The organism is Anaeromassilibacillus sp. An250, from assembly GCF_002159845.1.
In the GTDB taxonomy this organism is placed as follows: domain Bacteria; phylum Bacillota; class Clostridia; order Oscillospirales; family Acutalibacteraceae; genus Anaeromassilibacillus; species Anaeromassilibacillus stercoravium.
The window spans coordinates 1-57,671 of the sequence record NZ_NFJK01000020.1 but is presented as its reverse complement, the minus strand read 5'-3'; the positions used below and the strand labels follow the sequence as shown (position 1 = coordinate 57,671).

General features: G+C 53.3%; 44 protein-coding genes (1 of these 44 running past the window's edge). 8 read left to right on the top strand and 36 right to left on the bottom strand.

Translation table 11 applies throughout. The features are described from left to right. The 3 genes from mutY to B5F54_RS14735 all read right to left on the bottom strand — a co-directional run. A protein-coding gene (mutY, locus tag B5F54_RS14745; RefSeq protein WP_087234994.1) for an A/G-specific adenine glycosylase crosses the window boundary here: on the bottom strand, positions 1 to 975 show its 5' portion. Its footprint begins 66 nt before the window's first position; only the first 975 of its 1,041 coding nucleotides appear in the window; it begins with the start codon at positions 973 to 975; the stop codon falls past the left edge of the window. A 5-nt stretch (positions 976 to 980) separates the two neighbouring features. Then, the gene (locus B5F54_RS14740) at positions 981 to 2,561 is read right to left on the bottom strand and encodes an amidohydrolase (RefSeq protein ID WP_087234993.1); all 1,581 of its coding nucleotides are present in this window, start codon (positions 2,559 to 2,561) and stop codon (positions 981 to 983) included. A gap of 145 nt (positions 2,562 to 2,706) precedes the next feature. Then, entirely contained in the window at positions 2,707 to 3,051 is a 345-nt protein-coding gene (locus B5F54_RS14735; protein WP_087234992.1) for a helix-turn-helix domain-containing protein, read from the bottom strand. Positions 3,052 to 3,184: 133 nt separating this feature from the next. Here B5F54_RS14735 and B5F54_RS14730 point away from each other — a divergent pair, with 133 nt between their 5' ends. Then, on the top strand, positions 3,185 to 3,370 hold the full coding sequence (locus B5F54_RS14730; RefSeq protein WP_087234991.1) for an AbrB/MazE/SpoVT family DNA-binding domain-containing protein: 186 nt from the start codon (positions 3,185 to 3,187) through the stop codon (positions 3,368 to 3,370). Positions 3,371 to 3,431: 61 nt separating this feature from the next. Here the strand turns inward: B5F54_RS14730 and B5F54_RS14725 are convergent, their stop codons facing one another. Genes B5F54_RS14725 through B5F54_RS14710 form a run of 4 tightly spaced genes read right to left on the bottom strand, consistent with a single transcriptional unit; the run spans position 3,432 to position 7,947 of the window. Further along, entirely contained in the window at positions 3,432 to 4,103 is a 672-nt protein-coding gene (locus B5F54_RS14725; RefSeq protein WP_087234990.1) for a DUF6320 domain-containing protein, read from the bottom strand. Continuing rightward, complete coding sequence (locus B5F54_RS14720) at positions 4,100 to 5,386, bottom strand: hypothetical protein (RefSeq protein WP_087234989.1); 1,287 nt, start codon at positions 5,384 to 5,386, stop codon at positions 4,100 to 4,102. Before B5F54_RS14720 ends, B5F54_RS14725 begins: the two co-directional genes overlap by 4 nt. Further along, positions 5,383 to 6,315, bottom strand: a complete 933-nt coding sequence (locus B5F54_RS14715) for an alpha/beta hydrolase (protein ID WP_087234988.1) — start codon at positions 6,313 to 6,315, stop codon at positions 5,383 to 5,385. The genes B5F54_RS14720 and B5F54_RS14715 overlap by 4 nt, the downstream gene beginning before the upstream one ends. 3 nt (positions 6,316 to 6,318) lie before the next feature. Further along, the gene (locus B5F54_RS14710; protein WP_087235002.1) at positions 6,319 to 7,947 is read right to left on the bottom strand and encodes a DEAD/DEAH box helicase; all 1,629 of its coding nucleotides are present in this window, start codon (positions 7,945 to 7,947) and stop codon (positions 6,319 to 6,321) included. Between the two features lie 587 nt (positions 7,948 to 8,534). Between B5F54_RS14710 and B5F54_RS14705 the strand changes: the two genes are divergently transcribed. Continuing rightward, entirely contained in the window at positions 8,535 to 9,764 is a 1,230-nt protein-coding gene (locus B5F54_RS14705) for a class I SAM-dependent rRNA methyltransferase (RefSeq protein ID WP_087235001.1), read from the top strand. Between the two features lie 231 nt (positions 9,765 to 9,995). Here B5F54_RS14705 and B5F54_RS14700 read toward each other — a convergent pair whose 3' ends face one another. Genes B5F54_RS14700 through B5F54_RS14685 form a run of 4 tightly spaced genes read right to left on the bottom strand, consistent with a single transcriptional unit; the run spans position 9,996 to position 14,744 of the window. After that, positions 9,996 to 11,165, bottom strand: coding sequence for an ABC transporter permease (locus tag B5F54_RS14700; RefSeq protein WP_087234987.1), 1,170 nt, complete (start codon positions 11,163 to 11,165; stop codon positions 9,996 to 9,998). Then, positions 11,149 to 11,874 (bottom strand): ABC transporter ATP-binding protein, encoded by a 726-nt coding sequence (locus B5F54_RS14695; protein WP_087235000.1) that lies wholly within the window; start codon positions 11,872 to 11,874, stop codon positions 11,149 to 11,151. Before B5F54_RS14695 ends, B5F54_RS14700 begins: the two co-directional genes overlap by 17 nt. 1 nt (position 11,875) lies before the next feature. Next, positions 11,876 to 13,681, bottom strand: a complete 1,806-nt coding sequence (locus tag B5F54_RS14690; protein WP_087234986.1) for an efflux RND transporter periplasmic adaptor subunit — start codon at positions 13,679 to 13,681, stop codon at positions 11,876 to 11,878. Further along, complete coding sequence (locus tag B5F54_RS14685; protein ID WP_172749761.1) at positions 13,674 to 14,744, bottom strand: S-layer homology domain-containing protein; 1,071 nt, start codon at positions 14,742 to 14,744, stop codon at positions 13,674 to 13,676. The genes B5F54_RS14690 and B5F54_RS14685 overlap by 8 nt, the downstream gene beginning before the upstream one ends. Positions 14,745 to 15,282: 538 nt before the next feature. Between B5F54_RS14685 and B5F54_RS14680 the strand changes: the two genes are divergently transcribed. Both B5F54_RS14680 and B5F54_RS14675 read left to right on the top strand, forming a co-directional pair. After that, positions 15,283 to 15,972 (top strand): response regulator transcription factor, encoded by a 690-nt coding sequence (locus B5F54_RS14680; protein WP_087234984.1) that lies wholly within the window; start codon positions 15,283 to 15,285, stop codon positions 15,970 to 15,972. After that, complete coding sequence (locus tag B5F54_RS14675) at positions 15,957 to 17,183, top strand: sensor histidine kinase (RefSeq protein ID WP_087234983.1); 1,227 nt, start codon at positions 15,957 to 15,959, stop codon at positions 17,181 to 17,183. The genes B5F54_RS14680 and B5F54_RS14675 overlap by 16 nt, the downstream gene beginning before the upstream one ends. A gap of 177 nt (positions 17,184 to 17,360) precedes the next feature. Here B5F54_RS14675 and B5F54_RS14670 read toward each other — a convergent pair whose 3' ends face one another. From B5F54_RS14670 to tsaA, 13 genes are all read right to left on the bottom strand, one after another. Next, positions 17,361 to 18,191, bottom strand: a complete 831-nt coding sequence (locus B5F54_RS14670) for a DegV family protein (RefSeq protein ID WP_087234982.1) — start codon at positions 18,189 to 18,191, stop codon at positions 17,361 to 17,363. Beyond that, positions 18,188 to 18,970 (bottom strand): acetyl-CoA carboxylase carboxyltransferase subunit alpha, encoded by a 783-nt coding sequence (locus B5F54_RS14665; protein WP_087234981.1) that lies wholly within the window; start codon positions 18,968 to 18,970, stop codon positions 18,188 to 18,190. The genes B5F54_RS14670 and B5F54_RS14665 overlap by 4 nt, the downstream gene beginning before the upstream one ends. After that, positions 18,957 to 19,847, bottom strand: a complete 891-nt coding sequence (gene accD / locus B5F54_RS14660; protein WP_087234980.1) for an acetyl-CoA carboxylase, carboxyltransferase subunit beta — start codon at positions 19,845 to 19,847, stop codon at positions 18,957 to 18,959. Before accD ends, B5F54_RS14665 begins: the two co-directional genes overlap by 14 nt. Before the next feature lie 3 nt (positions 19,848 to 19,850). Further along, entirely contained in the window at positions 19,851 to 21,194 is a 1,344-nt protein-coding gene (gene accC, locus B5F54_RS14655) for an acetyl-CoA carboxylase biotin carboxylase subunit (RefSeq protein ID WP_087234979.1), read from the bottom strand. Between the two features lie 34 nt (positions 21,195 to 21,228). Further along, positions 21,229 to 21,639 (bottom strand): 3-hydroxyacyl-ACP dehydratase FabZ, encoded by a 411-nt coding sequence (gene fabZ / locus B5F54_RS14650; RefSeq protein ID WP_087234978.1) that lies wholly within the window; start codon positions 21,637 to 21,639, stop codon positions 21,229 to 21,231. A gap of 20 nt (positions 21,640 to 21,659) precedes the next feature. Further along, positions 21,660 to 22,151, bottom strand: coding sequence for an acetyl-CoA carboxylase biotin carboxyl carrier protein (accB, locus tag B5F54_RS14645; protein WP_087234977.1), 492 nt, complete (start codon positions 22,149 to 22,151; stop codon positions 21,660 to 21,662). A 12-nt stretch (positions 22,152 to 22,163) separates the two neighbouring features. Next, positions 22,164 to 23,399 carry a beta-ketoacyl-ACP synthase II gene (fabF, locus tag B5F54_RS14640; RefSeq protein WP_087234976.1) on the bottom strand — a complete coding sequence of 412 codons (1,236 nt, stop codon included), beginning with the start codon at positions 23,397 to 23,399 and terminating at the stop codon, positions 22,164 to 22,166. A gap of 21 nt (positions 23,400 to 23,420) precedes the next feature. Continuing rightward, complete coding sequence (gene fabG, locus B5F54_RS14635; protein ID WP_243252493.1) at positions 23,421 to 24,161, bottom strand: 3-oxoacyl-[acyl-carrier-protein] reductase; 741 nt, start codon at positions 24,159 to 24,161, stop codon at positions 23,421 to 23,423. A 46-nt stretch (positions 24,162 to 24,207) separates the two neighbouring features. Then, positions 24,208 to 25,128 carry an ACP S-malonyltransferase gene (locus tag B5F54_RS14630; protein WP_087234974.1) on the bottom strand — a complete coding sequence of 307 codons (921 nt, stop codon included), beginning with the start codon at positions 25,126 to 25,128 and terminating at the stop codon, positions 24,208 to 24,210. After that, positions 25,116 to 26,063, bottom strand: coding sequence for an enoyl-[acyl-carrier-protein] reductase FabK (gene fabK, locus B5F54_RS14625; protein WP_087234973.1), 948 nt, complete (start codon positions 26,061 to 26,063; stop codon positions 25,116 to 25,118). The genes B5F54_RS14630 and fabK overlap by 13 nt, the downstream gene beginning before the upstream one ends. A 34-nt stretch (positions 26,064 to 26,097) precedes the next feature. Further along, on the bottom strand, positions 26,098 to 27,057 hold the full coding sequence (locus tag B5F54_RS14620) for a beta-ketoacyl-ACP synthase III (protein ID WP_087234972.1): 960 nt from the start codon (positions 27,055 to 27,057) through the stop codon (positions 26,098 to 26,100). A 599-nt stretch (positions 27,058 to 27,656) separates the two neighbouring features. Then, entirely contained in the window at positions 27,657 to 35,054 is a 7,398-nt protein-coding gene (locus B5F54_RS14615; RefSeq protein WP_172749760.1) for a glycoside hydrolase family 2 TIM barrel-domain containing protein, read from the bottom strand. A gap of 533 nt (positions 35,055 to 35,587) precedes the next feature. Next, positions 35,588 to 36,280: a tRNA (N6-threonylcarbamoyladenosine(37)-N6)-methyltransferase TrmO gene (gene tsaA, locus B5F54_RS14610; RefSeq protein ID WP_087234970.1), complete on the bottom strand. Its 693-nt coding sequence runs from the start codon at positions 36,278 to 36,280 to the stop codon at positions 35,588 to 35,590. A 399-nt stretch (positions 36,281 to 36,679) separates the two neighbouring features. Here tsaA and B5F54_RS14605 point away from each other — a divergent pair, with 399 nt between their 5' ends. Next, positions 36,680 to 41,728 carry an MGH1-like glycoside hydrolase domain-containing protein gene (locus tag B5F54_RS14605; RefSeq protein WP_172749759.1) on the top strand — a complete coding sequence of 1,683 codons (5,049 nt, stop codon included), beginning with the start codon at positions 36,680 to 36,682 and terminating at the stop codon, positions 41,726 to 41,728. A gap of 244 nt (positions 41,729 to 41,972) precedes the next feature. Here B5F54_RS14605 and B5F54_RS14600 read toward each other — a convergent pair whose 3' ends face one another. The 5 genes from B5F54_RS14600 to B5F54_RS14580 form a co-directional block, all read right to left on the bottom strand. Beyond that, a complete protein-coding gene (locus tag B5F54_RS14600) occupies positions 41,973 to 43,649 on the bottom strand; it encodes a recombinase family protein (protein WP_087234968.1) in 1,677 nt (558 codons plus the stop codon). 47 nt (positions 43,650 to 43,696) lie between these two features. Beyond that, positions 43,697 to 44,749: a virulence RhuM family protein gene (locus tag B5F54_RS14595; protein WP_087234967.1), complete on the bottom strand. Its 1,053-nt coding sequence runs from the start codon at positions 44,747 to 44,749 to the stop codon at positions 43,697 to 43,699. Between the two features lie 99 nt (positions 44,750 to 44,848). After that, positions 44,849 to 45,034: a hypothetical protein gene (locus tag B5F54_RS14590; RefSeq protein ID WP_015574444.1), complete on the bottom strand. Its 186-nt coding sequence runs from the start codon at positions 45,032 to 45,034 to the stop codon at positions 44,849 to 44,851. Beyond that, entirely contained in the window at positions 45,024 to 46,004 is a 981-nt protein-coding gene (gene mobV / locus B5F54_RS14585; RefSeq protein WP_087234966.1) for a MobV family relaxase, read from the bottom strand. The genes B5F54_RS14590 and mobV overlap by 11 nt, the downstream gene beginning before the upstream one ends. A gap of 2 nt (positions 46,005 to 46,006) precedes the next feature. Continuing rightward, positions 46,007 to 46,225 carry a hypothetical protein gene (locus B5F54_RS14580; RefSeq protein WP_015534241.1) on the bottom strand — a complete coding sequence of 73 codons (219 nt, stop codon included), beginning with the start codon at positions 46,223 to 46,225 and terminating at the stop codon, positions 46,007 to 46,009. Between the two features lie 118 nt (positions 46,226 to 46,343). Here B5F54_RS14580 and B5F54_RS17395 point away from each other — a divergent pair, with 118 nt between their 5' ends. Next, on the top strand, positions 46,344 to 46,709 hold the full coding sequence (locus tag B5F54_RS17395) for a hypothetical protein (RefSeq protein ID WP_055040424.1): 366 nt from the start codon (positions 46,344 to 46,346) through the stop codon (positions 46,707 to 46,709). Between the two features lie 109 nt (positions 46,710 to 46,818). Here B5F54_RS17395 and B5F54_RS14575 read toward each other — a convergent pair whose 3' ends face one another. Together B5F54_RS14575 and B5F54_RS14570 are read right to left on the bottom strand one after the other, a co-directional pair. Continuing rightward, entirely contained in the window at positions 46,819 to 48,192 is a 1,374-nt protein-coding gene (locus B5F54_RS14575) for a DNA primase family protein (protein WP_087234965.1), read from the bottom strand. Then, positions 48,167 to 48,787, bottom strand: a complete 621-nt coding sequence (locus tag B5F54_RS14570) for a CHC2 zinc finger domain-containing protein (protein ID WP_087234964.1) — start codon at positions 48,785 to 48,787, stop codon at positions 48,167 to 48,169. The genes B5F54_RS14575 and B5F54_RS14570 overlap by 26 nt, the downstream gene beginning before the upstream one ends. Before the next feature lie 233 nt (positions 48,788 to 49,020). Here B5F54_RS14570 and B5F54_RS14565 point away from each other — a divergent pair, with 233 nt between their 5' ends. Then, entirely contained in the window at positions 49,021 to 49,857 is an 837-nt protein-coding gene (locus B5F54_RS14565) for a helix-turn-helix domain-containing protein (RefSeq protein WP_087234963.1), read from the top strand. Then, on the top strand, positions 49,841 to 50,503 hold the full coding sequence (locus tag B5F54_RS14560) for a sigma-70 family RNA polymerase sigma factor (protein ID WP_087234962.1): 663 nt from the start codon (positions 49,841 to 49,843) through the stop codon (positions 50,501 to 50,503). Before B5F54_RS14565 ends, B5F54_RS14560 begins: the two co-directional genes overlap by 17 nt. A 440-nt stretch (positions 50,504 to 50,943) precedes the next feature. On the opposite strand, the gene B5F54_RS14555 is transcribed toward B5F54_RS14560, so the two are convergent. The 5 genes from B5F54_RS14555 to B5F54_RS14535 form a co-directional block, all read right to left on the bottom strand. Beyond that, entirely contained in the window at positions 50,944 to 54,321 is a 3,378-nt protein-coding gene (locus B5F54_RS14555) for a DEAD/DEAH box helicase family protein (RefSeq protein WP_087234961.1), read from the bottom strand. Further along, on the bottom strand, positions 54,321 to 55,421 hold the full coding sequence (locus tag B5F54_RS14550; RefSeq protein WP_087234960.1) for a restriction endonuclease subunit S: 1,101 nt from the start codon (positions 55,419 to 55,421) through the stop codon (positions 54,321 to 54,323). The genes B5F54_RS14555 and B5F54_RS14550 overlap by 1 nt, the downstream gene beginning before the upstream one ends. Next, positions 55,418 to 55,969 (bottom strand): restriction endonuclease subunit S, encoded by a 552-nt coding sequence (locus B5F54_RS14545; protein WP_087234959.1) that lies wholly within the window; start codon positions 55,967 to 55,969, stop codon positions 55,418 to 55,420. Before B5F54_RS14545 ends, B5F54_RS14550 begins: the two co-directional genes overlap by 4 nt. A 22-nt stretch (positions 55,970 to 55,991) precedes the next feature. After that, positions 55,992 to 56,987: a site-specific tyrosine recombinase/integron integrase gene (gene xerA, locus B5F54_RS14540; protein ID WP_087234958.1), complete on the bottom strand. Its 996-nt coding sequence runs from the start codon at positions 56,985 to 56,987 to the stop codon at positions 55,992 to 55,994. A gap of 52 nt (positions 56,988 to 57,039) precedes the next feature. Then, positions 57,040 to 57,671 (bottom strand): restriction endonuclease subunit S (locus B5F54_RS14535; RefSeq protein WP_207651976.1); only part of this gene is annotated, 632 nt, incomplete at its 5' end.

The window sequence follows — 57,671 nt, the reverse complement described above, 5'->3', positions numbered from 1 at the left end:
CTCCCGCCCGGCCCAGGTGAACCCCTCCGGGCGCTCCGTCAAATCGACCCAGTAGCCGGTCATATGCCATTCCACGTGGGAGAAGATATGTTTCGCCGCCGGCATCTCCCGGATCGACACCGGCTGTGCGCCCCATTCCTGTAGGGTTTCCGCAGCGCCCTCCGGGTTCAGCTTTCCTTCCACGGAGGGAAGCTCCCAGAGGCCCGCCAAAAGGCCGCTATCCGCCCGCTTGCGGATTGCGAGCTCGCCATCGCAGACCAGCAGGAACACCGTCCTCTCCTCGATGCGGCGCGCCTTCTTCTTGGCTTTGACGGGGAGTTCCCGCGCAATCCCTTGGCGGTACCCTTCGCACAGGGCGTTCAGCGGGCAAACCAGGCATTTCGGTTCGCCGCCCGGCGCGCAGACGGTCGCGCCGAGCTCCATCATTGCCTGGTTGAAATCCCCCGGCCGGTCCTTCGGCAGGATCTCCGCCATACGCCGCTCCACGGCGCGCTTGACGGCCGGGTCCGCGATGTCCTCCCAACCTGCGGTCAAGCGCATCACCACGCGCAGCACATTGCCGTCCACCGCCGGGACGGGAATCCCATAGGCGATGGAGGCAACCGCCCCCGCTGTATAAGGGCCGATGCCGGGCAGCTTCAACAGCGCATCGTAGTCGGCCGGAAGCGTCCCGCCGTATTGTTCCACCATCACGCGCGCGGCCTTTTGCAGATTGCGCGCCCGGCTGTAATATCCCAGCCCCTCCCAGAGCTTCATCAGCTGCTGTTCCGGCGCGCTGGCGAGGGCAGGCACGTCCGGGAGTTCCGCCAGGAAGCGGGCAAAATACGGCTTCACTGCCTCCACGCGGGTCTGTTGCAGCATAATCTCAGAGACCCAGACGCGGTAAGGCGCCGGTTCCTCCCTCCACGGCAGGGAACGGGCGTTGCGTCCATACCATTCCAAAAGCGGTTCGACAATCGCCGCCAATGAATCCATACTCTTCACTTCCCTTCATATACCACGATTCCACCCCGGATCGTCGCCAATACGCGCAGGTCTCTGAGCTCCATCGGGTCCACCTGCAAAGGGTCCCGATCCAATAGCACGAAATCCGCCCGCTTGCCCGGCCGGATGGAGCCCTTTTCGTTCTCCTCAAAGTATTGGTACGCCGCATAAAGCGTTACTCCCTTCAACGCCTCCAGCGGCGAAACGCGCTGGGCCTCCCCCATGACATAGCCGCCCTTGCTGATGCGGTTGACCGCACACCAGAGCGTTTCCAACATATTGGGTAGAATCACCGGCGTATCCTGATGGAACGTATACACCACCCCGTTGCCGATGGCGGCGCGCACGGGGCTGATCGCCGTTGCACGCGCTTCCCCGAAGTTTTTCAGATGCACGTCCCCCCAGTAATACGTATGCGCGACAAAGAACGAAGCGATCATCCCGAGCTCTCCCATGCGCGCCAGTTGATCCGGGCGGACCAGCTGAGCATGGATCATCACCGGACGGATGTCCTCCCCGGTCTTTTCCGCGGCATAGGCGTCGATCATCTGCTGCGCCGCGGCATCCCCATTGCAGTGCGCCAAAATCTGCATGTGGTCTTGCAGCGCTTGCCGCATATACGAACGCACCTCCTCGTCCGTGTGCACGGCGTAGCCGCGATACCCGTCGGACGCATCCGCATACGGCTGGCTCATCCAGGCGGTACGCCCCTGCGGGGAACCGTCCAGAAAGACTTTATAGCCGCCGATTTTCAAGCGGTTATGATACTGCTTGCAATACTGCGGGTGTTCCAAAGCGATCTTCCGGTTGTCCGGCAAATTCGGATAGGCAACTACATCCAATTTCAAGCGCTTCTGCCCGGCAAGGCAGTGCAGGAGCGTCCACTCCGCTTCCTTTGTAAATCCGTCCTGCGCGGTGGTAATCCCGTTTTGCAGGTAGATGTCCTGCGCCTGCTCCATCTGGCGCATCTGCTGCTCCAAAGGCGGCTGCGGGATGCGCGCGGTGAAGCCGGTGAACGCTGTTTCCTCCAAATAGCCGTTTGGTTCCTGGGTATCTGCGCACCGGCCGATCACCCCGCCCTCTGGGTTGGGCGTCGATGCGGTGATCCCCAACGCTTGCAGGCCCATGCGGTTCACGACCCCCATATGGCCGGACGCATGCGTCACCACGACCGGGAAGGGGTACCGGTCCAAAAGCGCGCCGTCCGGATGGCGCTTTTCCTCTAAGTCGTTGTGGTCGTAGCCAAAGGCGGACACCCATTGCCCTTTGTCTGGTTTGGTTCTCGCGATAAATGCATCCAGCCGCTCGGTGATCTCCCCGAAGTTCTTGCAGCCGCTCAGGTTCACCAGGCCGAGCGTCTGGGCCAGCGCCGTGATATGGCTGTGCGGGTCGATGAACGCGGGCAGCAAAACCGCGCCCTGTAGATCCACCAGTCGCGTATCCGCGCGTTTCTGCGCGAAGAGCGCCTCCCGGCTGCCCACCTGACGGATAACCCCATCCTCCACAAGCACGGCCTCCGCATAGAGCGGTTCTTCCATAGTCAGGATGGTGCCATTGTAGTAAATCGCTGTATCCATTCTTTCCCCCACTTTCACTTGTTCTTTCAAGAGTAGCATGTTCCAATCAGCGGCGCAATATGAAGCCGTTCGATCTCTCTTTAAAATTTTCAATAAAATTAGCCGCGGCGATCAGCCGCGGCAACACATTTTCATCTGGATAGTTTTACTTTTTATCGTGCTCTTTCATTAACTCAATATACCGAAGAAGATGGGCACATTCTTTTTCACTCAGCGCATACGTTTCGTTGATTAGGCGGGTATGATATGCCCCATTTGCAGGAGTATGGAACCGGTTGTATTTTAAGTTGCTGCCCAATAGGTCATCTACACTTGCATCCAAAAGATTTGCAATATTGAGAATCACATGGATGGAACAAATATCTTTTCCTGTTTCAATATTCGATAAATACTTTTCACTAATATCTATCGCTTCTGCCAGCTGTTGTTGGGTCATCTTGTGTTCTTTTCGCAATGCTTGAATGCGTTTGCCAACCACTTCCATGTCCATCAAACCACCCCTAAACACAGTATATAAGTAGAGTTTGATGAAAATAACCTCTTATATTCTGGATATTAGGTATACTATTTTCTGGAATTATGCTATAATAGGCTCTAATCATTGAGGGATAGGGGGTGACAAAATGAAAGATTGTGGAACGATACGTAAAATCGACGAATTGGGACGAATTGTCATCCCCGCTGATATGCGCAGAACATTCCATTGGCAAACGAGCGATTCCATCAAAATTTCGGTGAATCAGAGAAAGCAAACGATTACTTTAAAAAAAGTGACCTGTATTCTGCCAAAAGTGAAGATCAAAACATAAACAATGGGGCTGAGCCGGTTTCATCATCGGTTCAACCCCACTGTTGTACACATTTCCTGTTTTATAAATGTAACCTGCGTTTCAGCTCCTTGCGCATGTTGTCCCCCTCGAAGAGAATCAATGCGGCCAACGAAATGATGCTGCCCGCCACACAGATCAGGGAGGGATAGACCACTTGGAGCATTCCCCGCACATAGAAGATCACCGGCACAATGGCAAACAGTGCGGAGATGGTAAAATACATGATAAAACTGCCCAAATTGAGCTTAAACACCCGCGCGGTAATCGCCAGCACCAGCATCGCCACCACGCAGGTGATCGGGATCACATAATCGATCGACCAGCCGTGCCATCCCGTCCAATAATCCCACAGGGTAGTTAAAACGCAGACGACCACCACCTGGTATAGGATGGATTTCGGGACGTTCCGCCGGTAGTGGAACGCCACCGCGAGGCTGATCCAGCCGCAGACCACCCCCGCCAGCACAAACAACGACCACCAGCCGTGCTCCGGGAGGATCAAGTTGATGACCCCGCAGATCACCACGGCGGCGACGGAAACCAAAATCAAGATGCGGAAAAACAGGCTGTGTTTATGCAGCGTGTCGGGGATGTTTGGGAAGATTGCGCCGCGCACATCCGGCTCACCGTTTTCCTGAAGGCCCCCTTGACACAGCGGGCAGCGTGTACCCGCACCGGTCACCGTAACTTTACATTTGGCACAGTACTTCATTTCCGGTCCCCCTCTCCCGCCCCGAACGGCACATTGGACGTAATTTCCACCGGGATGCCCATCCCGGTGAGAAAACGGAAAAAGTTCTTCTGAATGTCCGTGCTGACAAACGGCGCCGTGAAGCTGGCGGTCAGTTGGTCCCCAAAGGAGCACATACAAACCTGCAGGCGGCTCGTGCTGACGAACACGTCGAACAGGCGGATGTATTCCCGCAATTCCGGCGGCATGTCGATCTTCCCCACATTGGAAATGGCCGCCGTCTCCTTGCTCGCGGAGAGATCATAACCGATCCGCATCACGAAATCTTTGACGACCAGGGGCGCGATGCGGGCCACCGGATTGAAGTCGTACTGGACAAACTGGTTCAGCCGCCCCTCCATCTTCTCCTGGGTCAATTCGCTTTCAAAGGTATCGTGCAGGCTGGCGATCACATCTTCCAGCCGGTTCGAATTTTTTCGGAAATGGTAGCGCGCCTGGATGACGCTGAAAAAATTGCGGGCACTCCCAGAGGGGAAATAGCTGCGCAGGTTGACCGGCACCGCCAAAACGACCGGGCGCTTCTTATGGCGCATCGCCATCTCCTTTTCGATGGAGCACATCAGCAGCGCCGCACAGAAAACGGTCATCGTCGCGCCGTATTCGTGCGCCTTTTGCAACACCGCCTTGACCGGCATCGCCCCTTCGATCACCGCGATACGGTGGTCCGGCAGGCTGGGCCCGCGCAATTTATACGCCTTCGGGGAGGCCTCATGCTGCTTGCGTTTGCGCGTGTAATATTTGCGGAAGCTGTCGTCCATCTTCTCTGTGGCGGACGCATCGTAGTCCAGCGCGGGCAGCGCGTCCGCAAAGCGGTCCGCGTGCCGGATTGTCAGATAGTGATAGACCAATACGCGCAAAAACTGCACCGCCCCGGTGCCATCCGTCAGCGCGTGGTAGACTTCAAAATTGATCCTGCGGCGGAAATACGTCACTTCAAAGAGCAGGCCACGGCTGCCCTTTTCATAGAGCGCGCTGCATGGGGGTCGGTACTCCTCCCGGACGATGGGCTGCTCGGTGCTGTCCTCCAGATAGTACCAGAACATCCCCCGGCGCAGGCTGCACCGGTAGCCAGGGAACACCTCCAGCGCGCGTTCCAACGCCAATTGCAGCGTGGGCTGGTCCACGGGTTCGGTCAGCTCGCAGGAAAACCGGAACACCTTGGTGTCCGCCTTGGTGCTGGTACACGGAAAGATTTTCGCCGCGTTGTCCAGCCGCCTCCAATCCGCAGATTTTTTTGCTTTCACTCTTGCGGCACCTCGCTCAAAAAACGGTTGATGATTTCATAGCATTCTTTCACCTGCGGGAAGCTCGGCGGAAGGGAGAAGAACCCGTGCAGGCCGTCCGCAACGCGGTGCAGCTGTACCTGGTTGCCGAATTTCCGCAGTTTTCGTGCATACTCCTCCCCCTCGTCGCGCAATGGGTCGTACTCCGCCGTGATGACCAGCGTATCCGGCTGATCTGCCAGGCTCTTGGCCAACAGCGGGGCAAAATATGGATTGTGCAAATCCTCGTCACTGCTCTTATATAAGTCCATATAATCGCAGACGCGCTTGGAGGTCAATAAGTAATCCGTCCCGTTTTCCCGCACCGAATCAAAAAAGGAATGTTCCGTATGATCGTTGTAGGTTGCCGGATAGATTAAGATCTGCCGGCGCGGAAGGAATTCCCCCCGGTCGCGCGCCATCAGGGAGACAACCGCCGCAAGGTTGGCTCCTGCGCTATCCCCAATCAGGGTGATATTCTCCGCCGGGGTGTTCAAAAGGTTTGTGTGAAGAAAGATTTCCCGCGCAACCGCATAGCAGTCCTCGGGCGCCGCGGGAAATTTATATTCCGGCGCCAGCCGGTAGTCCACCGAGACGACCAGATGGTTGGTCAGGCGGGCCATGTTTGCGCACACCTTATCATAGGAATCGATGTTCCCCAAGACCCAGCCGCCGCCGTGGAAAAAGAGCAGGATCGCATGGCGCATCCTCCCCGGTGGGGAAAAGATGCGCACCGGGACCTCGTGATCCCCGCAGGAAACCTTGTGATCCCACGCTTTGTAAAAAGGCTTGAGGTAGTGGTAGTGCGCCACATTTTCCACTTGCCGCTCCCATTTGTAGTTGCGCTTGATATCAATATCCGGATAGGACAGCGCCTTCAGCGCCGCCATCACCAGCTTGTTGATCGCCATACATCAACCCCGCCGGCTTCCAAAGCGCGTCTGCCCCAAGGGTTGATCCACCGGGCGTTTGCGCGCAGGTTCGGCGCGCTGGATCACCGGATGCGGCGCTTTGGCGCGCCTTTGCTGGGCAGGTTTTGCCTGCATCCCGCGTCCTCCGGGGACCGGGTCGCGGTATTGGCGGGGCTTTTTGCCCCCTTCCGTCTTGCTCAGCAGGGTGGGACGCTGTTTGGGCAAAACATCCTGCAACGATGGGAATTCCGTGAGGGGCTCCATGCGCTTCCCGCCCGTCGGCTGTGGAAAGATGGAATTGCTCTTCTTCGGCGCAGCTGGCTGTACCTTGGGTGCGGAGGGCGCAGCAGCCGCTTTCTGCGCCGGCCTCTTGGAAGATTTCTTCGGCTTTGCCTCCTGGGGAGGCGCCGCCTTTTGTTTGCGCGGCTGTGCCTGCTGCGGGGCCGCCGGGCGCTGCCCGCGGTTCCGTCGCAGCTCCGATTTTGGCACCGGCGTAGTATTCTGCATCGGATACGGATGATCCGCCACTTCGGGGACCTGCTTGCCGATCAGCTTTTCAATGCGCTCGAAGTCCGCCTTCTCGTTGATATCGCAAAACGAAAACGCAATCCCGGACATCCCCGCGCGGCCCGTGCGCCCGATGCGGTGTACATAGGTCTCCGGCACCTCCGGGATGTCGTAGTTGATGACGTGCGAAAGCTCCTCGATGTCGATGCCGCGCGCAGCGATGTCCGTGGCGACGAGCACGCGGGTCCTATGCTGCTTGAAATCGCCGAGGGCCTTCTGGCGCGCATTCTGGGACTTGTCGCCATGGATGGCGGCCGCCTGGATATTCGCTTTTTTCAGCTCGCGCACAACGCGGTCCGCTCCGTGCTTTGTGCGGGTAAACACCAGGGCGGATTCGATTTCGGGATTTTGCAAAAGGTGGATCAGCAGGCGGCGCTTGTTCTCTTTATCGACAAAGTACACGCTCTGTTCAATGGCCTCCACCGTGGTCGCCGGCGGCGTCACGCTGACTTTTGCCGGGTTGTGCAGGATGGTATCCGCCAGCTCTTCGATCTCCTTCGGCATGGTGGCCGAAAACAGGAGGGTCTGCCGCTTCTTCGGCAATTGTTCAATCACCTTTTTGACGTCGTGGATGAAGCCCATATCCAGCATGCGGTCCGCTTCATCCAGCACAAAGATCTGTACATCCTTCAATTTGATAAATCCCTGCCCAATCAGGTCGTTCAACCGGCCCGGCGTTGCCACCAGGACGTCGACGCCCTTTTTGAGCTGCTGCACCTGCGGGTTCTGCGGCACGCCGCCGAAGATCACGCAGGTCTTTAACGGAAGGAAGCGGCCATATGCCGCAAAGCTCTCCTGAATCTGGAGGGCCAGCTCCCGCGTGGGAGTGAGAACCAGGGCGCGGATCTTCTTGGGATGTACGCTGCCCTGTTCGGCAAGAAGCTGAAGGATTGGCACAGCAAAAGCCGCCGTCTTTCCCGTGCCCGTCTGGGCGCAGCCCAAAAGATCCTTCTTTTTCAAGACCGGAGGGATCGCCTGCTCCTGAATCGGAGTCGGGGCGGTATATGCCTCCTTTTTCAATGCGTTCAAGATGGATGGGATAATCCCCAATTGTTGAAATGTCATATCGGTTCCTTTACAATATATATTTTTCAGGGGAAAATGTGCGGTACACCATCCATTTGCATCTCTGTTTTTGGCGGACGTGCCTCCGGATTCCGTACGCAATTCAAAAATAGCCGCTTTTTCGATCTCCCATGCCGCTTGCCATGGCCCGGCAAGACACGAAACGATCTACAAATGGACCGGTTTCGATGGATGCAATCCCTTCGCAATTCCCCTAGGATACGGGCGGCTGGCGGATTCTCTTCCATTTGTCCTTCCATTGAGAGTTCCCGCGCGGGGCAACCTTCTGTTCCCCCTACAGCATCCCCGCAGACCTGTCCTTTGTGATAACAGGCCTATACGCTTCTGTTATTATAACGCAGAACTGGAAATTATTCCACCCCCGCTTTCTCACCTGTATCCTTTTGTGGGAAAAATCGGCCCGGCTGTCTCCTCCTCGCAGGGGATTTGTGCTATAATAAAGCGCAAGCCGGCGTTACCGGGGCGCCCCGCTGCCCTCAAAAGCGGCGGGCATGTTTCACGCCCGGCAAACAGTAGAAACCAAACAGGGCAATGCCCAGTTAATTTTATTAGAAATGGAGCGCATTATGAAACAGGAGCGTACCTATCCGCGGGTGGAAGTCACCCGCAAGGCAGAAAACAGCATCAAATCCGGCCATCCGTGGATTTACCACACCGAACTGGTGGAGGGCGAAGCCGGATGCAACGACGGCGCATTGGTGGACATCATCAGCCCACGCGGGCGGTACTTGGGCACCGGCTTTTTCAACAGCCACTCCAAGATCCGGGTCCGGCTTCTCTCGACCAATGCAAACGACCGCTTTGACGAAGCCTTTTGGGAGCGCCGCCTGCGCTATGCCTGGGAATACCGCAAGACGGTCATGGGGGACGACCTCGCCTGCTGCCGGGTTATCTTTGGGGAGGCGGATTCCTTCCCCGGCCTGACGGTGGACCGGTTCAACGACATCCTGGTTACACAGACGCTCAGCCTGGGCGTGGAGCAGCGGAAATCCATGCTGTTCCCCCTGCTGGTCCGCATCCTCCGGGAGGACGGCCAAGACATCCGCGGTGTCTACGAGCGCAACGACGTCGCCATCCGTGAGCGGGAAGGCATGGAGCAAAACAAGGGCTTCTTCCCCTTGGACGGCAGCCCGGTCCCGGAAAGCACGCAGACCGAAATTGTGGAGAATGGCATCCGCTATCTGGTGGACTTCGAGAACGGGCAAAAGACCGGCTTCTTCCTGGATCAAAAATACAACCGGCAGGCGGTCGCCCGCCTGAGCAGGGGAAAGCGCGTGCTGGACTGCTTTACGCACACGGGCTCGTTTGGTTTAAACGCGGCGAAGGGCGGCGCGGCGCATGTCCGCTGCGTGGATATTTCGGAATCCGCTGTGGACATGGCGCGGGAAAACGCCCGCCGGAACGGGCTCCTCGACCGGATGGACTTTGAGGCGGCAAATGTGTTTGACCTTCTCCCCTCTTTGCCCTGCGGCTCCAAAAGTGACTACGATTTTGTGATCCTGGACCCGCCTGCGTTTACCAAATCGCGCCAAACGGTGGACCACGCGATCCGCGGCTACAAGGAGATCAACCTCCGCGCGATGAAGCTCCTGCCGCGCGGTGGCTATCTGGCCACCTGCTCCTGCTCGCATTTCATGACGGACGCACTGTTCCGGGACATGCTGCGTAGCGCGGCCTTTGACGCGGGCGTTTCCCTGCGGCAAATCGAGGCCCGCCAGCAATCCCCCGACCATCCCATCCTCTGGAATGTACCCGAGACGGATTATTTGAAATTCTATCTGTTCCAGATTGTTTAACATACGGTTTGCCGCATCCACTTCCATTTTTACGAAAAAGTGAAGAGCACGGTAGCTTCTATGGCTACCGTGCTCTTTTCTATATAAATCAGGAGGGCATGTTGGAAGCCATCCTTTCGGGACGCGTGTTGGAATCTTCTTTATAACAAAAGCGGCGCCGCCAATGGAATTAGGAGGTTTGAGGGAAGATTCCAACGCCGCACAATTGCACATGCCCTAGCCCGGCAAACGCTATTCGCTGCGCAAGGCGTCGATCGGGTTCAGGTTTGCCGCCCGGCGCGCCGGCATATAACCAAAGATGATGCCGATCCCAGCCGAAACGCCAAAGGAAACCAAAATCGCACTGATCGAGGGGGTTGACTCGAACCCGATCAAATTGCCTGTGAGTGGCGTCAATATACAGCCAATCACAATGCCGGCAATCCCGCCCAGGGAGCTGGTCACGCCCGCTTCAATGACGAACTGCTGCAAAATGGTACGGCGCTTCGCGCCAAGGGACTTGCGGATGCCAATTTCCCGCGTGCGTTCTGTGACGGATACCAGCATGATGTTCATGATCCCAATGCCGGCCACCAATAGGGAGATTGCGGCAATCCCCACCAACAGCATCGTCATCATATCGGTCATGGAGGTGACCATCTCCAACATTTCGGAGAGGCTGGTCACATTGTACAGGTCTTCGTTCATGAAAATCCCATAGAGATAGTCCTCCAAAACGCTTTTAGCCTGCTCCATGTAATCCGTGTTTTTCACGGTAAAGACATAGCTGGAAATATCCGCACTGAATGAAAGCTTCGTTGCGACCGAATACGGAAGATAGACGCAGTCATCCGACGATCCTTCTTCGGAATCGGCCTTCTCCTGTAAAACGCCGACCACAGTATAGGCTTCGCCATTGATTTTCAGCGTCTGATTCAACGCTGATTCCCCCGCAAAAAGTTCCTGTGCCACATAGGAACCGATCACGCAGACCTTTTGCCGCGACAAAATGTCCGAGTATTGGATAAAACGTCCCATGGAGAGCTCCAGCGCCTGGATATTCAGATAATCCTCCCCAACACCGGAAATCGAAGCGGTGGTGGAGCTCTCCGTACCATTTTTCAGCGTTCCCCCCACGGAAACGGTCGGGCTCATCGCAGCAAACAAGTCCTGTTGTTCCTCCAGGAATTCATACATGGTGTCGACGTCCACGTTTCGGGTATCCGTATTGGTGACGGAAACGCTGACCTGGTCCGTCCCCAAATCGGAAAAGCTGTCCGAGATATAGTTCGTCATTCCCTGCATCAAGCTGACCAGGAGGATGACGGACGCCACACCGATGATGATGCCCAGCATGGTCAGGAAGGAGCGCATTTTGCTGCTTGCGATGCTCTTGAGCGCAAGCCTAAAGGATTGACTCATAGGCCTTCACGTCTCCGTCAAATATAATTTTTCCATCGCTGATCTTGACCACGCGCTCGGCCTCCACTGCAATGGAATTGTCGTGGGTGATAATAACTACGGTGTTCCCCTCCTCATGCAGCTGCTTGAGGAAGTCCAGGACCTCCCGGCCCGTTTTGGAATCCAATGCGCCGGTGGGTTCGTCCGCCAGAATCAGGGAAGGGTTTCCCACCAACGCCCGCGCGATGGACACACGCTGCTGCTGGCCGCCGGAAAGCTGCTGCGGCATATACCGCCACTTGTCGCGCAGCCCCACCCGTTCCAGCGATTCCAGCGAGCGCTCTGTGCGCTCCTTTTTTCCCACTCCCGCATAGATCAGGGGCAGCTCCACATTTTCCAGGAGGTTCTGCTTGGGAAGCAGGTTGTACTGCTGGAAGACAAACCCAATGGTCTTATTGCGGATCTCCGCAAGGCTATCGTCCTCCATTTCGCTCACGTCCTGGCCATTGAGGATATATTTTCCCTCGGTGGGCACATCGAGCGCGCCGATGATATTCATAATGGTGGATTTGCCGCTTCCGGACTTTCCCACGATGGAGACAAACTCGCCCCGGTAAATGTCGAGGGAAATCCCGTCGTTTGCGCGCACCTCCATATCGCCCATCTGATAGATCTTATAGATATTCTGGAGGGAAATGAGCGGCTGCGTACCGGTATGTGTTTGTGCCATCTTAGAATCCACCTCCCGGTCCGCCGCGGCCACCGCCGCCACCGCCAGGCATGCCGCCACCGCCGCCAGGCATTCCACCGCCACCGCCAGGCATTCCACCGCCGGGCATGCCGCCCATGCCCATCATGGTGGTGCTGTCGGTCGATGTGGTCGGGTCAATGTAGACGACGTCCCCTTCGGAGAGGCCGCTCTTAATCTCTACATAATCCTCGCTGATCAAGCCGGTCTCTACCTCTACGGAGCGGAACCCAGCCGGGACATTGCCCTGCGCCTCTGTAACGCTGTCGTCCTGCACATAGACGACATTGCCGCGCTGCAGCGCCTGCGCCGGGATCGCCAGCGCGTTCTCCGCCTCGTCGATGATGATCTCGCCGTTGACGTTCATACCGGGGAGCAGATCCCCCACTTCGTCCATCTGGACCGTCACGGGGTATTGGGTGACGCCGTTGCTCGAAGTGCTCTCCAGGCTGACGTTCGTCACCTGCCCGGTGAAGGTCTCCCCTTCAAACGCATCCACTGTGACTTCCACCTTCTGCCCGACCTCTACATCGAGGACGTCAAGCTCATCCACATACATGTCAAAGGTGAGCGCCGACATATCGTATATGATCGCCATCGCCGTGTTGCTGTCTCCTCCGCTGTTGAGCGTATCGCCGGCTTTTGTATTTTTGACAATCACTTGGCCGGAAATCGGCGCGGTGATCTCATAGTCCTCCAAACTATCCTGCGTATTCTCCAATTCGCTCTCGGCATCTTCTACGCTCTGTTCCGCCGTTTCCAAGGAATCCTGGACCGTTTGGAGCGCATCGTCCGCCGACTCCTGCGTATAGGTAAACAACGTTGCGCCCTCATGGACATAGCTTCCCTCTTCCACGGCCATCGACGCAATTTCCCCGCCGTGATCGGCGGTGACCGTCTCTTCCAGCTTTGCGGTGAACGTCCCGTCGCCGCTGCACGCCAAGCCGTTGACTGTGGCTGCCGCCGTGCTGGACGTGGAGATCCCGCCCGGGTTCCCCACTTCAATGGTCACCATCCGGACAACGCTGCCGCCGCTGAGCGTCTGCTCCATGGAGCTCACCGCCGTCACCGTACCGCTCACGGTTTCATAGGTTTCCAAAATCTGCACCTGGGCCGTATCGCCGGCGGAAATCTGGTTGGCATCCGTATTCAAAAACGGCACCTTGAGGACCATTGTCCGGTCATTATAGAGGTCAACCAGCTTGTCGCCACTGTTGACGGTGTCCCCTACTTCCACATAGACCGCCTGTACATAGCCTTCCTCCGGGGAGACATAATCAAGGGACTGGTAGTCCTCGGCCGCCTCATCGTAGTTTTCCTGCGCCTCCTGGTAACGCTCCTGCGCGCGTTCCAAGGAGGTCTGCGCGGACTCAATACGTTCGTCCACGTCCCCGGTGTCAATGCGGTACAAGACATCGCCCTTTTCCACCTGGTCGCCCTTTTCAAAATCCGCGCTGATGACCTCTCCGGAAACCAGGGAGGTGATGGTGTATGTATCCAAAGCGGCCAATGTGCCGGAGGAGGAAATCGACGACTGGATCGTCTGCCGCTCGACCGTGGCCGTCCGTGTTTCGGATTCCATCCCATTGGAGCCTTCGTTTCGATTGAGGATGTGGAACCCGGCAAAGGCCAGGGTTGCCACCAGCACCAAGGCAATGATAATTTTGACAAACTTTTTCCATTTGGGACGCTTTCTGCCGGTTTTATTTTTTCTGCGGAAGAAGGAACGCTTTGGCTGTAAATTCTCAAGTTCTGCTGTGTTGAACTTCACATCATCTGTATCAGTCATCGAGCAGGTACCCCTTCAATACAAAATTATAGCTGTCCGCATCGTCTGTGCTGGACTCATCGTCGTATACCACTGTGATCTCGTCGCCCACATGCACCTCGCCCAATGTGGAGAATGCATACTGCATCTCTTCGCTTTCGATGGTGTACTTCGTTCCATCCACATAGACGGCCACTGGGATCATCGAGCTGGAATTGTCATAGACAATGCCCGTCACTTCGCCGCTGTCGCGATGGTCCTGGTAAACCCAAACCGTGCGCGTTTTGCTGCTGTAGTAGACGACATCCCCCACATCTACGCTGTTGTAGTCGAGGTTATATCCCACTTCGCCGTCGATGATATACGTGGCGTTTTCTTCACTGAACGGCAGGATATCGCCGATGTCCTTGCTATCTGTTACTTCGATCGGACCATTTACATTGTTGTCGGATAATTTCAGATAGTTGATTTCGCCATCCGCATCCAGTTCGCAGTCAAAGATCTGTCCATACATGCTCCCGGATTTGTTGGCCGCCTTGAGCGTGTTATAGAGCAAGGATTTACAGTTGGACATGGTCAAATTGGATTCCATCGAGACCAACGCCAAGCCGTCGTCCAGTTCTTTCGAATAGTACATGGACATGCGCCCCTGCGTCTGATCCCCAGTAAAGTCCTCGTTGGTATATCCGAGCAACGCCAACACCCCATACACGGCCTCGCGCAGCTTGACCGGCTGGTCGGGTTTGAATGTGCCGTCCAGATAGCCGGTCATCCATCCCTGCTGGGTTGCAACATTGATTGCCGTAGCATACGTATGATCCGCCGCAACATCGCTGAAGCGGCGATAGTTGACAGTTGTTCCCGCCTTCCCCTTAAAGGACGACGTATTCAATAAAAGCTGTGCGAATTGGCCGCGGGTCACTTCGACGTTGGAGCCCACCAACACGGAATCGGTGATCCCCAGATTGGACAGCACCTTTTCCGACGTATCCACGGACGCGGCGAAGCCCTGCGCCGGGATGGAGAGAGCAACCGTGCCCATCGCCAAAAGCACGGACATGGTCCGTTTCCATTTATGATTCATTACTATCACCTCATCAAAGAATTTACAGGTTAACTTCTGGCAAGCAAAAGGGTCCCTGCGATCCCCGCCGCCCAGACTGCCGCGCCCAAGAGGCCTGCTAAAATTGCCCACCGGTGCGTCCCCCAAAACGAGGGGAAGCGCGCTGTCCATTCTCTGCGCTGCAGAAATCCATTCATGGAAGATACACCCCTTTCTCTGTCATTGCACGGGACCGGTTTGATCCCCTGCCGTTTGTACGGTCTTTATTATAGGGACGAAACCTGAAATCAAGCTGAAAAAATTCCCACTTCACACAAGTTTAAGGGTGTCTTCACAATTTCGTCACAGGCGGCCAAGCCTGAATGTTTGGGCGCGCTGGGGCGGATGCTAAGCCGATTATCTCTGCTAGGAGCCCAACGGTTGCAGCACGCTGCCTTGCCCTTGCAAAATCATAGAACCTTCACATTTCCGGCAAACTATGTTCACAGGCCTCCGGTATTCTAATGATGGATCATTGGAGTTTTGCGGACATTGGAAACTCCAAAAGAGGGGGATTATCATGAAAATCTTATTAATCGAGGACGAAAAGCCTTTGAGCGACGCGCTTTGTCAAATCTTCAGTAAAAAACGGTGGGAAACCTTCGCCGCCTACAACGGCGAAACGGGCCTGGACGAAGCCTTGACGGGAATTTACGACATCATCCTGCTGGACATCATGCTCCCCAAGCTGGACGGTTTAACGGTTTTGCAGCGGCTGCGCGAAGCTTCCATCTCCACGCCGGTGCTCCTGCTCTCCGCCAAAGGGGAAATCAGCGACAAAGTGGCGGGGCTGGACTGCGGCGCGGACGACTACCTGGCCAAGCCGTTTGCAACGGAAGAGCTGCTGGCGCGCATCCGCGCCATGACCCGCCGCCGGGGGGAATTGATCTTTGACGACACGTTACAGGTGGGTGATCTCACCCTGAATTTGGCGAATTACACGCTCTCGCGCGGGGACCAGCGGGTCCAGCTCGCCAACAAAGAATTCGAAATCATGAAACAGTTTTTTCTGCATCCGGATACCATCCTCAACAAGGAGGAATTGCTGACCAGGCTCTGGGGATTTGAAAACGGCGCAGCCGGGAACAATGTGGAGGTCTATATCTCCTTCCTTCGCAAGAAGCTGACCTATTTGTGCTCCCAGATGCGCATCGCCTGTATCCGGAATGTGGGATACCGCTTGGAGGAACCGCTATGTTTCGGAAGCTAAAATGGAAGCTGGTCCGCTTCAACATGGCGCTCTTGAGCCTTGTGTTCATTGCTATTTTTGCAGTGACCGCTGTATTGATGATCGCTGCAAATGAGCAGCAGACGCAGATGACGTTAAACGCCGCTTTGCATATGCGCGACGACGGCGGCCGTCAGCCCCCGCCGGTCATGGGGGCCATCCGTGTCATTCTGGATGAGCAGCAAGAGGTTGCCACATTCAGCGCGCCCCCGGGCGTATCGGCCGAGCTGGTCCAACAGGCCACGGAAATGGCGCAGGAACAGGAGCAGGAACGCGGAAATTTCTCACTCGATACCTACCATTTTTCCTACGCATTCGATCGGGAACACGCCCATTTGGTACTTCTGGACCAGACGGGGTCCATTGCCACGCAGCGGAACATCCTTTTGATCCTGTTTGGCGTTACTATTTTAAGCCTGCTCTTGCTGTTTGGGTTGAGCACGCTCTTTGCCACCCGCACGGTGCGCCCGGTCAAAGAGGCGTTTGACCGTCAAAAAAACTTTGTGGCGGACGCCTCTCATGAATTGAAAACGCCGCTCGCTATCCTGAACGCCAACCTTTCCGTCCTAGCAGAAAACGGGACGGAATCGGTCGCCAGCCAGGATCAGTGGATCTCCGCCATGCAGGTTCAGATCACCCGGATGAACGGGCTCATCAACGATATGCTGACGCTCGCAAAGCTGGACCACGACCAGGACGCCATCCCTACACGCGCCGTGGATTTCAGCCGTCTGACAACGGGTTGCTTACTCTCCTTTGAAGCCGTTGCCTATGAAAAGGGCGTGGAAATCCGTTCCCGCATTTCGGAGCATCTCATGGTAAACGGCAGCCCGGAGAGATTCTCCCGTCTGGTGGACATCCTGCTCGACAATGCCGTTAAACATACCCCTTCCGGCGGGATCGTGGAGGTTGTGCTCTCACGTGAAAAGAATCACGCTGTCCTGTCCGTGCGGAATTCCGGGGAAGAGATTTCCCCCGATGCGCTCCCCCACGTATTCGACCGGTTTTACCGGGCGGACAGCGCACGTTCCCGCGAAACCGGAGGTTATGGTCTTGGCCTTGCCATCGCCAAATCCATTGTGGAAAATGCACACGGAAAGATTTCTGCGGAGAGTGCAGACAATCATACGACCTTTTCCGTAGAACTCCCCATCTATGCAGAGGCTCACCCCGGCAGTGGCGCCGATGCATAAAAGCGCTGTCTCTTAAGGTTGCCGCCAAGAGCGGGGTGCCTTGCAGCAACCTGTGTGGGATATTCTCCCGCTTCATAGCCGCCATAAACGCAAAAACGTCCGACACAGGCTTCAATAAGCCCATTTCGGACGTTTTTTCCATATAGTCTATTTCTATAAAATACCCAGGATTCCGTTCTATTCAACCGACCACGCAACGCCAATGACGTCGAGGCCGATATGGATGGCCAGGACAGGCCCCAAGGTTGCCCGCGAAATGGCCGCATGCGGCAAACGCGCGCGGATGCGCTCCGCCAGAGCGGGCGCAATATAGGCGCTCCCCAGGGACTCAATGATGACCTCCACAGCATCCTCCGGCACCCGGTCCGCCAGCGCCTGCATCTGCGCATTCCGGCCGCGCGCCGTGCCGGCGCAGACCAATGCGCCGCCGTCTTTTTCCAAACAGAGGATCGGCCGGATGTTCAAAATCGCCCCCACGGACTGGCGCACAATGCTCAATCTGCCGCTCTTCCGCAAGGATTCCATGTCCTCTACGGAGAAGGCGATGCCGGTCTTTTCCCGCTGCTTTTTCACCTGCGCTACAATGTCTTCCAAAGGATAGCCCTGCCGGATCAGCTTCGCCGCCTTTTTGAGCAGCAATGCCAGTCCTCCCGCCGTTGTGCGGGAATCCACAACGCGCACCTTTTCCGCATCCACAGCCTTTGCCGCAATACAGGCGCTGCTATATGCACCGCTCAACCGCGAGGAAATCACCACACAGAGCACCTCGCCGCCCTGATGGACAATCGCCTGAAACATTCCGACAAAATCCGCAACCGAGGCCTGTGCGGTTGCGCAGAGATCCGGATTCGCCGCAATTTTATCCACAAAATTCTGATTCTCGTCCGCGAACCCCTCGGTATAGGAATTCCCGGCAATGGTATAATGCATGGGCACCACACGGAGCTTTAAACGATCCGCTTCCTCCTTTGTCAGGTAGGCAGTGCTGTCCGTCACAAGTGTAATCATCCATTCCCAGCCCCCATTCTGCGGAATCGGTTGTACCGGTTCTCAAGCAGCTGCTGGATGGGGAGCTTTGCATTCTGGGAAAGCTTCTCATACAGATCCGTCTTTAAGCCCTGATAAACCTCTTCGAATTGATTGTGCCCCTCTGGGATGACCCGCTCAATCACCCCGAGCTGCAACAGATCCTCCGCCGTCATACGCAGGCAGCTGGCAGCTTCTTTCACCTTCGAGCTGTCCTTCCAGAGGATGCTCGCACATCCCTCGGGCGAAATGACCGAATAAAGGGCGTTTTCCAGCATCCACACCTCGTCGGCAACTGCAAGCCCGATGGCTCCGCCGCTGCCTCCTTCCCCAATAAACACCGAGATAATCGGCGTTTTAAGGGTCATCATTTCACTCAGGTTTTCTGCAATCGCTTCGCCTTGGCCGCGCTCTTCCGCTGCAATCCCGCAGAACGCGCCCGCCGTATCGACAAAACAGACCACAGGGCGGTGGAACTTCTCCGCCAATTTCATCTGACGAAGGGCCTTCCGGTATCCCTCGGGATGGGCGGAGCCAAAATTCCGGTATAATTTTTCCTTGGTATCGTGGCCGCGCTCCAACGCAATCACGGTGACGGGCATCCCGTTTAAACGCGCGATTCCTGCCACAATCGCCTTGTCGTCTCCAAAGCGGCGGTCCCCGTGCATCTCGATGAAATCATCAAAGATGTGATTGATAAAATCCGTTCCGGTCGGCCGGCCTTTCGAACGGGCCGCCTGTACGCGCTCAAATGCTTCCATTGGACGCCCCTCCTTCCGGGATTGCGCCGTGCAAAGACAGGAGCTTTGCCAGCATTTCCTTCTGTTCGCTGCGTTGGACCACCTGGTCCACAAACCCCTTTTCAAACAGGAACTCTGCGCGCTGGAATCCCGCAGGGAGCTTTTGGCGCATGGTCTGCTTGATGACACGCGGCCCCGCGAACCCAATCAAAGCGTGGGGCTCGGCCAATATGATGTCCCCTTCCATTGCAAAGCTGGCCGTAACACCTCCGGTCGTCGGGTCGGTCAGCACGACAATGTACAGGTTTCCCGCGTCACTGTGGCGCTTGACCGCGCCGCTGGTCTTCGCCATCTGCATCAGGGAAAGCGTCCCCTCCTGCATGCGCGCACCTCCGGAAACCGTGTAGCCGATCACCGGCAGAGAGTGCTCCGTGGCGTATTCAATCAGGCGGGTGATTTTCTCTCCCACCACCGTGCCCATGCTTCCCATCATAAAATAGGGTTCCATGACAAACAGGCAGCATTTCATGCCGTTGATGCGCGCCGTACCGCAGACAACGCCCTCTTTCTCCGCGCTCTCCAGATACGCGTGTTTGAGCTTGCGGTCGTAATTGGGGAACCCGATCAGGTTGCGCGAACGCATGTTGGCGTCGTGCTCCTCAAACGAATCCTCGTCCGCAATCATGCTGATCCGCTGCCGCGCGTTCACGCGGAAGTGGTGGCCGCACTTTGGGCAAACGTCGAGATTTTCGTTCAGCTCACTGGTGAACAGCATCGCTTTGCACTCCGGGCAGGAGATGCACAGCTCGCTTGGAATATCCGGCGCCGGGGACTTGGTATATTTGTCATACGATTCCAGGTCGTTTTTCGGCTTTTTAAATAGGTTTTTTGGAAGCATCCGTTATCCCCTCTTTTCCCGCAATTCCATGAAGTTTGTATAGTAATCTCCGGATTTAAACGCCGGTGTGCTCAAAATATCCATATGGAGTTCCGCGTTGTGATCCACGCCTTCCACCACCAATTCGCACAGGGCGGCCTGCATCTTGCGGATGGCCTCCTCGCGCGTCGGGGCATGGACAATCAGCTTGCCGATCAGGGAATCATAGAACGGCGGGACCATATAGTCCTGATACAGCGCCGTATCAAAGCGCACCCAGGGGCCGCCCGGGATATGCAGCAGGGAAATCCTGCCGCAGCTCGGCCGGAAGTTCAGCTCCGGATTCTCCGCATTGATGCGGCACTCGATGGCATGGCCGGAAATGTGTATATCGTCCTGCGTAAAGGCCAGAGGCATTCCCGCAGCCACGCGGATCTGCCATTTGACCAGGTCGATGCCGCTGACCATCTCCGTCACCGGATGCTCCACCTGCAAGCGGGTATTCATCTCCATAAAATAGAAATTCTTATCCGGGTCCAGCAGGAATTCGATGGTCCCAACGCCGGTATAGCCAACCGCCTTGGCGGCCTTCACCGCCGCCTCCGCCATCTTCTGGCGGAGCTCCGGCGTGACCGCCGGGGAGGGGCTTTCCTCGATCATCTTTTGGTTCTTCCGCTGGATGGAACATTCGCGCTCCCCCAACGTGATGACATTCCCCTGCCGGTCGCAGAGGAGCTGCATCTCAATATGTTTCGCGGGGGCGACAAACTTTTCCAGATAAACGCCGCCGTCCCCAAAAGCAAGCTGGGCTTCCTGAGAAGCGGAGCGGAATGCGTCCTCAAAATCCTCAGAACGGTCTACGCGGCGAATCCCTCTGCCGCCGCCGCCCGCGCGCGCCTTCACCAGAAGCGGATACCCGATCCGGTCCGCCTCTTCGTGGGCTTTGGCCAGATCCTCTACCATCTCGCATCCCGGGACAACCGGCACGCCCGCTGCAATCATGGTCTTGCGTGCAGCGTCCTTGTCGCCCATCTCGGAGATCACCTTGGAGGACGGCCCAATAAAGACGATGTGGCACTCCTCACATAGGGCGGCAAACTTGGCATTCTCAGAGAGCAGACCGTACCCCGGGTGGATCGCGCCAGCCCCGGTCGCCTCTGCCGCGGAAAGGATCGCCGTCATATTCAGGTAGCTGTCCTGTACCTGCGCAGGGCCAATACAGATGCTTTCATCCGCCAGGCTCACATGCAACGCGTCGCGGTCCGCCTCTGAAAAAACGGCCACCGTGGAAATCCCCATCTCTTTACAGGCGCGGATAATGCGCACAGCGATTTCCCCACGGTTGGCGATCAATATCTTTGAAAACAAGGTCTACACCTCTTTATCATCAAATTCACAATGCTCAAACGATGGCAAAGGAGAGATCCCCTTTTACCACCAATTTGCCATTGACACGCCCTTCGCCTTTTGCAAAGCAGAACGGCCCGCGCTGTCCAGTTGCGCTGCAATGGAATACGATCGTATCGCCCGGCTTTACCTGCCCTTTAAAGCGCACCTTATCCAAACCGGTGTAGAGCGGGGTATGTCCCTTTACCGCCTCCACCAGCAGCACACAGCAGGTCTGCGCCATCATTTCGCACTGGATGACGCCCGGGACCACCGGGTTGCCCGGAAAATGGCCCTGCAAGAACCATTCGTCGCCGCGCACCGTATATTTGCCCTCCGCCAGATTGTCCTCAATCTTGGTCGCTTCATCCAATAGAAGCATGGGCTCACGGTGCGGCAGGATCTCTTTCAACTCTTCTCTCGTCATAGGTCTTTTTCCTCCTGCCCTCAAAAGATCTTAAAGAGCACCTGGCCGTATTCCACCAGCTGTCCATTCTCTACACAAACATCGACGATTTCCCCGTCCGTGTCCGCGGTGATCTCATTGAGCAGCTTCATCGCTTCGATCACGCACAGCACATCGCCCTTCTTGACCTTGCTGCCGACGCGGACATAGGGGTCCGCCTCTGGGGAAGGCGCCTGATAAAACACGCCGACCATCGGGGACTTGACCTCTTTCAAATTGTTGAAGTCCACCGGCGTGCCATCCTGCGTGGCCACCGGCGCTGCCGAAGCCGCCGAAGCAGGGGCTGCCGGAGCTGCCTGCACGGGTGCAGCGGCGGGCACCGCTTGTACCACAGGCACGACCGCCGGGGCTGCCGGAGCAGCGGCACTGGCGGCTTCCATGCGCAGGTTGGTTCCATCCTCCTGCAATTCCAATATGCCAAGGCCGTTTTCCTTCATGATCTGTGCGAGTTCCCGGATTTCTTCGATTTTCATGAAACTCCCTCCTTACCCGTTGTACTTCTTCAACGCCAAACATGCGTTGTGGCCGCCAAAGCCGAGGTTGGTAGAGAGCGCATAGTCCAACTCGACCTTCCGGGCTGTATTCGGGGTGTAGTCGAGGTCGCACTCCGGGTCGGGCTCTTGATAGTGGATCGTCGGCGGGACCACGCTGTTTTGCAGGGCCAGCGCACATACAATGGCCTCCAGCGCGCCCGTAGCGCCCAGCATATGGCCGGTCATAGACTTCGTGGAGCTGATAACCGCCTCGTATGCTTTCTGCCCCAACGCCTTTTTGAACGCCAATGTCTCTGTCTTGTCGTTCAGAGGTGTACTCGTACCATGCGCATTGATGTACAGGGATGCGTCCGCAGGCATCTGCGCTTCCGCAATCGCCTGGCGGATGGCATTTGCCGGTCCGTCCGCCTCCGGGTCCGGCGCGGTCACGTGATGGGCGTCGTTCGTATTGCCATAACCGACCATCTCCGCATAGATCTTCGCGCCGCGCGCAACCGCGTGCTCGTACTCCTCCAGGATCAAGACCGCGCTGCCTTCGCCCATGACAAACCCGCTGCGGCGCTTGTCGAACGGTGTGCAGGCGTCCTCCGGGTCATCGCTGTTGGACAGCGCCATGCAATTGGCAAAGCCGGCAGTGGCCAGCTCATTGATGGTCGCCTCCGTGCCGCCTGCGATGATCGCGTCCGCATAGCCGTGCTTGACCGCCCGGAATGCCTCGCCCACTGCGTGGGCGGAAGTTGCGCAGGCCGTCACAACGCAGAGGGACGGGCCTTTTGCCTGGTATTTAATCGCAACATTGCCGGCGGCAATATTGGTAATCAATTTGGTGATGAAGAAGGGCGAAATCCCCTTCGGCCCTTTGTTGAGCAGTTTCGTGGTCTCTTCCACAAAGGTATTCATTCCGCCGACGCCCGTGCCGATATAGACGCCCAAGCGCTCCGGCTCCACTTTGCCCTCGATGCCGCTGTCCTGCATCGCCTGCGCCGCGGCAGCCATTGCATACTGGGTGAACAGGTCCATCTTGCGCACCTGGGATTTTTCAATGTACAGCAACGGATCGAATCCCTTGACCTCTGCCGCAATGTTCACTTTGCTGTTGGACGTATCGAACTTCGTAATTTTTCCAATGCCGTTCTTGCCCGCAAGCAAGCTCTCCCAAGTGGTCGGGATGTCGTTGCCAACCGGCGTAACTGCGCCGATTCCGGTAATTACGACTCGTTTTTCCATTTTTTACAATCCCCCAAACTTTTACATACCGAGGCCGCCATCCACGCGGATGACTTCGCCCGTGATATACGACGCGCCGTCTCCCGCCAGGAAGACCGCCAGATTTGCAATATCCTCCGGCTTGCCCATATGCTTGAGCGGGATCGCCGCACTCGCGCCTTCTTTTACTTTATCGCTGAGCTTTGCCGTCATATCCGTTTCAATGAAACCGGGCGCAATGGCGTTGCAGGTCACATTGCGGGAAGCGAGCTCCTTCGCCACGGACTTGGTCAGACCGACCAGCCCGGCCTTGGCGGAAGAGTAGTTCCCCTGCCCTGCGTTGCCCATCAACCCTGAGACGGAGGAGATGTTGATGATTCTTCCGCTGCGGCGCTTCATGAAATGCGAATAGCAATGCTTAATCATATGGAAAGCGCCCTTCAAATTCGTATCGATCACCGCGTCAAAGTCGGCCTCCTTCATGGAGAGCAGCAGGCCGTCGCGCGTGATGCCGGCGTTGTTCACCAAAATGTTGATCTGCCCAAAGTCCGCCAGAATCTGTGCCACCGTCTCCTTTGTCGCATCAAAGTCGGACACGTCGCAGCGGTACGCTTTGGCGGTCACGCCGTGCTCTGCGGCAAGCGCGCATGTCTCGTTGGCGGCCTCTTCGTTGCCCGCATACACGATCGCAACATTGGCGCCGCTCTCTGCCATCTTCAATGCAATCGCACGGCCGATACCGCGGGAACCTCCGGTGATAACCGCAGTCTGATTGGTCAGCAAAAAAATTCCTCCTTTAGTCTCTCATCATTTTGATCTGGAAATGGCTTTATTTCAGCGCATCCACCGTGGCCTGTAAGGTTTCCGCATCCTCCACGCGATGGATGGATACGCCGGGGAGCGTCTTTTTCACCAAACCGGCGAGCGTTTTGCCGGGCCCGACCTCTACAAAATCGGTGACGCCCTCGTCCGCCATCTTTTTCAAAATCGCCTGCCACGGGACCGGGTGGTTGACCTGCATGGCGATGTTCTGCTTAATCGCCGCCGCATCCTGCGCATAGTGCTCTGCCGTATAGTTTGCATAGAGCGGCGTCGCCGGCGCGGAGACCGCCACTTGCTTAAGCTCCTCCTGCATCTGTGCCGCCGCGGAATCCATCATCGGGGAGTGGAATCCGCCGCTCACCGCCAGTGGAACGGCACGGCCGCCCGCCTCCTGTACCGCCTTGCAGAGCCCTTCCAAAGCCGTCTTTTCGCCCGCCACGGACACCTGTCCCGGGCAGTTGTAGTTTACCGGATAGGTCCCCGGATGCGCCGCGCAGAGTTCCTCCACACGCTCGTCGGAGAGCTTCAGCACAGCGGCCATGCCGCCGTTTGTCCGCTCCGCCGCCTCGTCCATAAAGGACGCGCGCTTACACACCAGACGGAAGCCATCCTCCGGGGTGAGCACCCCGCAGAACGTCAGGGCAGCCACCTCGCCAAGGGAAAAGCCGGCCGCCACGTCCGGCACAATCCCGCTGGCTTTCAGGGCTTCCGCCGCCGCGAGATCCACACAATAGACGCACGGCTGCGTATTTTCCGTGCGGCTCAATTCCTCTTTCGTCCCGGAAAAGCACTGGGCAGAGGTATTCGAACGGATGGAATCCGCCAGATCGAACACCGCCTTGGCCGCTTCGCTGGCCTCGCAGAGCGACTTTCCCATACCAGGATACTGCGCGCCCTGCCCGCTGAACAAAAAGGCTATTTTACCCATTTCATCGCACCTCCGAGAACCTGTTCGCCCTGTGTGAAGAGATCCTCGATGATCTCCTTGCAGGTCTGCTCTTTATTGACCATTGCGGCCACCTGGCCAGCCAGGAACGAGCCATGCTGTGCGTCGCCCTCTCGCGCCGCTTTGCGCACCGCACCCACGCCGTACTTTTCAAATTCCTCGTCGGTTACATTGGGGTCATATTCCATATGGGCCAACTCGCGGGAGAAGGGCGTCTTCAACGCGCGCACCGGATGCCCCAGTCGGCGGCCCGTGCTGATGGTGTCAATGTCCTTTGCCTTGAGAATTTTTTCCTTGTAGACCGGGCTGATGGTGCACTCCTTCGCCACCAGGAAGCGGGTACCCACCTGCACGCCCACCGCGCCCAGCATGAACGCTGCCGCCAGCTGACGTCCATCCGCGATGCCGCCCGCCGCGATCACCGGGATCTTCACCGCGTCGCACACCTGCGGGACAAGCGCCATGGTGGTGAGCTCACCGATGTGTCCGCCGCTTTCGCCACCTTCTGCGACCACCGCAGCTGCGCCGCGCTTCTCAACCAGCTTTGCAACGCCCACAGAAGCCACCACTGGGACGACTTTGATCCCGGCTTCCAACCATGCGGGCATATATTTGCCGGGGTTCCCTGCGCCCGTGGTGAGGACCGGTACCTTTTCCTCTACCACAACGCGTGCAACCTCTTCGACAAAGGGACTCATCAGCATCACGTTGACGCCAAAGGGCTTGTCTGTCATCTCACGGCACTTGCGGATCTCCGCGCGGAGCTGTTCGCCGTTGGAATTCATCCCGGCGATAATCCCCAGGCCGCCTGCGTTCGAAACCGCAGAGGCGAGGGACGCATCCGCAACCCAGGCCATGCCGCCCTGGAAGATCGGATATTCAATGCCAAACAACTCGCAAATCGGTGTCTTTATCATAAAAATTGCTCCTTTCCAGATATCCACTCAATCTTTATACGGTCCAAACCAGTGTACAAGCGCCCGTCGTCAGGCCCCCGCCAAAGGTGGAAATCACAAGCACATCGCCCGGATGGAACGCTCCCGCGCGGTGCATCTCATCCATCAGAATTGCAACACCCGCAGAAGAGGTATTTCCATAGCGGCTGATGTTCACATGGAATTTCTCCGGTGGGATACCCAGCCGTTTCTTTGCGGTTTCAATGATCCGCAGGTTGGCCTGGTGGGGAAGCACAAAATCCACGTCGTCCTCTGTCAGGCCCGCCTCTTTAATCACGGTGCGTATATCGTTACACATGGCGTTGACTGCAAATTTATAGACCTCCTGCCCATCCATAAAGAGGTAGGATTCACAATCCTTGGTTTCGCCAAAAGGCGAATTTCCCTGCACGTTCGGAATCCTAAGCACGTCCATATTGCCGGACGTCGTAATGCGGATGGAGCGCAAGCCGTCCCCCTCGCCCAACACAGCCGCGCCAGCCCCATCGCCAAACAGCACGCAGGTCCGGCGGTCCTTCCAATCGAGCAGCTTGGACATCTCCTCCGCGGCAATCAGCAGGACCTTCTTGACGCGCTTACGGGCAAAATAGCCGGCTGCAACGTCCAACATATAAACAAAGCCGGAACACGCGGCATTGATGTCGAACGCCGGGCAAGTCGCCCCCAGCCTGTTCTGGACAACGCAGGCCAGAGCAGGCGTTATGTAGTCGCCCCGAATCGTTGAGCAGATAATCAGATCCAGCTCTTCGGGTTCGACGCCTGCATCTCGCAGCGCCGCACGCCCTGCCTCGACCGCCAGATCGGATATGGTTTCGGTTGTGCAGACATACCGGCTTTTGATTCCTGTCCGGGTGGAAATCCATTCATCCGAGGTATCCAGGAAAGCCGAAAGGTCATCGTTTGTCTGCGAGCAGGCAGGATGGGCACTTCCCGTCCCCAGGATCTGAAAACTCATATTCACACCATTCTTTCTCACTTTGATTGTCGTCCGCCGAGCGGAATAAGCCCTCAATCCATAGGATTCATTTCCCTCATGGGGCTACCTGGGCCAGCCATTTTGAATGGCATAAGATACAAAACGGCTCATTTTAAAATACTTCAATTTTTTTAATTATATTGCAAATCCATTTTTTGTCAAGCGAAAAATATTTTTCGTATTTTACATTATAAGGGCTCAAAACAATCAAATACCGCTATTTTTCTCTATATAGAATGAAAAAAGCGATGAAAGATCTCTTTTTTTCAACAGGTTCGCTAGAATGCATGTGAAAGGATTTCCTATAAACACATTATAAATGTACATTCCACAACAGCCAATGGCTGTCAGAAGCACAACTTTTCTTTTACGTATTTTCTCACATTTTCCCTTTCTAATCAAGTCGTAACTTGTAAAATAGTCCGGCCACAGAGGCACAACCTCCTGCCCAGGAAACGCCTCCTTTGTCCGAGGCACAAAAGTGTTTCTAAGTAAAGAAGCACCCTGCCGCAAACACTTCTTATGAATGCGGCAGGGCGCCCTGCGTCTTATCTAGTTCAAGATGTGCGAACCATCCTTTATGCGATGGTTACGGAGCAATGCTGCTGCGCGTTCTGGCCCGGCAAGGTCGTGTAAACGCCCGTGCTCTGGCCCGGTGTGCCGACGGCATAGACTCTGTAGTAGTAGTCGTTTCCGATCTGCGCCACAAACTGCGTCTTCAGCACGCTGCCATTGCCCACGGTGAAGCTCGGGGCAACACCGTTTCCATTGACAACCGTCATCTTGAAGCAATATGCGCTGCCTCTCTTCAAGGAGAAGCTGACCGTTGTATCGCTGTATACGCTCGCCTGTGCAAGCACATTCTGCGCTGCGGTGACCGCCTGGTTGACGACCGCTGTGCCAGCAGAGCCGTACACATTGCTGTTCTTCTTCGAGCTGGAAGATCCGGAAGTCTTGTGGCTGTTGCCAGCATCCGGCTTCGTGGGCTCCTCAACCTCTGTCGTCGCGTTGATACGCGCCTGCAGGGTATTGTATGCACTGACAATCTCTTCCGAGGACGCGTCCGCTTTTGCAACAACTGCCTTCGCGGTCTGGATAGCAGCCTTCAACGCTGCATAGTCCACCGCTGTGTAGTCGTTTGCATCCGCCTGCTCGCCTTGGGCAATCAAAGCCTCCAATGCGTCCTTATCCGGCGTCTTGCGCAGGTTTGCCATTGCAACCGTCAGGTCGTCTGCACATGCATTGACTTCCTTCTGCGTAGCATTGGCGTTTTCCATCATTGCCTTGGCTGCATCCAGGGCGTCTATGAAGGCGTTCTTGACCTCTTCGCTGCTCTCATAGCTGTCCAGGTCGGCCAGGATCTCTTCCGCCTTCGCAATCAGCGTCTCCAGAGAGCTGGTATCCGCGCGGAAGGTCAAGCCTGCGATTGCATCCTGCAGGGCCTGCTTTGCCGGCTCCACTTCGGTCTCCAGAGCGTCTTCGTCGTCTACGAGCGCTTCTGCGTCCGTAACAGCCTTCTCATAGGCCTCCCAGCTATTCGGCGTGAAGTCCTCTTCGTTGAGATCCGGCAGGAGATCCAACAAGGCCGCCAAGCCTTCTCTGTCTCCAGCGGTGAAGGACAGGTAGAACATTGCGTCCAACATGTTCTTCCAAGCTTCGTCGATTTCGTCCTGCAAGGCCGTCTTGTCCGCCTCAACAGCAACCGCCGCTGCATATGCTGCGTCAAAGTTCCTCTTTGCGCTCGGGATCATCGTCGCATACTCTTCGCCGGCCATAGCCGTTTCCGCATTTGCGATTGCCTCGCGCAATGCAAGCTTGCTGATCACTGTGCTCACGAGCTGCACCGTGGTTTCGGTGTTCGGCATCGTCAACACATAATCAAACTCCTTGGTGGAATCCAGTGCTTCGATATCAACTGGCGTCTCTTCGCCATTGACCAGCACGGAGGCCGCTGCAAACTCTCTGCCATCCAGTCTCGTCGCAAAGGTCAGCGTCACTTCGTCGCCCGCCATGACCTCTGCGGTGTAGCTGCCCAGCAAGTCTGCAAACGGCGGCTTTTCACCGTTGACCAAAAGCGTCACATTGGAATCGTATTCGACGCGCAGGGTATGCTCAGAGGGTTCTTCTACCGTCAGGCCGTCGATTGCCGCCTGCAAGGTATCCAACGCGTTCAGCAGCTCTGCGTCCGTTGCGGATTCGTTATCCAGCGCTGCGCCTGCGGCCGCATACGCAGATTCGAACGCTTCCCAAGCCGTGTCAAGATACTCGCCTTGGCCTGCATCGTGAATCTTTGTGGCCTCCAGATACAGTTCTTGCAATTTTTCATACGGGGTCTTCTCCGGAACCGGAACGACCGTCGCATACGTCTTTGCAGAGAGGTTCTCGTTGCCATTGATATTGGTGGCCATCACGCGGATTCTCGTCCCAACCGGAACGTTTTCGCCCACGGAAACCGTCGCCTTGCCAGCATCCTCCGGATTCGGCGTAATGCTCGCGCCTTCGATCTCGCGTCCGAAGGAATCGACGATGGACCAATCTGCGGATGTTACTTCATACGTATCATCCCACACCAATCCTTCGATGGCTGCCTTCAACATATTATAGGCGCTGTCGATAATCGCTTCTGCCGCGCCCGGTGTTGCCACTACAACGTTCGCCACGTTGATGGCTGCATTCAGAATTGCTACGCTGCTCTCTGTGTAGATGCTGGTATCAATCCCATTTGCCTGCTCGAGCAGAGCCTGCAGGTCTTCCATGGTTGCGGCTGCACGTGCAGAACCCGCTTTTGCGGTCGCCGTCGGAGCGGCCTTCACAATGGTGTATTCCTGGTCGGTGCCCAGGACGATTTCTGCATTCTTCGGAGAAAGCGTCACTCCGTCCTCGTCCACAACCGGTACGTCGTTGTAGCCGAGCGTTGCAAAGTCGAGCCACAGGACAACGTTTTCATTGTCCGGAGTGATAGCCGGTGCTTCTGCTTCTGCCTTGTCATAAGCGTCCTGGCCGTTCAGCTCGTCGGCACTGAGCGCCTTATTGTAGACGCGCACCTTGGCGAACTGATTGCTGTTGCTTCTGCCCGTCTCAGAGTCATAACCGATATAGAAGTCCGTGTCATTGGAAGCCACGCCGCCCGTAGAGCTATCCGCCGCCTGCGCGACGATCTCGCCGTTCAGGTAGAGGTACAGGTTGCTGCCGTCATAAATGCCAGCGATGTGGTTCCACTTGTTGATCACTTCGTCGCGGTTATATTCGTACTCATAGGTGTACCATTTGCCATCGTTCGCCTTGATGAAGAAATCAATGGTCGACGTACGGATACGGAAGCCCATGCAGCTATCGCCCTTGCCGAGGAACATGTCGTAATCCCTCTGGTTGGTGGACGGCTTCACCCAAACTTCCACAGTGAACGGGTTCTTGCCTTTGAACACATCTTTGAAGATGTCCCCACCGTCGGTTCCCTTGTTATTTAGAATCGGCATATAACCTGTCATAGCAGCGCCAAAGGTGTCGTCATGAATCAAGGTTGCCGTCTCCGGGATGACGGGATCCATCGCGTTGTTGCTCTGATCCTTCACATACGGAGCCTTGCCGCGGAGCGTCGAAACTTCTTCCAATGCGCTCTCAAGGTCGCTGTAATTGGAAACAAGCGCCTTCTGGGCATCGGTCAGTCCCTCGTAGAGATTCATCACCGCTTCGACCTCGTCGAGCTGGTCATAGGAATACACGAAGATCGAATCGATCGCCTCTTCCACCGCCTGCGCCTGCTGCTGGTCAAATGCATCCTGGTCAAAGCTCTCGAGGGTTCTCCAGGGCTTGCTCAGCTCCATCGGGTCGCCGGAAGCGGTCTCATACGGGATAATGGTGTACTCATAGGTGTATGCCTGATTGTTCGGTACCTTGTACTGATCCAGGTTATCCGGGCCGCAGCTTGCGTTGCCGATACCGCGGGAGATCAGGTCCACATGGAAATACGTCTCCTCATTCGGAGCAGTTAACTCATACGGATGATTTGCCGCGTCCAGTTCATCCATCGTGAAGTGTAGGGCACTTGCTTCCAGATCCTGCTTGCCGGCAACAAGGACGCCATAGGGCTTTTCTTCGCCCGTCAAAGCCATCCACTTCACACCGTTGTGGTTACCAGAGGTCTGGGGCCGGAGGAAGGGATAGAAGGAATCCGTAACCGTGGTATCAAAGACACCAACCGTTGCATATGAGCAGCGGTCCGTGTAACCCTCGGACGGGCCGTTGCCATACCAGGTGATGTTCTCATAGCCTGCTGGCAGAGTCATCGTAGAACCGACCTTCATGATCTGTCCCATGCTCGTGTCGGTGGCATCCAATGTAAAGTTGACTGTAACCGCACCGGAACCGTCGATCGTATATACAACCGTCTCTTTCGCGCCTTTCGCATTGTTCAACGTCAACTCGGTGGTGATGACCGTTCTGCCGTCCTCCGCCGTGGAGACCGTCAGTCCATCTTCATCCAGCGTGATGTTCTTGTTGGCGTTCTTCCAGGTGGAGTCCATATTCTTATCGTTGTCGTTCGCCGCTCTCCAGAAGTCCGGCGCCGGGCCTTCTTCGATAATCTCTTCGCCGCGGAAGACATAGTTGGACATCGCGCCCGTGGTCTTATTCAGCTTAAAGCTGAAGCCGTCGCCAGAGATGAGGACATAGTCCGCATCGCTTTCGGTATCCACGGTGACTGCCTTATCGGAGATGACCGGGGCAACTGCCGGGGCAACTGCCGGGATTGCGAACTGTTCGTGCGCGACCTCGTGGCCTGCCTCTGCCCAAAGCGTATCCTCCTTGAGCAGGAAGTCGATGTTGAGGTAATACTCCGCACCTGCCGGACGCTCGTTCTCTGCGGGCATGGTGTATGGGATGGTAACTGTCTTGGTCTCCTTCGGCGCTACATTCGCTTCTTCATCCGTCAGAGTCCCTTCGTCAATGATTTCGCCGTCCTGCAAAAGCTTCCACTGGACTTCATAATCGTTGACATTGGTGAAGTTATTCTCATTATAGATGTTGACCTTGCGGTTTACGAGCGCATTTTCCGTTGCCGTTACCCAAATGGACTGGTACTGATACTTCACTTCATAGAGCTCCGGCTGCGGGTCGCGGTCCGGAGATACGAGGCCGTTCACGCAGAAGTTGCCGCTGTTGTTGCTATCGCCAAAGTCGCCGCCGTAGCCAAAGAACTTGCCGTCCATCTCTTCATTGTAGAGATTCTGCTGTGCATAATCCTCTGCATAGTAATCCCAATACTGGCTCTCCAGCTCGGTAATCGGCTCGGAGTAATCCAGCCACAGCACAACGCTGTCGTCGGTTGCGCCGATGGCAGGTGCCTGGCTGTTCTGTGCCTGGAGTTCTTCCGCCGTCAGTGCCTTGTTATAAATGCGCGCAATGGAGATTTCTCCATCCACTGTGCGATTGTGCTCCAGATCGATGCCGACGCCGAGGTCATACGAATTGGTGCGAATATCGAAACGACCGTTGTTGGTCGCCATCAGCTTGCCATCATAGTAGACCTTCAAAGCGCTTCCGTCGTAGGTGCCTGCGATCTGATGCCAGTTGCCCACCCAATCGCTCGGGAGGTCAAACGAGGCAGACTGCCAGCCGCCATTATAGACGAAGAATTCTACGCCAGGAGCACCGCTGCTGCGGGTCTTCAAAGCAACCTGGGAATCGCCCTTTGCAAGGAATACACTGTTCATCGCAGTAGAGTCCGGCTTCACCATGACTTCAAAGGTGAAGTTTGCATCTTCTCCGGAAAGGACCTCGTTATAAACATCATTTGCTTCGCCGGAAATGACTGCATAACCGCTGTAGGACTTGCCTGTGAGGGAAGCATCGTCCGCATCGTTTACCGTTGTGGGCCCAGTCATCGTTGCGACCGCGGCATTGTTACTCCGTTCCGTAATGTTGCTCTGACTCGGCAGAGAGTCGAGATCGATGTAACGGGACTGATCGACCCAGTCCCAAATGAATCCGCCAAGCATGTTATCAGAGCTGCGGACTGCATCCCAATATTCTTTGATATTGCCGACTGCGTTGCCCATTGCGTGGTCATATTCGCACATGACATAGGGCATCTTGCCTTCGCCAGCATATCCCTGTACCGTGCTGACCGTCGGATACATATTGCTGCCCATATCGGTGCCGCAGTCCTGGTTCAAACCTTCCGCATGAACCGGGCGGGTCAAATCGCGGTCCTTGAAGAACCACACTGCACGCGGGAAGATATCGTCGCCGCCGTGGCGGTCATAGCTCATCTCGTTGCCGATGGACCATGCCACAATCGCTGTCTGATTCTTCAGCGTCTGATAGGACGTGTTTTGGCGGTCAAACAAGATCGTATCCAAATAGTTATTAATGTTGTCGTTCTGGCCCATGATCGCGTGACATTCCGCATTTGTCTCGCCCATCATATACAGGCCATACTTGTCGCAGAGGTAATAGAGGTATTCGTCGTTCGAATAGTGAGAAGTGCGGATCGCGTTGAGGTTCCATTCCTTCATCAGCTTGACGTCTTCCTCGTAGACTTCCTTCGGCACATATTTGCCGCCGAACGGATCGGTGTCGTGGCGGTTCGTGCCGCGGAACAACAACGGCTGGCCGTTGATGGTGATCGGCTCATACTCCGTTGTAATCCGGTTGTAGTTTTCGTCTACTTCCGTGCGGGTGAACTCGATCTCACGGAAGCCGAGCTGCTGCGAAATGCTCTCAAACAGCTTGCCGGAAGTCTTGTCATAAAGGTTCAGAACCAATGTGTAGAGGTTCGGGTACTCTGCGCTCCAAAGCTCCGGGTTCCTAACCAGCTTGCTGGCGTCCGCCGTTGCGGATTCGCCCGCGGCGATCGCGCCGAGGTCAATGCGCATGGGGTCGTTTGCAAAGACGTCGTTGCCCTCTGCATCAAACAATTGAACGTCGATGGCAAAGTTCGAGACATCCTGCGTCGCATAGTTGGTGACCACCGGGCTCAGCTGGAGGTCTGCGTTCGTATAGGTCTCGTCCAGGTCGGTAATCACGCGATAGTCCGAGATATGCACCAGCGGGGTGGAATAGAGATAGACGTCGCGGAAGATACCGCCGTCATAGATCATGTCCTGGTCTTCCATCCACGTGCCGTCGCAGAATTTATGTACTTCAACAGCGAGGGTGTTGACTTCGCCCTGCGGGTTCAGGTAATCGGTGATATCAAACTCGTGCGGACGGTAGCTGTCCTCACTGTAGCCCACCTCATGTCCGTTGACATAGACATAATAAGCGGATTCCACGCCCTGGAAGGAAATCAGCACACGGCCGTTTTCCTGAAGCATGGAAGGATTTACGGTGAATTCCTTGCGGTAGAAACCCACCGGGTTATAATTGGTCGGCGCCTGCGGCACACTGGCATTATCCCCTTCTTGCCAGGGCATCTGGGTATTCGTATAAATGGAATAGTCCCAATCGCCGCAGTCTTCATAACGGGTCCAGCTGCGCGGAACTTCTACATCGTACCAACCGTCCTCCGCTTTGACCTCATAATCGGGGTTCATAAAGCCGTCGTCCAGATATTTCTGGCCCTTTTCCGGATTGGATACGACCACGAGCTGCCAATCTTTTTCGCCGGAGCCGGAAAGCATTTGGACGTATGCGGACTGGTCCTTTGCATAATCCACTGCGCCGGTCACAGCCTTGTCCACGGATTCATAAGGAACCGTCGACGTCGCTGCGGGTTCGCGGTTGATCCCCACAACGTCCCAGGCGTTTTCCTGCTGGCCGTCTAGGCCAGTATAGGTGGTGCCTGTCCACTCTTTGTGGGTAAACTTCGGGTCTTCGGGTTTCATTTCGGAAGCGGCCCGCGTAAGCTGCGGCCACTGTGCGTCGCTGTCCCACGGATCTCCCGCGTCATTCCCAGCAGCAAAAGCAGGCTGAATGCCTACGCTGACGGTCATGAGCGCTGCGAGAAGCAGGGAAACCAGCTTCTTCGATTTCATGCACATCTCTCCCCTATCTAAAAATATTCAACAAGGAACTACCAAACATGTTTTTTCGCTATAAGCAATTCCCTCTACAGCATTGCCATAGTTCTACCCCACGCTTGGTACCCCTCATTTCCTAAACCCATATATTCCCTCCTAAAAAGGGATAAACAATAATATTATTCAAAATCGATCTATTTTTTTATACATTATACCACAAATGTTTTGGAAAGAATAGTATTTTTTTCTGGCATTCTAGTAATTTGTTTGCATTTTTCCTAAAATTATTTCTTTGATTAAAGTAAAACCATTCATTGGAACGTTGCCTATGAAGCCATAGGCAATTAAAAATTTGATAAAAGCAGCTATTTGTACAATCCAATTCAGAAAATAAGACCAAATTTTTCAAAATATGTATTTTATTTTAAATTCTGCTTCTTCCAGTTTCTGTGGATTTTTACAGATCAGCTTTGGCAGTAAAAAAGCCGCGTACAATACGCGGCCAAAGCAAACCTATTTTCTCAATTTTTGCAAGGTGGGATCCCCTTTTACGTAAGAGGCACCACTTCACAGACCGATAAAACGCCGTCACGCACACGGAACCGCACATCAAAGCCCGCAAATGAAAGGCCATATTGCCGCTCCGGGTCGTGTTGGTACGATGGGCGCGGGTCCTGTGCTAAGACACCCATCAGGGCCTCCCGGCGGTTTTCCGGAATGCATCGTAACAGCTCCTCTGGGAAATCCACCTCCAACGCATATCCCTGGAACTGGTCCGCAAATCCCCCCACTGCCTCCGGATGGCTGTCCACCCCCGGCAAATAAGGCTTGATATCCAGAATCGGGGTCCCATCCATTAAGTCCGCGCCGGAGACATGCAGCACCGGCCCCAACGTAGGGCTGAACTCCACTCGATCCAATTTCACACTGGAAAGGCCAATCGCATTGGGACGGAACGGGGAACGTGTGGCAAACACCCCCATGCGGGTATTCCCGCCCATGCGCGGCGGCCGCACCATGGGCGACCAGCCCTCCCGCACGGCCTCGGAAAATTGCCAGATCAGCCATATGTGGGAAAAGCCTTCCAATCCGCGCACAGCGTCCGGATTGCGGTACTCGGGCGCAAACACAACGGTCCCCTTTAAGGCTTTTACCAGGCCGCTCTGCCTGGGGATCCCAAATTTGGTAGAAAAATCGCAGTGCATCTGTGCAATAACTTTTATCGCAATCAATTCATTCATGACGGTTTCCTTTCCAATGCTACGATGTATTCCGCATCTGGATAATTCATAACTCCCATAAGCTTTATTAAATGTTTCCAGTTTAATCATACAACGGATATTGACCGTCAGCAAGCCCCTCTGAAATAGCAATACTTGATCGATTGCTCTTACCTATTTCCGCATAAAATCCGTTTTGGCTTTATTATAAAAGGTAATTGACACTATTTGAAAAAAATGTTACTATTTGCAGTAGCAAGATATGATAAATTACATAATATTTTTAAAATATTATCATTGTTTTTATGAATAAACTATTTAACTTCTGTTCGAAGAATTGATATATATAAAATAAGGAAAGGAGGCTCTATAACCCTACACAAAAAGGACTTTATGAAAAAGAGGAGGAAAGGTATTCAGATGAAAGGAAAAAAAATTGTATCTACGCTCCTGGCGATCGCTATGTTGGCGTCCTATGCCCCATCCATCCAAGCCTTTGGCGCTGCAAGTAATGAACCGGAACAGATCCAGCCCATTAACGCGTTTGCAAACAGCGAGCAGGATGACAATGGCGTCCATCGGCTGGCCATCTATGCGATTGATGGCGATGAAGAAACACGTTGGGCAAATGAATGGCGCGGCATGACCTCGGAGCAGATGAACCACGCGTGGTTGACCGTCGACTTGGGGGCTGTCTATGACCTGAGCAAGATTGAAATCCTCTGGGAAGGGGAATCGGAATTCAGCAGCACCGGCGCCTGGGCCAAGAAATATGAGATCCAGGTATCGGACGACAATGAGCACTTTAAAACCATCTGCCGCAACAACAACGGCCGCTATGACCCGGTTCCCGAAAACGGTACTAGGGATGCGGAATCGTTCCGCGTCAGCGGGCAGGGCCGGTATATCCGCATGCAGTCGCTGGAAGAAGGGAAAGTCTCCTCCGGCAGCTCCATCCGGGAGTTCCGCGTCTGGGGCACTCCAACCGGGACCGATGCAGCGGGGGACTATGCGAATATCCTCAATACCGTGGACAATAAGTTCTCCGATATGGGCGCATGGTTTGGATTCCGCCTGCCCTCCGGGGACGACACAGGAAAACTCGGCGGTTTTGCTGGGCCGACCGTCATTTTGGACAGCGGGTTCAATACCTTAGCGGACAGCATCGGCAAATGGCAGGTCACCAACCAGGACGGCACTACATACGATCTCTCTAAGAGCGTGCTGACTGCGACCGCCTATCCGGGCAAGTTGGTGCAGTCCTATGAACTGGACGACTTCATTTTGCATCTAAACCTGATTTTTGCCAGCGACCGCACCGCTTTGATCGAGACAACCGTGGAAAACAAAACCGATCAAGCGCTTGAATTGCAGCTCAAACAGGTGGGAAGCCTGCGAATGGGGACCCTACAAGCCATAGAAGACGGCGTTTCCATTGCTGTCCGGGAGCCAACCCATTATGACATCCGGTTTGGCCGGCCGGTGGAGATCACGGCAGACGGTACCTCCTATGAGGCAGCGTTGGACCTGACGGTTCCCGCACAGGGCAGCGAGTCCATCTACCAAACGCAGAGCTACACCTTTGATGCGGAGGAAGCGGAGGCCGAAGAAAGCAAAGTTGCCGATATGCTGCAAAACAGTGCATCCTATTTTGAAGAAAACCAGGCAAGATGGGATGGGTACCTCGAGAAAATCAAGACAGCCGATGTGGAGCAAAGGTACAAGAATGCGGCGACAAAAGCGGTCATTACCCTGATAGGCAACTGGCGCAGCGCGGCCGGGCAGATGCCCTACGGTGCGATCCAGCCGTTTGGCGACACAAGCGTCGGCTTCTGGGCGTGGGACTCCTGGAAACATGCTGTCGCAACCTCCCGGTTCAATCCGGACCTCGCTAAAGAGGAATTGCGTGCGCAGTTCGCCTTCCAGATTCAAGAGGACGACGCCAACCGTCCGTGGGATGCCGGCGTGATCTGCGATTTGTTCCGCGACACCGGGATTGGGAACGACCGCGATACAAAGCCACCTTTGGCTGCTTGGGCTGTTTATAACTATTATCAGCAGACCGGAGACGAGGACTTCATCGCAGAAATGTATCCAAAGCTGGTGGCCTATCACGAATGGTGGTACAGAAACCGCGACATCGATCACAACGGCATTGCGGAATATGGCGCTATGGTACACCGCGACCACTACCAGTATGACGACTCCGGGAACATCCTGTATGATGAGAACGGAGAAGCATTGTTTAACACCGGTATGGTTTTACAGGCAGCAGCTTGGGAAAGCGGCATGGACAACGCCACCCGGTTTGACATAGAGGGATATGGACCAGACGACATTGGCATTCAAATCTATCGCGTCAAAAACGATGACGGGCAGACCATCGGCTATACCCTCAATCAGGAATCGGTCGACCTGAACGCCTATCTGTATGCCGAGAAGTGTTATCTCAATGCGATGGCGGAGATGCTCGGCAAAACGGAAGAAGCTGCACAATACGAAGCGGAAGCCGAGCAGGTGCGTAACTACGTCAACGAGAATATGTTCGATGTAGAAACCGGTTTCTATTACGATCTGCAAACCAACGAAGACGGATCGGTGAAAAAATTGCTGGTCAACCGCGGCAAAGGAACCGAGGGCTGGATCCCGCTCTGGGCAAATATGGCTATGCCGGCGCAGGCGGAGGCTGTCATCGACAACATGCTCGACGAAAACCAGTTCTATACCCCAATGCCCTTCCCCACCGCAGCAAGGGATAATCCAAAATACAGCCCGACCGCCTATTGGAGAGGCCCGGTCTGGATGGATCAGGCGATGTTTGCGGTGGAAGCCATGCACAACTATGGCCGGGGTGAAGAGGCTGTAGAGTCCGCCTACCGCCTGTTTGACAATGCAAAGGGCTTGTTGGGCGACGAACCGATCAATGAAAACTACAACCCGGAAACAGGCGACCGGCTCAATGCCACGAACTTCGGTTGGTCATCGGCCGCATTCTATAATCTGTTCCAGAACACCCTCTCCGGCGCGAACGAGACAACCTCACAGACCATTTTGAGCCAACCGGAAAATACGGACGAAATTGTGCAGGAACTGGATAAAGCGGCGGCTGAAAGGCTTTCCAAATCCATTGACGAGATCATTGTTACCCGTCCAGATCAGACAGAACAGTTGCTCGCCCTTCAGGAAAAATATGAAAGCCTACCCGAAGAGGCGCAGGACCTGATTGATCCGGAAAAGATTGAAACCCTGACGGAAATGATTGGCCTTGCACAGCGCATCCAAGAAGAAAAGGCCCAAGTATGGATTAAAGATAAGAGTCAAAACGGCTATGACATCGATATCACGGAACTGACCAATAAAAAGGATATTAAGATTATTAAGGATGAAGAAAAGGAATACGCCTTGAAGGGATGGTTTCCTGTCAATGTAAAGGACGCTGATGCAAAGTTCAATGAGCTTCTCAGCGGAACGGAGAACAGCTTTACCATCGAGACAACCCTCAAGATCGGAGAGAGCAGCAGCTTTGGCTACCTTGCAGGGAATGGCGACCGCTCGGTCGGTTTCCGGACAGAGGCCGTTGGCGGAGGATACCGGTTGTATTTCTACATCTGTCACAACGGTGGCTGGCAAGGAGTGAGCAGTGATGTAATCTCCACCGAAGCGATCAAAAACTGGCTGCGTGTTGCCGCCGTATTTGATGCGGACACAGATCAACTGCGCCTGTATGTGGAGGATCAGTCCTATACAACGGACGGCGTGACTGGAATCGACCGGAGCGAACACGGCTTCTCTGTTGGGCTTGGTGAATTCGACAATGCCGAGGTGGACGACCATCGCAACACGCACACCTTCTATAATTTCCGCATATACGACAAGGCATTGACCTTTGAAGAATTCCAATCCCAGAGCATCACCCCCCAAGATGAGCACGTACAGTTGTGGTACGATTTCAGCGAACTCGATTACGACGATCCTGAAGGGCAAGAACCCACCGAAGACACGATCGTAATCCGCTACAACGGACGCAATGCGTCGCTGGCAGTCAATGGCGAGGAGCAGACAATTGCCGATTTGCTAGGCGTGTATACGGTTCCGGCAACGGAAGAAGCGCTCACCCTCGAATTTACGCCGATGCAGGGCCGCGAATTCGCCGGCGTGCAGGTCAACGGAGTGGATGTGGAAGAATCCGCGTTTGAAGCGGATTCCTTTGTGGTAGAAATCCCGGCAGAGGACGCAGTCAAGGGCTTAGAGAACACCTATACCTTTACAGTGGTAGACAAGCAGAACCTGCGCGCTGCCATTGAGATTGCAGAAGGCAGAGCGGACGAAGCAGCGGAAGCCGTACCGTCCGTGCAGGAGAAGTACGAAGCGGCATTGCAGGCAGCGAAGGACGTCGAGGCAAAGAAGACCGCAACGCAGGACGAGATCAACACCGCATGGAGCGACTTGATCGACGCGCTGCACTACCTGAGCTTTGTTGCAGGCGACAAGAGCCAGCTGGACATCCCGATGGAAATCGCAGATTCCATCGACCGCGACCTGTTTACGCCGGACAGCCTGGATGCGCTGGACGAAGCGTATGCGGCGGCGGAAGAGCTGCTGGACGATGAAGAAGTCCTGGAAGCGGACATCACCGCAGCGGTGGATGCGCTGTATGACGCCATCTATGGCTTGGTCTATCGCGCAGACGTCACCGAGCTGGAAGCGCTGGTCACCAAGGGCGACAGCATTGTTGCAAATGTGGATCAGTACATCCAGAACGACGCATGGACGAGCTTTGAGACCGTCCTGGCCGAAGCAAAGACCGTGCTGGAAGATGCAAACGCAACGCAGGATGCGGTGGACACGGCTGTGAAAGACCTTACGGCGGCGATCTCCGCCTTGCGCATGATCCCGAATAAGGATGCGCTGGAAGCATTGATCGGAGAAGCTGAAGCGATCAACACCAATAAGTACACGGCGAAGAGCGTGGCAACGATGAAGGCCGCATTGAGCACTGCGAAGGCAGTCCTGAACGACGCAGAAGCGACCGAAGAAGAGGTTGCAGACGCAGTCGAGGCGCTGGAGAATAGCATCAACGGTCTGGTCGAGAAGAGCACCTCCACGGGCTCGAAGAACAGCGGCAGCACGTCTGCGAATGTCGGCAACGCATACGGCACAGCGGGCGTTGTATCTGCAAGCCAGAGCGTGGCGGCGAATGCCTATGTGGTTTCCGATACGACAGTCAACTTCACACTGAAGCATGGCCAGGCATACTGCTTCAAGATGACGGTCGTCAACGGCAACGCCATGACGCCGGGCTTCACGGTCGGCAACGGCGATGTGCTGAAGACGCAGTTTGTGGCGAAGGTCGGCAACGACTACTACTACAGAGTCTATGCGACCGGCACGCCGGGCCAGAGCACGGGCGTTTATACCACCCTGCCGGGCCAGAATGCAGTGAAGCATTGTGCAGTGACGATTGCGTAAGAACAAAAACGAAATAACAGGAAAGAGTTCTTTCCTGTAAACCATAAGTCCCCCGTTCTGGGAAAATTCCCAGGACGGGGGACTTATTATCGCACACAAGAGTTAAGTTTTAACAGGGGAATGAATTGAGCGACCATACTATGCGGCAATCATCTGGTAGCTCATCGAAATATTCTTAACTTATTTTTAATAAATCCACTATTAAATACTGTATAAATGCTCAGAAATAAAATATTGGGTTTATTTAAAGTTTGGACAAAAGGCAGACTGTCTCGACTTGTTCTTCATTGTCCAAACTGATACTCATATCTTCCTCAATGATCGGCAGCTTAAATTTGATGGATTTCAGCCACTGTCCATTAGGTTGACGCTCCGGGTAAATCTGTATCTCAGAGATCAGCGCCTCGATCAACTGCCGCCGCTCCGCTTCATTCATCACGCCGTACAGTTTCTCAAAATAAATCAGAACTTTATAGATATTGTCGCCGGTCAGCTTTTCCGCTTCAATGGCCTGCTTTTTGGCTCTGGCTGCGATCAGCAGAGATTCGGTATCCTCGATCTTATCATACATCTTGTAGAGCCGGTCATCAAGGTCTGCCTTGCGCCGGACATAGTGCCGGTCGTCCGGGTCGAGAGAATCAATCTCCTCCGCCAGTTTTGCTTTGACGGAATAATGCTGGCGCAGCTGTTTCTCATAGTTTGCAATCTCCTGGTCAATGGCGGCAGTATCCACTTTCATGTTGATTTTTTCCTGCATCATAGCCGCAAACTTTGGATTGCTCACCAGCTTTACAATGACTTCTGCCACGGCATCGTCCAGTAGTGCTTCCCGGATCTGCTTTTTGTAATCACACTTATGCCCACGTATCATGGAGCGGTGCTTGCAACCGTAGTAGTAAAAATCCTTGTACTTGGTGCCGTCCGCTTTGTGCTTGATGCTTTTATTTCCATACATTCCGGCTCCGCAGACAGGACATTTTACAATACCGGAGAGCAAATGTACGTGTTCATCTTTCCCTCGGTTGACGTGTTCGTATTTCTTGGCCTGCGCCAGCAGCTTCACCTGCGCCGCTTGCCAAACCTCTTCCGAAACAATTGGTTCGTGCAAACCATCTGCCAACAGGTAGTTGTCCTGCTCCACCAACTTGTACTCATTTCTGGTGCCGCGCACTTTTTCCATCTTGCGGCGGCCATAGGCAATTTTTCCGCAGTACACAGGATTTTTCAGAATCAGCCGGATCAGGTGTGCATCAAACAGGGGATTCTTCCCATTCTGCCGGGGAATCTTGCGGATACCGTGGTTCTCCAGATACTTTGCGATGCCATTTGCGCCAATGTCCGTGTGAACATACTGGTCATAGATGACACGAATCGCCTCTGCTTCTTCCTCGTTGATCATCAGTTTTCCATCCACCAGCCGATACCCATAGGGGGCAAAGCCGCCATTCCAGCGACCCTCTCTTGCCTTTTGGATGCGGCCCTCCATGGTTTGGACACGGATATTTTCCCGCTCAATCTCCGCCACAGCAGATAGGACAGAGATCATCAATTTGCCCGCGTCTTTGGAAGAATCAATGCCATCCTCCACACAAACCAGATTGACGCCAAAATCCTGCATGACCTGAAGGGAAGAGAGCACGTCCGCAGCATTTCTGCCAAACCGGGACAATTTGAACACCAGAACATAGGACACGCCATCCTTACCGGATTTGATGTCCTCCATCATCTGGCTGAATTGCGCCCGGCCTTCGATAGACTTGCCGGACTTTCCCGCATCCTCGTATTCGCCGACGATCTTATAATCGTTATAGTCTGCGTAGGCTTTCATTTTGGCCTTCTGGGCATCCAGCGAGTAGCCGTCCACCTGCATAGCGGTGGAGACTCTGGTGTAGGTGTAAACTTTTGTCTTCTCTTTCTGCATCGTAATCTTCCTCATGTGGTGCCAATCAAAAAATGGATTGGTCGTTTTTAACTTGGGTCAGAAGAATCATCCTGCTTTTCCGTCTCTGTCTTGGCTGTTTTTCCCAGCTGCTTAATGGTCTTCAGATATTCTTCCTCCACAGGAGAAAGAGTTTGTGCCTGATAGCGTTTATATTCCGCTTTTGCTTTTTCCATCGCCTGTGCATGACTGATTTTTCCTGCATGGGTCAACACTTCTTCGCCGGTTGCCCGAAGAATATTGTCCAGCTGCTCCACATAATCGCTCATATACATAGGCCGGTGACGGATGGCCTGCACCTCGGCAAAGTCAAAATAACCGGATACCATCTGATTCAGAACCCGAAGTTCTTCCTCTGACAAATAATTCTTGGCAATCCCAACATCTTTTGCCGTGGGGAAGTCGCCCGAAAAAGTGGTAAGCCCCATAAACGGCTTATCTGCATCGGCCCGCTCATAGATCACTTCCGCAGCCGTATGTCCGTGCGCCGCATAATGGAGCTTGTTCTGCACCATTTTGAAAAACGCAACAGATTCCGCACTTCTGGGGTTATAGTCCACACTGGTGGCGTACAAGTCCAGCACCTGACGATACATCACTTTTTCCGAAGAACGAATGTCCCGAATCCGTTCCAGCAGTTCGCGCCAATAGTTTCCACCGCCCAAATTTTTCAGGCGCTCATCGTCCATCGTGAAGCCCTTGATCATATACTCTTTCAGGCGTTCCGTAGCCCACCGGCGAAACTGGGTGGCAATCAAGGATTTTACCCTATACCCCAAAGAAATGATCATATCCAGATTATAGAAAGGCAGCTCTCTGGTTACTTGCCGGTTGCCCTCCATTCGAACCTGTCGGAATTTCCGACAGGTTGAAACCTCATCCAGTTCGCCTTCTTCATAGATGTGGCCGATATGCTCCACAATGTTGCTTCTGGACGTGTGGAACAATTCCGCCATCTGCTGCTGCGTCAGCCAAACAGTCTCGTCTACAAACCGGCACTCTACTTTTGTGAGCCCATCTTCAGCCTGATAAATTACAATCTCGCCCTGGCTCTGATCCGGTCTGTTCTTATCTTCCGCCATTTGTTCACGCTCCTATCCGATTACATTTTCTATGTTTCAAGAGAGCGAAGAAAATGGCCGTTGCTCTCTTGTTTGGACTCTTATATCACGTATATTATATCATGCAGCAATTTTGCCTGCAACTGCTTCCGGCTTGAAAACAGATTCTTTTTTATCTGCTGCCGCGCTGTCCTGATCCTCAAGCGGAACCGCCGGAGCGGGCAGGTTCTCGACATCCAACTCCGAAGCGTACTTCTCAATCAGGTTGGCCAGCAGGTCTGCAAAACCGCTCCATTCATCGATCATAGGCAGTTTCCCTTTCTTTTTTGTGAGGCTGTTTGTAAAAATCCAATACTTCTGCCGGTATCTGCTCCAAAATCGCCACAGCACTGTCATAGTCGCGCCGCAGCTTGAGGTCTTCAATCTGCTTTAGGGTGCTGGCCTTCTGCGCCGATGCAAGAGATTCTTCCAGTTCAGCATTTTTCGTTTTCAGCTTTTTATTTTCGGATGCTGTTTTCGTAAAAGCCACGCCATATTTCCGCAGCAGCGTGTCCATCTTCTCCACGCTGGGAAGATAGGTATCCAAAATTTTGCAAATTTCCTCCGCCCGGCTTTTGGCGTTGAAAGGATTGATTCCGGCGAGCAGATCCTCCAGTTTGTCCTTCTGTTTGGTCAGCCGGGTCATCTCCTTGAACACGCGGGGCGGAATGTGGTCGCGCCCGGTCTGGCTGGCACTCTCACCGCGCTCCAAATCTGGAAACCTCTTGACCATGTGTTTCCAAAACTCATCCTGCCACCAGGTCAGCTTCTTTTTATTGCCCATAATATCTTTGGCGCTAAGCCTGCCATCCTCGGTCAGCGGGACAAAACAAAGGTGCATATGGGGCGTTTTCTCGTCCATATGCACCACGGCAGATATAATTGTCTCTTTGGATTGATGCTGTTCCAGAAAGTGCAGGGCTTCCTCGAAAAACACCCGAATCTCCGCCCGTTTCTTCCCCTTGAAGAACTCCGGGCTGGCAGTCAACAGCGTCTCGATCATACGGATACTATCTTTCCGGGTACGGCATCCGGCGGCGGCAATCTGCCGTTCCGATTCCGTCCGGTACTTGCCGAGCGGTTTGACAAGATGGAAGTTGTACTTGCTTCGGCTGGTGTCCACATCGGGATTGCTGGCGTACTTTTCCTTTGTGCGCTCGTTATGGGCCTCGATATTGCCGATTTCAGGCCCCTTATATTTGGCAAATCGCATAATCGCGTATTGTGCTTTTTCCATACTCAATCCCTCCGTTTCTGCCAGACAATGTCATATCCCAGCACGTCAGCCAACTCCACGGCCTCCCGATACCGCAGCGATTCCCGCTGCAATTTTCCGGAAAGATTGGATACGCTGTCGCTCCACCCATACTCATCGTGCAGCTGGTCAACGACTTCCTGCATGGTGTAACCGGCGCGGATGATCTGCGCCTTGATTTCGTTTCGGATACTTGACTTCATAAAATATATTCCTCCATTTTCGCAAGTGAAGCCCTTTGTCACTTGATAGATAAAACATGATTTTCGGTTGCGTCATAAAAAGAACCGGCTACGCTGGGGAGCGCACCGGCTTTGGTCAATGGTGAAATTTGTGCAAATGCTGTTTTGCGATAGAAATGATTCCCTGCGTATCGTTGGTCAACGGCGGAATATTCGACTTCACAGAAATGCGGGACTTTTCACTGTTCGGGCTGTATTGTCACAAAATGCTGCAATCTGTACGTCGTTCCGTGAGCCGCCATCCGGCGAACTGTATACGGATAAAAGAGAAACATTTCGCTGTTTTGAGATTGCTCTAAAATATGCCTGCAAAATTACCGCTTTTACTGACCGCTTCAGGTGTGGTCAAAATGACCACACCTATTTCACAGCACAAAAGCGCGAAGAATTTCACGGTTCTGGTGGTGGACAAAATATCCATAACCACTTTTACACATCAAAATAGGTGTACCCAAAATGGGCACGACCACTTTATCCAAATGAAGCGCCTCTACAATATATGAGGTAACAGGGTCAATCGCTGCGTACATACGTACCGGCGACCAGATCGGAAATCAATCCCGCCAGTCTTCCGGTACGTACGTACACTGTGAAGCGTCCGTAAACTCGTTTATATGCGGCCTTGCCACTGCCTCGATCCCCATAAAGCCCCATACCCGGCGTCCTGCCGAATTGGTAATCGTGTTGCAGTGTTCCAGATTGTACTTACCGCAGGCTGCCACCAGCGCATCGCTGAAGCTGCGGCGTTTGAGTACAGTCAGGCTATTTTCCTCGCACCACATCCGGTAAATGTCGTAGCAATCCTTTGAACTGATGGACGCATCCGCTTTCAGCCGGATATAGCCCTCGGATTCCAGAAAATCAAACACGTTATTGTTGTCCCGCTTGACGGCCTCCCGGTTCTCTTTGGTGCGCTGGCTCTCGGTGAACTTGAAGTTGTTCGCTACCAACCGCTGCAATCCCGCAAAAGCCCACAGCAGAATGCCCTCCACCTCGGCCTTCATCTTCTCTGCCAGGTCGGGATCATCCACGCGGGTGGCAGGTTTCTCTTTGGTGGTCAGCACCAGCTGCCGCCGGTAAAAGCCATCGCTGCGGTCAAAAAGGGCCTGCAAGTCGCCGTTGCTGAATGCCAGCAAGCGGGAAGACATCCAGCCCTGATAGCTCTGCTTGCCCTTGCGCTCCAAATCCATCTTGCCCTGTGCGGTGACAATGGATTTGACATAGTTGGTCTGCCGCAGTGCCTCCATCCGCATATCGTCATCGACACACAGCAGAATGTGTTCCAGGTCGGCGCGGGCAAAGCGGTTCTCTGAAATTTTTCCGATGCTGCCGTCCTTCATATTGTTGCCGAATAGGGCAGCCAGCACCACGCCAATTTGACTTTTACCCTCGCCGCCGTTGCCCTTAATGACCATCATACGCTGGCCCTTGTTGCTGGGGATCAGGCAATAGCCGATAAACTCCTGCAAGGTAGGGATGTCTTCCGGGTACAACAGCCCATCCAGAAAGGCCAACCAGCGGGTCGGCGCGGGTGCTTCGGGATTATAGGACACTGGCAGACGGCAGCGCACAATGTCCTGTTTTCCCTCCGTAAAGGTGTCATCCAGAAATAACGTGCCGTTTGCCAGATGGATGCGGTCAGTTTCCGGTGGGAAATCCTCTACCAGCGCCGCCAGCTTCATCAGTTCCACAATGTTGCTGATTTTGCGGGGGATGTTACTGACCGCGCAGCATTTCAGTTCCTCAAAAATCTCTCCACGCAGCGGCAGCTCATCGGTGACGCGGCCATCAGGCGTAAAAAAAGCCCCGTTTGTGTAGATGATTTTGTGTCTGCCGAGAAAACCATCACAAAACAGGGCTTCATTGATACTCTTGCCGTCAAACCAGATGGGCTGGTTGGCCTCACGCGATTGCTCGTTCTTCGCCACGGTGCTGCACCTCCTTTTCCAGACGTTGGAGTCGCTGCTCCAGCGCGGCGATGGTTCCGTCCTTCAGCAGCTTATCCACCGCTTTCACACGCTGCTTCAGTTCCGCAAACATGAGAACGTCCAACAAATCATTTACATACTCGATCATATGACAGGCTTCCACAAAGCGGTCATCCAGTTCATCCTCCGGCGATTGCGGGGCATATTCGACCTTCCAGCGTTCCAGCAGATGCAGATAATCGCAGAGCACCCGCTGGCAGTACATCTCATCGTTGCGGAAGGCCCGCGCCAGCGGATAGGGCTTTTTCAAGGCCATCGCTGCCGGGGGCTTGTCTGGGTCGAGGCCGAAGTCATAGGCCAGCTTCTTTGCGGCCTCGTAGCTGCTCAGGCCAAATAGCCGTGCTACAAAGTCAATCACGTCCCCGGTGGCCCCGCAGCCAAAGCAGTAGAAATAATCCCTGTTCAGCTTCATGCTGGGGTGCCGGTCATCGTGGAAGGGACAGCAGATCATGTCGCCCCGGTTGACCTTGCATCCGTAGTGCTCGGCGGCCTGCTTCACAGTAACAGCAGATTTTACAGTTTCAAACAAATTCATAGGCTTTGCCCTCCATCATTTATTGACGGTATCTGCCCGTCTGCCTGAATATACGGGGAAAAAGCCTATAGACCGAAAAATCCGCTAAAAGTGCAAGAAACGAAAAAACGCCGCCCTGAGATCTTGCAAAAATGCAAGACCTCAGAGCGGCGAAGCCAGCGGAAAACATTTGCCCGCGCTGGTTTTATAAGTTATAATGGTTAAAGAGAATTTTCAGAAAAGAGGTGCGTCACATGGAGGGAGCCTATCTGCCTGGCAATATCCGGCAGCGGATGCAGGAGCTTATGAAGGAACATAAAATTACCCAGGCACAGCTGGCGACCCGCATCGGCAGCACCGAGAGCGCCATCAGCCGGTTTGTCAGCGGCAAAACCGATAAGATCAGTATAGAACACTTGCTCCGCATTGCAAAAGTGTTTGAAGTCTCTACAGATTTCCTTCTTGGGGAAGTCAACACGCCTGACCGAACAAACTTCGATATTGAAGAATTGGGCCTGTCGGTGCAGGCAGCGCGGAATCTGTACACCGGAAAAGCCAATGCGGAGATCGTCAACCGCCTGCTGGAAAGTCCGCGCTTTGCAGAAGTCACTTACATGATCGAGCAATATTTTGACGATACGCTGGCTGCGGGTTTCGCCGGACAGAATCAAATGCTTACCACCCTCAGCGCCATGCTGCGCCGGAACAATAAAACAGACGCTGCTGTGCAGGCGGCCAGAACTGTCAACCGACAGAAAGTTCCTGTATATCAGGCAGACCTGACGATGATACAGAACACATTTATGGCAGCACTGCGGGAAGTGAAGAAAGAGATCGGCAATGATTTTACGGCGGCGCAGTCTTTGACCAAAGGCATCACTCAGCAGATGTTCTCCGAATTGACAAAAGGTCAGGATGTCCAGGCACCGACCATCACGCCGGAAATGATTTCCGCCGCTGTCACCCAGAGCGCGGCAGGAATGGACGGTGTGCAAAAGGAAGCGTTGGACAAGTTTGGTCAGGCGTTGACGGAATTCCTCCAATCCACTTTAGACCATGCGCAGGAGAAGCAAAATGCCGACCCGGAGTAATGAGCGGCTGTGCGAGTTGGCGCAGGCAGGGGATACGGCTGCCCGTGACATTCTGCTGGAAAACAATCTGGGATTCATCCGAAAAATAGCGTTGGAGCAATACCGGAGTATGGGGCTGGATGAAAATGATATTGGAATTGATTTAGATGATTTGGTGCAGGAGGGAAGTATCGGCCTGCTGAACGCGATCCCTTTGTTTGATGCTGGACGTGGCATGAAATTTCTGACTTATGCAGCACCGGCGATCCGCAATGCCATGACAGACTGTATCCGTGCTGCCCTCGCTTTATTTGAACAACGGATGGTGGATAAGAAAGACGGCCCCGGCTTCCAGAGAGTATATCTGGATGACATTCTGTCCGATGATGAACGGATGCTGCGGATCGAAGCCATAGCTGACCCCCATACCCAAACGCCGGAGCAAATTTACATCCAAAAAGAACAGCTGACGGAACTGTATGCGGCGCTGGACAAGCTGACTGCCAGAGAGCAGACTTATCTGCTGTACCGCTATGGGTTTACCGATGGAATCGAACACCCGCTGATCGGTGCGGCGCTCCACTTCCACCTCAGCGAGAGCCGGACAAAGAAGGTGGAGGGCGAGGCGATGGACAGCCTGCGTGGGAAGCTGCCGTGGTGGTTCTGATACGATGGGAAGCATCGGCTGACGGGGGCTTTGATATACCTTTGTTCCGCAAATGACACGGCTGACAGACAGTGCTCGTTCGCACCGTCTGCCAGCCTTTTTCTGTCGCTTATGCTGCCCCGCAAGGAGCAACCTTTCCCGCCAGAACGCCGCAACTGTAGCCACACTTTCCGGGGCGTGCTACAATTCCGGCTGCCATCTGCTCCACAAAGGTATAACACACTAGACTTTCCTACGGAAAATCGTGTGCCAACAGGGATGCTGCTCGCCCCTATTGGAAACCCAGAGCCAAAGGAGCTATGCCCCTCTGGACACCCCTTTATGTTCGTGCAGAGGCCATCTATCCCATCTGGGGCTGTTGGATTTTTCCTGCCCGAACATGAAACCGTCACACAGATTTAACAGCTTATTTGACCTCAAATCTGTGTGCTGTTTCACTATTATGATGCTACTATCTGAACCGCATTTTCACGAATCTGATTTATAGTTGCTATCAATGCGGTTCTAGTCTTTGCATCAAACAGCTTAATAAAGCTAACAGGTTTGTCAAATGGCGGCTTTGTAAGTTCTGAAACGTTTTCCATATACCCATTCAGTTCTATGTGATTGATGATTTTTTTTACAAAGGAAATCTGCTTCTGATTTAAGGATTGGTCGTTAATAAAGGCAGAAAATGCCTGCATGGCCGCCTCGTGGTCCAACTTGGCAATCTTGCGAATCAACAATCCAAAAGGTGTATCACCAAATTCCCGTTTATAATCTTCTTTGCTTCCAAGCTCACTTGTCAGCACTCGTTCCAGCTCCTGATAATCGCCCGCGGCCAACGGAATATTGTGGGTCAGCTTGTAAATAGCCAGCGTATTTCCGTGCTCATTGACATAGCGGTTTACTTTGGCACGGTAGTCTTCAAAGTCATACGCTGTATCCAGCTGAACCCCTTCTTGGCTATCTATAATTGGATCAGTAAGTTTGGTAATAATACGTTTTTGCCCTCCGTCATCTTCGTCCAAAAAACGAATCAAACCACGAAGCTCTTTCCGAACCTTTTCAAACAGCAGAATATCATTAGCGTCCCAAAAGACATCGGTATGGATTTCCTGTAGAAGCGGCAGCTTTTCCTTAATCTGCGGAATATTTGCCTTGCGCTCCAGGAGCGAAGCTGTGTCACACAACTGCTTTTTGGCATACTTGAAAGCAGGCATCTGTTCAATATGTGCCAATATCAGCCCGTACATAAAGTTATCAAAACGCTTGGCGAATTCATCCGTTTCTTCCGATTGAACAAGCGGTGCAATCTGTGTCAGCAACTCGCCTTTGTCACCCTCACTGATAGAAAGAAAGGCGTCCTGCTTTTTATATTTTTCCACATACTGCATCCGCAGTTTTACGGAAATCAACTCTGGGTTCAACGCTGTAACTTGCTTATGGCAGGTTTCGACAAGTTCGTTTCGCCATAACTGATAGTTTTCTCCTGCAAAGGTGCTTTCTTGTAAAGCCATAGAAATTTTAATCTGCTTGCCGAAAATATTCTCCGACAATGTCTTTGTTTCCCTGGCTTCATATCCTTCCTTGTGTTCCCGGAAATATTCAAAATTGCCGCAGTAATCGAAAATCAAGAAGCGCCGTTTATTCGTATATACTCCATCAATCTGATCTACGCAGGACAATCCCTTGCACAAACGAGTGCCACGGCCAATCATCTGCCAAAACTTTGCTTTGGAACGCACCTTCTTGAAGAACACCAGATTGACGCATTCCGGCACATCAATACCTGTGTCCATCATATCCACGGACACAGCAATATGTGGCTCCTTTTCCGGCTGTTTGAAATCATCTATGATGGTCTGAGCATAACTATCGTCACAAATCACGCGCTGGGCAAATGAACCGTGATACTGAGGGTAGAGTTTATTAAACCGCTCCAGAATGAATTCGGCGTGGCGCTTATTCTGTGCAAAAATAATGGTTTTACCCAGCTGGTCCCCGCCTGCAACCTTGATGCCCCGCTCCATCAAATCCTGTAAAACCATGTCAACCGTTTTCTCGTTAAATACAAATTTGTTCAGAGCTGCGGACGGGATAAAATCCGGCATCATGCCATCTTCAATGAAGTCATCTTCGTAACGCTCTTTGTCTTCGTCAGACAGGTCGTCGTAGGTAATGCCTTCATCCAAAAACTTTGTTTTGACCTCATAATTATAGTATGGTACCAACACATGGTCTTGGTAGACCGCTGTTTCATAATCGTAGGCGTAAGTAGGAACACCATGTTCCATTTCAAAGAAATCGTAGGTGTTCCGATCTACATCCGTTTTCGGCGTAGCGGTAAGGCCAACCATCAAAGCATCAAAATATTCAAAAATTGCCCTGTACTTTTTGAAAATACTCCGGTGGCTTTCATCAATAATAATCAGATCAAAATGCGCCGGAGTAAACAACTGGCGCCCATCTTTGGATTTCGTATCATCGATAGCATTCAAAATAGTTGGGTAAGTGGAAAACACAATCCGGGCATTTCGGTCATCCTTGTTGGAACACAGATTGCAGAGGGACATATCCGGCAGATACCGCTTAAAGTCATCCTTCGCCTGCTTGACCAGCGCGGTGCGGTCAGCCAGAAAAAGAATATTTGTAATCCATTTGCCGCGGCTGAGTACATCGGTTAGGCTGGAAGCCGTCCTTGTTTTTCCCGTACCAGTTGCCATTACCAGAAGATGCTTACGAAATCCCTGTTCAATTTGTCCGCAAACAGCCCGTATGGCCTCTTTTTGGTAGTAGCGATCGGTAATTTTATCATCGATGGGAATACTCATCAACTCTTGCCGTTCAGCGCGACGGTTCATCAGCTTTTGTAAGTCTTCCTTGCTGAACACGCCACTGACCTTGCGCTGAGGGCCAGACCGGTCATCCCAGTAATAAGTTTCAAAACCGTTCGTGGTAAACATCATCGGACGGCGGCCAAATTTCCGTTCCAGGCAATCCGCGTATAAAACTGCCTGCTTCCGCCCAATGTTAGGGTCTTTGCTAGTGCGTTTGGCCTCAATCACCGCCAGTGGAAGGCCATCTTTGCCAAACAGCACATAGTCGCAGTAGCCCATTTGGCCCACCACACCGGCCATACCCTGTACAGGATATTCCTCCTGTACATCTGCATCGGTACCGTCGAATTTCCAGCCCATGAACTTCAAATCTACGTCAATATAAATTTTCCGCGTCTGGAACTCAGACAAATCTTCCGGCTGGAAAGATCGCTCCTGCTGATGCTTCTCTTTCTCAGCAGTATATTGGGCTGACATCTGCTCAATTTGTTTGCGCAGCGCCTCGATCTCTGCTTCTTTTTCATCCAGCAGGCTTTCCTGCTCTTTGATTTTCCGAGTATCTACCGCTATTTTTTCGGTAGGGATCAGACTTTCGTCAAAGACACGCTCCTGATAATCAGAACCATAGCAATAATCTATCCACTGGACAAACTCAAATAATCCTTTCAAGGATGCAAGGGCATCACTGGGCTGCACACTCCGCTCTGTATGTACTGCCAGATTACCCAGCTTGATGATGAAAGGCAGCTTACCCCAGGTATTGGAATCCACGGCGAAACGGAAGGACGGTTCATGAATAAGGGATTGTAGGTTGTCCTTGTAGGGCATCTTCATGGTCTTATCTGCCGAATATACCCATTTTACTGCCAATTCCAACGCTTTCCGGCAGCCGACAGCGCACATGGCAGGAGCGGAAGCATAAATTTTCTCGGCTTCCACGCAGGCAGGAGCAAACAACTCGTATTCTTTTTTCATTTTGAGAAAGTCAAAATTTGACATTATAACCACTCCTGTCTAATGCTTTTTTCAAGGCACTGGAAAAATCCAATGTACTTTTCTTGACGATATTTTGATTTGTCGGTTTGTTCGACGAAGTCGGCGAACTGTTCCTGTAGTTTGATTGGCGGAATAGGAACACACAGTGCGAGGATATCCCTGTTGGAAATGTTCGCCTGACGAACGCCTCTGCTAATACCTGTCAGCCGCTTCTTTATCTTACTGAATTTGAGCAACTCTGAAAGATAATGCTTATTCATCGTTGTCTTTATTACAAGCTTTGCATTTCGTTGATTTAAATAGTATTCAGGGTACTCATCACTCAAAATACACACATTGCCGTAATCGTCCTTGCCAACCGTCCCAGTAAGTGACATAACCAAATCACCGGGGTACATTTTATACCGCGCCAATGTGGGATCATTCGGCCAAAATACCATGTTCACAGACAAAAAATGACCGGAGTTAATATTGCCAATTCGCAGTACTGGTATGCCTGAATCAGTAAACCCGGTGCTCTTGAATGCAAATCCTCCTACAATTTCGAGCTGGTGTTCTAGTTCTGTTACTTCCCAACCCATCGGGTTTTCGTCAGGCTCTCCAAACATCTCGATAAATCGGGACTTGACGATTTGATCTAACTTAGTTCGCTGCTCTTTTCGAGAGGTTATTAAGGCATCAATTTTACCGAATATTTGAGATATTTTTCTTTGTGTTTCAATATCTGGGATATTGATGGGTTCTTTTTGATAGTCCCTAAAGTATATATGAGGTATAGTTGCACCGCTAAAATATTTTGCCAGATTCATATGTTCAACGGCGTAAAACAGGTATTTAATATCAATAGGAATACCCTCTTTCGGGAGCAAGTATTGCATAGTCCCAATCACCGAGGAATACGCAGGTAGCAGCATTGTCCGGCCAATACCTGCACCGTCCTTTACAACGGCAATATATTCTTTGTCCTGTTGATAAAAATCCACCTGCTTTATCAAGCCACTGGCTCCATAGATTGGGTATGCCCCCTTTTTATCTTGTAAATTCTTCTGTGCAATATTCGAAGATTCCTTTTTACATACATCACCAAGAGTTAATCTTTTCATGCCGCCACCTCCAAATCATCAAAAGATTTTGATTTGTCGGTTTGTTCGACGAAGGAAATGAAGTCCTTTTGAAGTTTCATTGGGGGGATTATTTGCTTGTATGCTTTCATTATAGCCGTATTCAAATTGGGTTGTGTACCAGCAGGAGCAATTTTTCTAAAATGCTCCGTCATTTGATTCAATGCTTGCAGCAGGAAAACTTTATCCAATCTGGCATCAATATCCTCCATTGCAAGCCAACCATCGTGAATACAGCCGTCAAAAGTTATAATCCGAGCAAACCCCAAAGAAACACCACAGTTAGCGAATATTAAGCTTCCTGCTTTGACCATACGACTTTTTGATACGCCCTCTCGAATGATATGTTCTTTAGTAGAATGAAGGTATATGCTTTCACCATCGGTGGCATCACCTATCTTTATCCACGGCACATCACCACCAAGGAATTTTTCAATAGGCCTCGGAGACCCCCCTCTAACTATTGTACAAAGCTCTCCGAGAGGTTGTATTGTCCAACCTTTATCATTTACATTGATATCCCCAAACATCTCGATAAATCGGGATTGGCAATCAGCCGATGTATTTTCTATGAGAAATCTTTACATTGTTTTGATTGACCATCGCATATTGCATGGTAGTGTCAATTTTGGAATGGCCCAGCAATCTCTGCACCTGTTCAATCGGCATTCCTTTATCGATTGCACGCGTTGCCAGTGTACGCCGGAATTTATGCGGATGTACTTTAGAAATACCCAGCCGTCTCCCCAATTCACGCAGCCTAATCTCAACGCCGCTGATCTCCAGCCGATTAAAGGGACGCATTAACGAAACAAACAAAGCGGGATTTTCATCTGTTCTGCTATCCAAATAATTTTTCAGATGAATTTTGGTGCGGGCATCAAAATATACAGGACGTTCTTTGCTCCCTTTGCCAAAGACCACGCACTCCCGATTCTCAAAGTCAATATCGGCGCGATTCAACCGCACCAGTTCTCCAACACGCATCCCTGTTGATGCCAACAGGTCAATCAACGCCAGATCACGCAGACAGCCGCACTGATCCCGCATGATTTCCAACGATTCATCTGAATAGGTTTCTTTGACGGTCTTGCTCGATTTGATTTTGTGAATCCGGCGTACAGGACTTTTTATGATGTAGTTTTCGTCTTCCAGCCAGGCAAAAAAGCTGGAAAGAATTCGCCGTATGTTATCAATATTCCCCTTGCTGCATTGGCTTGCCTGCTGATAATCAGATAAGTAGTTGCGCAAATCATCCGTCCTCATATGCGTTACGTGCAGTTTGATTGCAGTAAACATTCTCAAGATTGTGGTGTTGTAATATTTTAAGGTCTTTTCACTACATCCCTCCACACGTTTGGCCGAAATGAACATTTCCAGCAGTTCCTTATTGGATTCTTTCTCCTGCAACCGTTCCTCTTCAGATGAAGGGGAAATCTGTACTCCCCAAAAGCAGTGCGTCAGTACTTCTTGTAATTGCTCCATCTGCGAATTATCCAAATAGGGAAGCATTTTCCGTGTGATTTCGGTAATTAATTGTTCTTTCATGGTGATACACTCCTTTTATTGTGATGTACCACCATCCTTCACCAGCTAAAACTCAGCCAAAATATTTTTGCATCAGTGATTTTTTCAATATTTCCAGCTTTTCAAGGCTCTTCTGGATCGCCAATTTTGATTTGTCGGTCTGAGCGACAAAAGCAGCGAATTGCTCTTGCAGTGCCTTATCCGGTACCATAACTTGCAGTTTTTTCAGCATTGCAATAGAAAAATACGCAACCGTCGAACCAGCTTGCGTATTGTCAATTTGCTTCCTGAATCCACTCATAGTAAATAAGTATTGCAAATATAGAGGCGTAATTTCTTCAGAATAATTGCTCAACCAGCTGATCATTCCATCTTGAAAGTAAAAACAGTCTTCATCCTGGATTATATAGCATCTTCCAAGCGTTCCGCGAGATGTTACCAGTATATCGCCGGTTACAGGAACAAGCCCGGCTCGTTTCAATTCTGTATATTTTATCTCCGAAATAAACAATGCGCTATCTACAGTTCCTGTATCTATTTTGCTCACTAGATCAGATATTCTCCAAAATGGCACACCCTCAGAGCTCTGCTCACTTTGATATACTCGCTTACTCGAGCCTACAGTACAAAGCTTGTCTAAAGACTTAACTGGCCATGCCTTATTATTGTTTTCCGGCTCTCCAAACATCTCGATAAATCGGGATT

Coding starts and splice junctions, on each gene's coding strand:
- B5F54_RS14740 (WP_087234993.1), bottom strand. CDS start 2,561: ATGGATACAGCGATTTACTACAATGGCACCATCCTGACTATGGAAGAA.
- B5F54_RS14735 (WP_087234992.1), bottom strand. CDS start 3,051: ATGGACATGGAAGTGGTTGGCAAACGCATTCAAGCATTGCGAAAAGAA.
- B5F54_RS14730 (WP_087234991.1), top strand. CDS start 3,185: ATGAAAGATTGTGGAACGATACGTAAAATCGACGAATTGGGACGAATT.
- B5F54_RS14725 (WP_087234990.1), bottom strand. CDS start 4,103: ATGAAGTACTGTGCCAAATGTAAAGTTACGGTGACCGGTGCGGGTACA.
- B5F54_RS14715 (WP_087234988.1), bottom strand. CDS start 6,315: ATGGCGATCAACAAGCTGGTGATGGCGGCGCTGAAGGCGCTGTCCTAT.
- B5F54_RS14710 (WP_087235002.1), bottom strand. CDS start 7,947: ATGACATTTCAACAATTGGGGATTATCCCATCCATCTTGAACGCATTG.
- B5F54_RS14705 (WP_087235001.1), top strand. CDS start 8,535: ATGAAACAGGAGCGTACCTATCCGCGGGTGGAAGTCACCCGCAAGGCA.
- B5F54_RS14700 (WP_087234987.1), bottom strand. CDS start 11,165: ATGAGTCAATCCTTTAGGCTTGCGCTCAAGAGCATCGCAAGCAGCAAA.
- B5F54_RS14695 (WP_087235000.1), bottom strand. CDS start 11,874: ATGGCACAAACACATACCGGTACGCAGCCGCTCATTTCCCTCCAGAAT.
- B5F54_RS14690 (WP_087234986.1), bottom strand. CDS start 13,681: ATGACTGATACAGATGATGTGAAGTTCAACACAGCAGAACTTGAGAAT.
- B5F54_RS14685 (WP_172749761.1), bottom strand. CDS start 14,744: ATGAATCATAAATGGAAACGGACCATGTCCGTGCTTTTGGCGATGGGC.
- B5F54_RS14680 (WP_087234984.1), top strand. CDS start 15,283: ATGAAAATCTTATTAATCGAGGACGAAAAGCCTTTGAGCGACGCGCTT.
- B5F54_RS14675 (WP_087234983.1), top strand. CDS start 15,957: ATGTTTCGGAAGCTAAAATGGAAGCTGGTCCGCTTCAACATGGCGCTC.
- B5F54_RS14670 (WP_087234982.1), bottom strand. CDS start 18,191: ATGATTACACTTGTGACGGACAGCACTGCCTACCTGACAAAGGAGGAA.
- B5F54_RS14665 (WP_087234981.1), bottom strand. CDS start 18,970: ATGGAAGCATTTGAGCGCGTACAGGCGGCCCGTTCGAAAGGCCGGCCG.
- accD (WP_087234980.1), bottom strand. CDS start 19,847: ATGCTTCCAAAAAACCTATTTAAAAAGCCGAAAAACGACCTGGAATCG.
- fabZ (WP_087234978.1), bottom strand. CDS start 21,639: ATGACGAGAGAAGAGTTGAAAGAGATCCTGCCGCACCGTGAGCCCATG.
- accB (WP_087234977.1), bottom strand. CDS start 22,151: ATGAAAATCGAAGAAATCCGGGAACTCGCACAGATCATGAAGGAAAAC.
- fabF (WP_087234976.1), bottom strand. CDS start 23,399: ATGGAAAAACGAGTCGTAATTACCGGAATCGGCGCAGTTACGCCGGTT.
- B5F54_RS14630 (WP_087234974.1), bottom strand. CDS start 25,128: ATGGGTAAAATAGCCTTTTTGTTCAGCGGGCAGGGCGCGCAGTATCCT.
- fabK (WP_087234973.1), bottom strand. CDS start 26,063: ATGATAAAGACACCGATTTGCGAGTTGTTTGGCATTGAATATCCGATC.
- B5F54_RS14620 (WP_087234972.1), bottom strand. CDS start 27,057: ATGAGTTTTCAGATCCTGGGGACGGGAAGTGCCCATCCTGCCTGCTCG.
- B5F54_RS14615 (WP_172749760.1), bottom strand. CDS start 35,054: ATGAAATCGAAGAAGCTGGTTTCCCTGCTTCTCGCAGCGCTCATGACC.
- tsaA (WP_087234970.1), bottom strand. CDS start 36,280: ATGAATGAATTGATTGCGATAAAAGTTATTGCACAGATGCACTGCGAT.
- B5F54_RS14605 (WP_172749759.1), top strand. CDS start 36,680: ATGAAAGGAAAAAAAATTGTATCTACGCTCCTGGCGATCGCTATGTTG.
- B5F54_RS14600 (WP_087234968.1), bottom strand. CDS start 43,649: ATGCAGAAAGAGAAGACAAAAGTTTACACCTACACCAGAGTCTCCACC.
- B5F54_RS14595 (WP_087234967.1), bottom strand. CDS start 44,749: ATGGCGGAAGATAAGAACAGACCGGATCAGAGCCAGGGCGAGATTGTA.
- B5F54_RS14590 (WP_015574444.1), bottom strand. CDS start 45,034: ATGATCGATGAATGGAGCGGTTTTGCAGACCTGCTGGCCAACCTGATT.
- mobV (WP_087234966.1), bottom strand. CDS start 46,004: ATGGAAAAAGCACAATACGCGATTATGCGATTTGCCAAATATAAGGGG.
- B5F54_RS14580 (WP_015534241.1), bottom strand. CDS start 46,225: ATGAAGTCAAGTATCCGAAACGAAATCAAGGCGCAGATCATCCGCGCC.
- B5F54_RS17395 (WP_055040424.1), top strand. CDS start 46,344: ATGGTGAAATTTGTGCAAATGCTGTTTTGCGATAGAAATGATTCCCTG.
- B5F54_RS14570 (WP_087234964.1), bottom strand. CDS start 48,787: ATGAATTTGTTTGAAACTGTAAAATCTGCTGTTACTGTGAAGCAGGCC.
- B5F54_RS14565 (WP_087234963.1), top strand. CDS start 49,021: ATGGAGGGAGCCTATCTGCCTGGCAATATCCGGCAGCGGATGCAGGAG.
- B5F54_RS14560 (WP_087234962.1), top strand. CDS start 49,841: ATGCCGACCCGGAGTAATGAGCGGCTGTGCGAGTTGGCGCAGGCAGGG.
- B5F54_RS14555 (WP_087234961.1), bottom strand. CDS start 54,321: ATGTCAAATTTTGACTTTCTCAAAATGAAAAAAGAATACGAGTTGTTT.
- B5F54_RS14550 (WP_087234960.1), bottom strand. CDS start 55,421: ATGAAAAGATTAACTCTTGGTGATGTATGTAAAAAGGAATCTTCGAAT.
- B5F54_RS14545 (WP_087234959.1), bottom strand. CDS start 55,969: ATGTTTGGGGATATCAATGTAAATGATAAAGGTTGGACAATACAACCT.
- xerA (WP_087234958.1), bottom strand. CDS start 56,987: ATGAAAGAACAATTAATTACCGAAATCACACGGAAAATGCTTCCCTAT.